We start from the raw sequence: 57,671 nt of genomic DNA, 5'->3' as shown, positions 1-57,671 counted from the left end.
TCCTAGGTTGCCCGTCTCTTCTATAACTGACCGTCGTAAATATGGGGCCAGTACCTGATCATGATGAACAAACTAGACACCAAAAAGATCCTGCAAAAGTACAATGCAGGCGAAAAATTAAGCAGGCAGGAGATACTGTGGCTGGATAGCTTTTATCTACACAAAGCCAAGCAGTCTACGCATCAGCTATCCGATTCTGATCTGGCCAACAATCTCGCACAGGTGGAATCTGTGCTACCAAAAAAAAGTCAGCATACTCGTCTCGTGCGTAATATTGCTGGAATTGCCGCTTTATTCTTATGCACAATAGGCGTCTACTCCTATTTTGTAGACTGGCCGTTTGATGGGGGGAATGAAATTAACTTAGCCGCTGGACAACAACGGCAGCTAACGCTCCCGGATGGCACTAAGGTCACTTTAAATGCGTCAAGCACCCTTACTTATCCCCGCACATTTAAAGACGCAGCGACGCGGGAAGTAACACTGGTAGGAGAAGCTTACTTCGATGTCGCGAAGGATAAAAATAAGCCCTTTCTTGTCCATACAGATCGTATGGATATCCGTGTACATGGTACCGCTTTTAATGTACGCGACTACAAAGAAGACGATGTTGCGGAAACTGCACTGGTGCACGGTAAAATAGAAATATGGAAAACGGGCGATAAGCAAAACACCTATTTTCTAGAACCCCGTGAAAAATTCACACTTACCACGCAGGCAACGGTGTCGACTCCCAAAAAGGCGGTACCCGTCAACACCGCCAAATTAGTAACAAAGCGGCCGGAAATCACCATACAGCCCTTTGAAATTTCCGAAAGCGACGGAAGTGCGTTGGAAACAGAATGGACATTAAACCGGATCACGATTCATGAAGAATCACTGCAGCAGATCGCGTTACGCTTACAGCGGATGTACGGTGTGCATATCAAGATCGCAGATCCCACCATCGGACAGAAATTGTACTCCGCAACGTTCGAAAACGAGACCATCGACAATATACTCAGGGGGCTTAGTGTGGTATCACCTTTCCAGATAAAAAAGGATAGTGCCGGAAACATCGAAATTTTTTAAATACAAACAATATCCATATATAATTAACTCCGTTTATGAATAAATTCTTACCACACATTCGCAAAGAAGCTCGGCTGGCTATTTTTTTAGCATGTTTGAGCACAACCCACATCCACGGGGCTGCCTATTCACAGTCCGAAAAGATCAATGTGTCGATCAAACGTGGTCGACTAGAGGATGTATTCAAATCCATCGATGCAAAGAGTAGTTACAAAATATTTTACAGCAAGGGCATGCTACCCAAGTCTGAGGTTAACCTTCAGGGCACCGATATCAGCGTAAAAGATGTTCTAGATCAGTCGCTGCGCGGTAGCAACCTCACGTGGGAACTATTGGATAACAATATTATTGCGATCAAAGAAAAAACCGCGAAGCAACAAGCGAAACAACAATTGAGGGCCAGTGGTCAAGTGCTCAACGCCAATGGTACACCATTGGCGGGTGTGACCATCCTGATCAAAGATTGGCGAAATCAGGAGTTTCAAAATATACAGACAAATACTGCTTCCGACGAAAATGGTATCTGGAGTCTTAACCTACCCTCCGATAATCTAACACTGGTATTCTCCTTTATAGGCTATCAAACAGTCGAAATGCCGGCAAAGCGTTTTATTGACAATCGCGAACCTCTTCGTTTACAGCCAGAGATCGGAGGGCTCGAAGAAGTTGTGGTCATTGGCTACGGCACCACGACCAAACGGATGAATACGGGATCGGTAGCCTCTATTACGGCGAAGGATATTGAAACACAACCTGTGGGCAATCCGCTAGCCGCGCTATCGGGTAGACTGTCGGGGGTGTTGATTGCACAAAATAATGGTGTACCGGGCAGTGCGGTACAGATTCAGGTCCGCAACCAGGCATCCCTAAGTCCAACCTCGTCTGGCTCTATTCCACTTTACGTAATCGATGGTGTGCCGTTTACCAATTTTAATGGGGGACAGCCCGCTACAGACAACCTTAATTCCTTCGGCATATCGGGTTCCTCGGGCGGGTTAAGTCCGTTTGCGATGATAAATCCTTCCGATATCGAACGTATCGACGTATTAAAAGATGCCGATGCGACCGCTATTTACGGTAGTAGAGGCGCAAATGGTGTGGTATTGATTACGACAAAAAAGGGGCAGTCTGGACGTACGCGCTTCGGCGTAAACCTTAACACGGGTTACACCGAGGTGAATAACTTTATACCCATGCTTGGGCTAGACGATTATTTGACCCTTCGTAAAGAAGCATTCGCAAATGATGGAGCAACACCGACGGTTGCTAACGCACCTGATTTAACGTTATGGGATCAAACACAATCGACCGACTGGCAAAAGTTCTTGATCGGAAACCGGGGACACATCACAGACGTACAGGCCAACATGTCCGGCGGAAATAATAACACCCGTTTTTTCTTCAACTCAGGATATAGACGCGAAAGTACGGTATTTGTGGGCGACAGCCAGAATGCCCGGTTTACCTCGAGGTTAAACTTGGATCACACGACCTCCGACGGCAAATTTAATATAGCCCTCTCAGCAAGTTATGCAAACGACGAATCGGATATGCCGAGCTCCGATATCACCTCGCTATATAACCTCCCGCCGAACTTCCCACTTTATGACGATAACGGCGCGCTATACTGGTTAACGGGATCTTCTTTCAACAACCCCCTGGCCATGATCAAGCGAAAATATATTGGCACCACAAATAACCTAATTTCAGGAGCCAACTTAAGCTACAAGATTTTACCAGGTCTAACAGCGAAGGCCAACTTTGGCTATACTACAACCCAGTTGCACCAAAATAATCAAACACCAGCTTCGAGTTTGAACCCAGCCAACAATCCGCTTAGTTCAGCATCTTTTTCTAATACGAAGTCGCAGAATTGGATCATTGAGCCTACATTAGATTATGTTACAACTTTGGGCGACGGACAATTAACAGCGTTAATCGGAACGAGCTTCCAACAGAATTCGTCGGCTACGCAGACGACAAATGGGTCTAATTTCCCGAACGAAGCTTTACTGGGTTCCCTAAGTGCCGCCGGAAATTACACAGCAAGTAATAACATTGTATACTATAAGTACAATGCGGTGTTCGGAAAATTAAACTACGACTGGAAACAAAAATATCTTTTTAACGGAACATTCCGCCGGGATGGATCGTCCAGATTTGGACCGAACAACCGTTTTGGAAACTTTGGCGCTGTCGGTTTAGGCTGGATCTTTACGAATGAAGACTTTTTCGAAGATCGCAAGAACGTACTCAGTTTCGGTAAAATACGGGGTAGTTTTGGCTCAACTGGTAACGATCAAATTTCAAACTACATCCATCAGTCCCTCCTGAGTTCTACAACAGCATACCTGGGAAATCCGTCTATGAACCTGGTCACCCTTGCCAATCCCAATATCCAATGGGAGACGACGCAAAAACTGGAATTCGCAGTAGATCTGGGCTTTTTACGCGACAGGATCTTGTTTACGGCGAATTATTTCCGTAACCGTTCCGGAAATCAGTTAACAGATGTAACCTTGCCAACGCAGGTCGGATATAATAGTTATAAGGCAAACGTTCCGGCGCTCATTCAAAACACCGGTCTAGAACTGGAGCTCAGCTCAACAAATATTGAGAACGATAATTTCTTTTGGAAAACGTCGACAAACTTCACGTTTTTTCGAAACAAGCTGCTCAAATTCGACGGCATAGAAAATACATTTTATGCAAGTAGCTTTATAATCGGCGAACCCATCAATTTAATTCGCTTATACAACTATTTAGGCGTAGATGAAGCGACGGGACAAGCAACCTATGAAGATCGAGATGGTAACGGTACGATCAATCTCGATGACCGCTACGTCGCCGATTTAGGCACACCTTTTTATGGCGGATTTAATAATACGTTTTCTTACAAAGGGTTCGAATTGGGTGTATTCTTCCAATTCAACCATCGCTTTGGTGTGACCAAGATCCTGAATACACGCCCGGGCGCCTTTGTCAATCAGAACGATTACTGGCTGGGTCGCTGGACAGATGCCAATCCGGGGTCTGAGATTCCCGGCGCGACAACCACAGCCGGAAACCCTCTCTATGCGTCATACAATCAGTTCACGAGTTCTAATGCGGTATACGGAGATGCATCCTATATCAAGCTGCGATCGATCAATCTGACTTATAAGTTGCCGACTGAATGGACATCGCGCGCAAAAATGTCCAACTGCAGTATTTTTGTGCAGGGACAAAACCTATTTACCTGGGCTAAAAATCCTTACGTACTGGATACAGAAACGACTGTCCAAGGCGGTCCCTCAGGACTAGGGACGGGCACAATCGCTCAAGTTCTTCCGCCATTACGTACCATTGTCTTCGGGATTAACTGTCAATTTTAATGAACAACGAAATGAAAAGATTTTTAAATAACATTATACCACTATCTGTCATCATGGGAGGTTCCCTTCTTGCTTCCTGTGCTAAATTTGTAGAACTGGGTGCTCCTCCTACGCAGATCGAATATCAAGATGGCTTTTTAACAGATGCCGGTGCCCAAAGTGTCATATCAGGATTATATGTATCGGCGACTGGAAATGCAACAAATGCAAATCTGTCCAGCATGACGTCGCTCTATAGCGGCTTAGCTGCTGACGACCTTCAATATAATGGTGCTGACGCATTGTTGGTCGAATTCTACACAAATGGTCTGCTAAGTACAAACGGTCTAGTCAATAACATATGGAGTAACTTGTATCAACTGGTAAAGAACACAAACAACGCTGTAACTGCCTTAGAAGCTTCCAATGTACTCTCACCTGCCACCAAAAATCAGTTAATCGGTGAAGCAAAATTTATCCGCGCTTACGCCTATTTGTATCTTGTTAACCTCTACGGCGATGTCCCATTATATACCGTCGACGATAGCGGTGTATTTGAAACAGCTGTGCTTCCGCGAGAATCCGCCGATCGTGTTTATGAACAAATCCTTAACGATCTACAAGATGCGGAAACTAAACTGGACGTTGCCTATAAAGGTACATTCCGGGGTAGAGTAAATAAACATGCCGCCAGCGCACTTTTGGCCCGTGTGTGTTTATACCGCAAAGATTATGTCAATGCGGAGCTATATGCCAGCAAAGTATTGGCAGCTACAGATCTATACAGTATGCCGGCACCATCCGCAAGTTTTACCAACACCAGCGGAGAAATCATTTTTCAACTGGCTAATATCAATGGGGTAACGACGTTTGCAGCAAATTATAATGCTGTGGGAGCGACAACCATTCCGGCGTATACTTTACCCGATAGGCATTACCAGACTTTTGAAACGACGCCCGAAGAAGACCTGCGAAAACTTAATTGGGTAACACCTAAAACTGTTAGTGATAAGGTCTATTACACTATTACCAAATACAAGTCTACTAGCCCGACAATCGGCAATGAGTATCACGTCGTATTGCGTCTTGCCGAGCAGTACCTTATCCGAGCCGAAGCAAGAGCAAACCGGGATAATCTTGAAGGTGCAAAAGCAGATATCGATGCCGTGCGTTCACGCGCCGGAATTGAAGGCGTAAGCAGCGACTTAACGGAGACGCAAATGCTGACCGCCATTGAAACGGAGCGTCTTCACGAGCTTTTCGGTGAGTACGGCCATAGATGGTTTGACTTAAAACGGACGGACCGCGCGACAGCTGTACTAGCGCCGGTAAAGGCAAACTGGCAAGCTACCGATGTGCTATTTCCTATACCGAGTGCACAACGGCTGGCTAATAACCGCCTGACACAGAATTTAGGTTACGAGGATTAAATAATACATAGAAAAAAATTGAAAATATATGAAAAACACACTAATTTTCGCACTTGCGCTATCTGCCACCGTGAGCTACGGTCAGCAAAAGCCAGCCGATCGGTATCAGCAATACCTTCCGATCATCACTGCCGGCTCTGCAGCACAAAAAGATTCCTTAGCTACTGCCCTAGTGGGTGAAGCCAAGAGCTATAAAACGGAGGCCGAATACCGGTCAACGTTAAATATACTCCGCAATTTGGAACAGGATGCAAAAACGCAGGAACTGGAAAAAGTTGCCGTCAAGAAATTTCCAAAAGGCGCCATCACACGCGATGCGTTTATCCAAAACACCTATTACAAAGCCGAAACGACAGCCGAAAAAGAAAAGGCCTATAAGGAACTGCTAAAAAAATGGCCGGTTAAAAACTTTCCCGACGAAGCGCTTACCTACGACTATGCCGTTGCAGCACTGGCGCAAAGTTACGCCAAAGATGGCAATGCAGCGAAGGCAACCCAGTATCTTGAAACCATGCAGGAACGCTTCTGGCGTGGAAATGGGTACCTACCTGTTGGAAAGACGTTATTGGCTCAGGGCGATACCACGAGTGCGACACCACTACTAAAGGTCGCTATGGATGACGCCTATTACTATATAACCTTGCCAGAGGAACAGAAAGACAACAAAGCGAAGTTCGCCGCCATGGGTTATGCCAGTGCCATGTCGGCATACGTGGATATCCTGGTAAACAGAGGGCAATATGCGCAGGCAGTGGAGCAGATCGAAAAGGCACTGGCGGTGGCACCGCAACAAGCGGACGCCCTATCCACGGTGTACTATAAGTCACTAGTCGGACTGGGTCGCAAATTAGAAGCCTACAACATCCTGACGCGCCTCTACGCAAAAGGTCAATTTGGCGTAGAAGACCAGCTGAAGGAACTTTACACCGATCTCAACGGATCGATGACGGGCTACGAGCGGTTCAACGCAAATCTCAAAGAAGAACTGACAAAAACCATCCGCACGCATATTAAAGAAATGGAAACGTTTAAACCTGCCCCAGCCTTCGAGCTATTGAACCTGAAAGGTGAAAAGGTTTCCCTGGCCAGTCTCAAAGGAAAGATCGTGGTATTGGATTTCTGGGCAACCTGGTGCCAGCCTTGTATCCGCTCGTTCCCGGGCATGCAGGCTGCACAAGCATCCTACGCGGCAGATCCGGACGTGCAGTTCCTATTTATCAATACCTGGGAGCGCGACAAAGATTACAAAACGAAAGTTCCTGCCTTTATCGAAAAGAATAATTATCCCTTCGAAGTATTGTATGATGACCAAAAAGACCCGCAATCCGGCCAAAATATGGCGGCGCAGTACGGGGTTAAAGGTATTCCTGCCAAATTTATTATCGATAAGGAAGGGAATATCCGGTATTTTCTAACGGGATCTTCGCCCAATGTAGATTACATCAAAATGGAAATGCATGAACTGATCGAATCGGCAAAAAAACCACATAAAGGTTAATACAGTTCTAAGTTTTTTAATAACACAACAAGGGGGACCGTTCATTTCAGAACGATCCCCCTTGTTGCTTAATGGAATGCAGTATGTTAACGCGCCCGGTAACGGTAACCCAGGTAAGCGATCAGTAGCAATACGGCCAGCATCCATGGCCAATGCGATAGGTTGGAAACCCATTTGCGCCACGACCAGACCGTCGATTGAAGCTGCGTTTCTGTCAGGGCATCCACGACACCGACACGATGGCTGTAAGTACTGCCACGCGATCGTCCGTCCTGATACTGCACCCAGCCGTTGTACGCCGATAGGCCGCTATCGGGATGGAAATAAAAGACGCTGTCGGCATAGAAGGACCACATTCGCCGTGCGCTATCCGTTACCCGTTGCTGTCTGTCTTCGGCAGTCCACCGTGTCGATTCCGAAACCGCGGTGTTGGTCTGCTCCCGCTGTGCAGTTGTTTTTTGCATTCCGCAGCTGGCTACCAGCCACAGAAATACCAGAAGGTAAGTGCACTTCATTTAGTGGAGGTTTTTATTTCCCGTTATCCAATCCGCCAATGCATAGATCGTGGACCGGTGACGCCGCCGGGATTCCACCCGGTTGTTGCTGTTTCCTTCAATGGTAAGGAGGTATTTGCTTTGGGCCTCCTTCACTAGACCGACGTGGTTGATGCGCTTGGCCGCTGCCCCGTAAATCCCGAAAATATCCGAAACAGCAACTTTACGTATTTGCGAATTCGCAAATTTACCCTGCTTCCAATACGTGTTTGCATTTGGGAATAAGGCTGGGCTCCAGGGGTTGCGTGGTTGGAGTAGCCCAGCCTGCCCATAGCACCAGCTTACGAATGCCGCACACCATTGATGGCCCTTGCCAAGGTTTGTATACCGTAGGTATTCTTCGACGCGCTTGCCATCGTTGTTGCCGGTTGCTTCCTTGACTCCGAGTTCTGCTGTAGCGATGGCAGTGATCTGTTGGCGGAGAGATCCCTCTGTTCCGCTCCGCTCCAATCGGGATGACGTGTGGACGTTGAATAGCAGACCCGTCCCAGAAAGCACGTCATGGCGATGAATGCAATGAAGAAGCAATCTTTCTGGCAAAAGCACAGATTGCCGCGTCGCTACGCTCCTCGCAAAGACGTGCTTTTTAGCTATCATATCATCGCAAGAAGATACCATCCCTACGTCATGGCGATGAATGCAATGAAGAAGCAATCTTTCTGGCAAAAGCACAGATTGCCGCGTCGCTATGCTCCTCGCAAAGACGTGCTTTTGCCTTGCGTTCTGCCTGAAACCTTGAAAAAACGGCCTAGGACGATACAGGTTCGAATACGAAAAATCACCACCCTTACACTTTCGAAAATGGTCGCCTAAGGAAATTTTGGCAATTGCAGTGGGACGCACTAACGCCCTGCCAAAATATCCTAGCGACACGGTTTTCCATTCTTTTGACAAGACAAAAGAATGAGCCCCTCGCGGCTTGAGCGAGTAAATTAAAAAACTATAATTAAACTCAGTAACACTGTATAAACAAGCAAAAAGAAAACCGAAAAATAAAGAACACAAAGCTGCCATGACGTCAATTGATTAAAGTGATTACCTAACTGTTTACGAAAAGTCTTGAACGGCTGCCAGAGCAGTTCCTGCAGCCAGACGCTACAGAAGATGGCAAGCAGACCGCTAATCAAGCCCAGTATTAAAACCGATAAAATACCGATATCGAGTATCCCCGCTGCGGGGTCGATAAGTTGGAGGATGGCCCCCGCAAATACAAAAAGTGTGAGCAGCCATAGTAGCACTATACCCAGTTTTTGTTTTATACCGATTTCCCCAAGCATATCCTGGATAAGCCAAGGGGTATTAGTTTGTAATGTTGTCATTTTTGTAGTATTAAGTATTTAGTATTAAGTATTGAGACTTTAGTGGTTGCAAAATTTGAATGGGGAGCAGGTAACTGAAACGTCTTATCGTCTCCTGATTTCCGTTACGTGATTTCGGATCTCAACTATGTTAGTATTAAGTATTTAGTATTGAGGTTATCACCGTTGGCACGTCACTGCGAGAAGGCACGACGAAGCAGTCTTTCGTTAATTACTTTACTAGATTGCCGCGTCGCTACGCTTCTCGCAAAGACGAGCACTGTGATCCTGATTTCTAACTCCTAGTCACTAACAACCAGTCACCAATCACCAGCGATCCGATGTCCGTTACCTGATTCCTGATCTCCAATTCCAGAAACCGGAACCAAGTAGCAGCGATCCAATTTCCGCTACCCGATTCCTGATTTCTAACTCCTAGTCACTAACAACCAGTCACCAATCACCAGCGATCCGATTCCGGCTACCCGATTCCTGATTTCTAACTCCTAGTCACTAACAACCAGTCACCAATCACCAGTAACCAGTCACCAATCACTAGCAACCAATCACCAGTAACCTACCGCACAATCATCGATACCGCTTCGGTCCAGTCACTGCTACCCTTTGCATTTCGGGCACGCACCCTCACGTAGTACCGGGTACCGGGTGTTAACGGCGCAACGATGTTGCCACGGGATGTAGTCGTAAAATAGGACTGTCCCCATATGATATCTGCTGCATCGTTCGGCCATTCACCGATTTGGATCTCATACTCCCAGATACTTTTCTGCGCCGTAAAATCCACCCGCATCTGTCCGCTTAGGCTACCGTCTTTTAAGGTCACCCGTAAAATGGTATAAGGCACTTGCTTTCCAGAAGGCTGCTTAGCCAAAATCATGGCCGAGCTGGTCAGTACAGCTAGGTTTCCGGCCGACACCGTATTTACGTGATGTGCAAGCTGCCCCATTTCATACAGCAACTGTTTTCGACTTTCGTTTTTAAGCCGCTTATCTAGCACGCTGCCACCCCGTATGGCGATTTCATGCTTAGTCCGGTAGTCGTTCACTACCGTCGTTAAATCCACCAATGCGGGAATGGGATCGGGAAAATTTGCATTGTCTGTCAATGCACCTAAAATTTTTCCCGCTAATACCGCCAGCTCATCGTCTGACAGGTCTTTATAATTTGAGATTACTTTTTCTGTTCTCATGATAATTTTATTTTTGATGTTGAACTAAATGGTCACCTGCCTCCATTAGGCAAGTGAGTTGCCATGTGGTGAAGTCTACTTGGACCTTGCATTTATTTGCCCGTTTGCTTCACAGCATATAGCACAAATGGTGGTCCTCTAGGGGGTATGTTTGTCGTTTTCATACCCGAAGATGGGGAGTATAAGAAGGGCGTACGAAAATTTGATCAAGATTGACCAAGATTAGCCCGGAGCTGACCAAGATTGATCAAAATAGGGTATAAATGACTTGTTAGGGAGGTTTCCGGACTAGGTTGAGGCTGCTCCACACTCGGTTGAGCGCTATCCTTACCCGCTTAAATGCCAGCCCAGTTAGGTTTATGGTTAACTGGATCCGGTCGGGGGTTCATCCGGTTGGTCAAGGACTAACTATCGTGGGTTAAGCGCTAACCATACCCGGTTAAATGCTAACCAAGTTAGGTCAAGGGCTATCTGTATTGGGTTGCGTATTAACCATATCCGGTTAGCTGCTAGCCCAGTCCGGTCAAGAGCTAAACATATTGAGTTGCACGTTAACCATATCCGGTTAGCTGCCGGCCCTAACCGATTAGCTGCCCACCCGCTTGGGCCGACGGTTAATTATATTGGGTTGAGCACTAACCCTAACCCGTTAGCTGCCCACCGGCTTGGGTCAAAGGTTAACTATATTGGGTTGAGCACTAATCCTAACCCGTTAGCTGCTAAACCAGTTGGGTCGAAGGCTAACTATATTGGGTTGAATCCTAACCATAACCCGTTAGCTGCCAGCCCAGTTGGGACTAGCCCTAACCCAATCCGGTCGAGGTATCCATTACAGGGTCGAAAAAGCTAAAAGATGCTTCGGCAAGCGTCCGCATAACAGAATAACATATAAATCCTTAATTTAACAACATCAAGCTCGAAAACCCTAAGGCGATACGAGCAGGGCAGACACCGTCTGATTTTTAAACACCGCTTTCAAACCATATTTCTTTCCGGCAGCGACATCGGTATAGGTATGCGCACTCCCGGTTACGGAGTCATACTGCACCAGCCCATTTCCTTCCGCTTTATAGATAATATAGTAATCCACTTCCATATCCGCCGGGGCAGTCCACGATAGCACGGGCTTCTCATTCTCCATTTTTACGGTTAGGGTTCCCGGCGCATTTTGTGCGCTGGCATAGACAAATACCTGCAATGGAAAGCTAATTTCGGATACCTTGTTTTGGTTATCCCGTACCCGCACCGCATACTCATAATTGCGGCTTGCTTCTACGGTACTATCGGTATAGCTTAGCGTTTCCAACGGAAGTGTGGCCAGGGTAGACCACAGGGAATCAAGCGCGACACGGCGGAGTACCTCCACCGCTTTGCTGTCATCTCCGGGTGGCAGCACCCAACGGAAGGATACCGTACCATCGGAGACCTTATAATTTTCAATAACCGGAGCGGGTGTCTGCACCATTTTAGGTCGAGCGACCGTCAGGATATCCGAAAAATCACTGTGGTTGCTGTTGCCATCAATCGCCACCACACGGTAATACACCTCTTTGTTGAGCACACTGCGGTCCAGGGTATCAATGAATACAGAATCCCGTACAAAATCAGCCGTAATAGGCGAATAGGACCCGCTTTTTTGGTTAGCCATAAACACCCTATACCCCTGTATATTATCCAGATAGTCCACATGCCAGCGTACCGTAACCACGCCCGTACTGTCTACAAAGCCCTGTAAACCCGTCGGCGGCAGCGGCGGAATACTGTCGTAGGCAAATACGTACTGTACATTCGTTCCTGCATAATTCCCCGCGGTATCCACCGCCAATACCTGGTAGTATACCCCCTTCACCAGGTCGGTATTCTGGTCGGTGTATTCCCGCTGCGACGCCGGCAAAAGCTCTTCCGTAAGGTAGTCGTCTAATTGATCCATCTGCGCGCCCTTCCTCACGATAAATCCCGCAATCGGGCGATCGGCATCGGTCTCCTGTGTCCAGGATAAATGGGCAAATTTACCCTGTTCTATCCGTGCCATTAAATATCCCCTCGGTGGTGCCGTTTGCTGCTGGGCAAGCGCACTAACGACCGGCGCATAGTAGCTGGTATCCGCAAAGGCATCAATACCGTTTACACGGTAATAATACTTCGTGTAGTTGTCCACGCTATCGATGTAAATAAAGTCTTTTGCATCGACCAGTCGGTTAAATACGATCGGGATTTGATTCAGTCTCGTGAACTGTGCCCCATCTTCCGATCGTTCCACATTATAGGAGGTAAAAGTATTGTGCAGCCCATCATTGGGAATAAGGATATGTACAGCCCTGTCTTTACCCACGGCTTTTACATTTCGTGGCGAAAGGACTTCATCCTTCATGCTTCCGGGCAACAAATAAAAAGCGGTATCAACCTCAAATACCGACGGCAGCGGGCTATCGATATAAACCCGGTACGCATATTTATATGTTCCGTTTACGGCCAGGTGATCCGTGTAGCGCATACCCAATGCGTTGGCACTTACCGTATCCATATCCGCAGCCATCATCGCCAAGGTATATTTATTTTCAAACTCCATGCTGGCATTTTCCATACTTTCCTGGTCTGCAATACTGGGGGCAGCGATACTTGGATTCCCAAACAAGGCTTCTGCGGCGATCAACAGCGCGTTATTGCCCGTATCGGCCAGCACGCGCTGCCTAAAAAGGTCTTCATCCTCGTGCTTTATCGGTCGGGTATTGATCTTCGTCCATTGCTTTTGTAAGGGCTTATTCTGTTCATCCAGTACGATACGATCTATACCGATCCCTACATCATTCGCCACCAGCCATACGGCGGCATTATCGATCCCCCAGCGTAAGACCAGTTTATCGGGGTAGGCTTTTACCTTCAGGAATATACTTCCCGTTATTTTCTCGTCCAGCGTGTCCGTAGCCGGTACAGTTTGCGCCTGAAGATTCCCGAGCGTAAGAAGAGCTAGACCATAGACCAGCGCAACGAAGCAAATACTATATTTCACGATTATTCTGTTCATAACTAACGCATTTTAACATTAACCTTCGGTGCCTGTACCGGCATCTGAATCTGGAGGTTGGCCGGCGATGTCATCGTTTTGACCTGATCCATCAGTATACCTGCCCGGCCGACCAAATCTGCCGGATAGCCTAGATTTTTCTTCTGTTGTACCATATTCTTGAATAGGGTGTTCATACCCGTAGTCACCCCCACGCCACTCTGGTGATGGATGGTCATCTTGACGGTAAACACCTTTTTCGGCTGCCCCATATTGGCCAGTACCACCGAGTTCGCAACAGCCTGTGCCGAAAAGAGTGTCGAATATTTTTTCGTATTCAATAAAATAGACGATACCATACCCGATTCCGTTTTCTGGTCGCTTGCCGGATTCAGATCCGCGGCATGCGACTCCGCTTTCGGCGGTGTCCCGTAGTTGTTCTCACTGTAATTAACACCAAAGAGATCCTGCCCCATGATATCGCTCAAATGCGGAAAGATATTCTCTGTATACGAATCAATACCTCCCGTAATTGGGTTCCAGGGCATAGTCATCATATTGATGTTCAACTCGTAACTGCTTCCGAAGGCCTGCCGTACAAAGTCACGGAAGATCCGATCCAATTCGGTTACATTCTGCGCATGATCGTAGGCCATACCCGGATAATTACGCGACAGTTTTGCGGCCGTATTGGTATTTCCTACGTTTGGAAACACCTGCCCGATGGTCCAGGTATCGTCGTCCAGTTTATTGAAGTACTCGTCTCCCGTAAACTCGTAAGTTACATGCATGGCCGTCACCGAACGAATCGACGAATCGAACCAGTTAAAGTTGGTCAGATTTACCTGTTGATCCTGCTGTAGACTGGCTTCCATACCGTTGACGGTTAACTTATTTATTTTTAACGCATTGTACTTATCCTTAAAAGTCTTGGATTGGCCTGTATTAAAGTACCAGGAGAATACTTCATGCTCCCCCGGCCCCATACGCAGGGCATTTTCCATCAGTTTGCGGCTGTTGATCCTCGCCGTACCACCAGCAACCAAGCCTTCGCCCGCCATGGATAGGCTACTTACCGCCGACAGCATGGTTCCACCCTGTGTGTTGGCAGCAGGCGCCGCAGTAGGCTGCCCTTTCAGATACATACGGATGGCGTAATTGTTATTCTCAGCCAAAGTAGGCATGGCGAAATTCCAATTGGTACGATCGCCTGTATGGAGCGGCACTTCCAATTTAGACACCTCCGTCGCACCCGAAGCCATATTCACGATACGAACCGTTGCCTGTGGCGATGAGATATTTGTATCAAACGTATTGTTATCCGGTGAATATCCCCTCGAAAGCTTTAGGAAAGAAGATACATTCGACATGGTCTGCGCGGGCAACGAGCGGTGCCTGTGTACCGGGAGAATATCGACAAGGTGCTCCAACGAGATTTTCTTCGGCCCGTTGTCTGTCGTGAATGTCGAATCTTTCCTGTCTATATAAATGATTCGCGTACCTGTCACCAAGACGTCTCTAAACGTCTGCTCTGCCAGATTATCTTTCAATGTTTCCATTGTACCACGGCCCTGCTTTAGGTCAGGAAAATACTTCGCTTTCGCCGTTACATCAATTTTGTAATTGGTTTTCCTTTTCAACAGGTCGCCACCAGATTTTAAAGCCAGCTTATAAAGCGGACTTGATCGTCTGTACGGACTATTTTCAGGTAATGCGGTGAGCCCCATGGCCAAGTCAAAATCGGACCGATCGAAAACGGTATTTCCATTTTCCGACACATTTATGGTTACATATTCCGGACGGAAGCGGAATAGATCGTAGGCGACCGATTTGATATTTCCATCCTTATCCGTTGTTGTGATCGGCACAATAAAATCCTTATTCAGCGGAAAGTTGAAGGACACCGCAGCCTGCGCCGCCGTACTCACATTGCCCCCACCCGGATAGATATCTGCTATAAGTTTCAGCTCGCGGTTCGTTGTGGAGTTATCACATACGGTACCCACCGTAAACTTGATATTGAATCGACCCGAAATCAATCCATCCAGCACCGCGAAACGGCCACCGAGGATACCCCGCACGTAGAGCGGTGCAGGCCCACCCAGCTCTGCAGCGGCACCTAGTCCTGCCCGCACGAATTCAATATCCTTTTTGAATCCAAATACGCGGACACGAACCCCACAGGCTGCCTCTGCTCCGATATAAGCCTGCCCCCGGGCGTACCAGGATCCTGCAGGCTGCCCGCATTCGGGCTTATCCCGCTGCAGTATACTCACATCAAACCCAACGCCGGCATACAGGCTTGCGTAGAAAATAAGAAACTTCGGATCCGCCTTTAGCTCCGTGAGCGCACCGAATATCATCCCTTTACCCGAACTCACCAGCTGCTCATTCCGGCTATTTTTGACCGATTCATAACTTCGGTCATTATCAAATCCGTTGGCATTATCCCCATTGCTACTTACGCCCATAATCTCCCTGATACGATCGGGTAGCGGCGGCATCGGATCGATCATATTTCCAACCTGAAAATACGCATCGGATTGAATAAAGTCACTCATAAAAGAGATCCTATTTGGTTGTTGCGGTCTGGGACGTCCCATCCGAAAATACCAGATCGTCCCCTTTTCCGATCCCGGATTCGCCGCAAGCGTATTTTCGATGTAAAATTCCATAGTACCCTGTGCTGATAAGGCAAGTGGGGTTACGCCTCTAATGTATTCCAGACTATAGCCAAAGCCCGCCTCAAACTTATGAAAGAGACCGTTGAGCATATTTATTTTCAGATACATATGTGCTCTGGCCATAGCTTTATCATAGCGTTGCAAAAAGTCGGAATCGGTACCCGTTAGAATAGCTGCCCGGCCGTCCAATCCAAAGTATTCAAAGCCATGGCTGCCATTAAAACGGATATCCATGGCCAGTTGCCCTTCCAAGGTATTGCGACTGGATAACCCGAAGTAGACACCGGCTATCACGCCAAAACGTCCGCCCTGCGATCCATCCGGTGTATATTTGGTTCCTGAGAAGCTGGTCATCTGAATCAAGGTCGGATCCGTCGTTTCTTTATCATCGGTCGCAGGCATCGATGCGCCTACGCTATTCCTTCGGGCAGATGTATCCTGATTCATGTTGTAATATACCCCGCCAGCAAAACCGTACAAAGCCGTACCGGGGAATAACGGGATGCCGGAATTTCCTAAATCCACCAATGCATCGATGTAGAAATATTGGAAATTGCTGGTCCCTACCCGGCTTCCAAAGAGCGCTTGCATACCAATCTTCATTCCTGCACCCGGTAATACCACATTCAGCCGACCGCCTAATCCGTAGTCCCGAAGATTCCCGCCCACATCGATATCATGGTAATATACGGCACCTTCAACATTCATCGGGCCCAGTTTCGCTTTGGCTTCCAATTCCACTTTTTCAATTTTACCGCGCACCGCCTTCCAGAATTTACGGCCGTTCTTTGCCAAGCCATCCAGTTCGCCGTATACTTTAAAATCGATACTGGCTTTGGGTATAAAATTGACGTTGTTTACCAACTGCATGGCTGCACCGAAGCGAAATCCAACCTGGTTACCCTCTAAAAAGGGATGTACCGCTGTTTCCGCCAGCTCAAAGCCCAGCACGCTGCTGCTTCCACCGGCAGCTACTAACACCTCATCCACCGCGCTGTAGTGGTAAGGCCCTTTTCGTTGGCTGCTGGCCAACATATCGCTAAAGTCGGCGTGCTCCCGCATCCAACCCATATCGTCCCCACCCGTGTGGAAATCAATCTGCCCCGGATCAAATAGCGGTGCACGCGAAGAAATTTTCATATTCTGGAACGTCAGTTCGCCCAGGGTCAGCTTCGGCAGTTTCGCGATATCCGTCTGAAACTTCATATCGCCATGCAATGTCGCTGTAGCGATAAAACCCTCACCATCCACCCGCACCAAAATATTGGAAGACGAACTGATATTAACTTTTGTCCACAGGGCCTCAAACGCCAGATCCCTCCTCGCCGTCGCCGTGAACTGGAATGCCATAGACTCTCCAGCAGGCTTGGTCAAGGTGCAGGTATAGTCGATCTGGTTATTTTGATTCGTTGCATTGCTTCCCGACGGCGGCAATACCAGCTTGCCGGCCAGGTAACTCTCTTTGAAACTATTTTTCCAAAAGTTGAGCCCCACCTCATCGATGGACAAGAACCAACCATCCAGACTGCCATTGCCAATGCCTAAGATGTCCTTGGCCACGATCTGCCCACAGATCCCTTCTTGGTAAATGATATTCGTGGCTTCTATCTGTACGCGGTCGCCCGAAAGCTGTTGTATGGCCTGTGGCAGGTATACCGCGATGGCCGGAATAAAAAATCCGGTCCAGTTGTTATCGATCAGGATCGGCGCGTCTTTCGGATCACCGGATTCGATACGATCCGGCATATTTTCCGCGTTGTGCAGATCGGAATGGTCATAGATTATTTTTGTCGTCGTACCCGTTTTTCCAAACTGGATATCGCTGACGGCGCCCACCTTAAAGGCATCGATATCCACCACAGCAACCCAGTCTGCCCAACTGGTTTCGGTCGATGCCGTTAGTTTTACTTTCAGGGGTTCATTGGTTGTAGCATCCAGTAGTGGCGCACCCTGCGGAAACTGGTAGGTTGCCGCAATGTGCAGCACCTTAAAGCCCTTGCTGTCGAACACCAGCTTGGTGCCCTCGTTGCCACCGTTAAGGGTTATGCCCAACGGTCCCAGCGGTGCATCTTCACTTAGCAGCAGCGTGGCTTCGCCACAGAGATCCTGCGGATTGATACAGATGCCACGGCCCGAGAACGCCACTTTCATATTGGCATCGGGCATATTCATCACGGCCACGGCCTCCATCCAAGCCTGTGTCGAATTGAAGAAAATATGGGTTACCCCTACCGTGAAAGCGCCCTTATCTATTCCGAGCGGCAGTTCCATACCGATCGAACTGACCGACTGATTTACACTGGACACCAATTGGTCCCTATTGTTTTTAAAATATTGATCAAGTTGATCGACCTGCCGCGAATCCAGAGGAACCGTATTCAGATCCGGATTATCCATTGTGGGAATAAAACCGAAATCCGAGCGGGTGATCCCTTTCACCATTCCCTCCAGCAGTTGATAGCTGCTGTTAATGGAGACCCCCGAGAATTCTACGCGTAGCTTGATGGCAGCAGAAATCTGTCCGATTACAGGTAGCGCAATTGTTCCCGTACCGCTCAATTTACCACCGGTATTTTGCACGGTCAACACATTCATTTCAAACTGGTTTACCTTGATCTTACGCTCGCCTGCCTGTTGCAGGATCAGGTCGTTTGCCGCATTGCCGGTCGGTTGCGTGATATTACAGCTTGCGCATATGGGGGTGGCTCCCGCCGGAATCTGCGCCATGATGGTCTGCGGCACCACCGGTTGCAACGGAGCCCGTTCCTGATAGGTAAATTCGACGACTTCACTTTGTCCCTGGTTTCGAAAACTTGTTTTGCCCAAAGGATCAACCGCCTGAACCATTAAGGCATATCTTCTTCCGGGAATTAGTTTCGGATCAGCAGGTCCATACAATAGCGTATTGGTTTGCACCACCCGATCAAAAAAAGGCGGACTAAAGGCCGTCCGCATGGCATCATTGGCGTTGATATCCCCGAAGATCTCGACCAGCTTCACCCGATAATTGGGCATCACCGGGCCTCCAGGCGAGGTGCTCCAAGTTATCGGAAACGCCTGTGCCGCATTCTCCGTGATAACCTGCTCGTTGTGTGGCGCGATAACACGGGGCGGTTCGACACTCGATATAATCAATGGCGAGCAGCCGATAGGCTGTGCCGGGCTCAACGGTTGCAAGGTCGTATAATCCAATGCCTGAATACAGATCTGATAGGTACCTTCCTGCAATCCTACCCCTCTGGTGAAGTCTGCCTGGCTGATGCCCGTATATTCGATTTGATTGTGATCAAACAGGGGTACAATGTCATTTCCATTCAAATTCAGGATCTGCCCCGGATTTAAGGTAACCGGTGCCGGACTTCTAAAACCCGGACGGATCCAAACAGCGACCCCGTTATTGCCTGTGATCGTACCTGTGAGCTGAATCTGCTGGACAGCCGTAGACGTATTGCTTACCGTGAGCAACATCAGCTCGGGCCGCGACGCGTAATCGGCGATGCGGCTTTGATAAGGCGGCATTACGCGCAGCTGCACGTTGATCTGCGCAGAGGCCGTACTAAAAAGCACGCATACAAATGCAATGCATATCTTTATTTTTTCCATAATCCAAAATTGATCTGGTAGGCCAGCTCGCCACGCGATTCGGCAAATGCCGGATATCCGCCCACGACAGCTGAGCCAGGGTTATTTTTTGTCCAGTAAAAAGAAGCGCGGAGGGTCTGTATCTTATTCAGGGTGTACGAGAGGTTTCCGGATCCATTGATAATAAGCGAATGGCTTCCCTGATTCTTACCGCGCATGATGTTACAGTTGGCACTGGTCAATAATTTTTTGTCTAAGAACGCATACGAAGCCCCTACCGATCCCCCTGCATAGCTCGTTTTCAGGTCTACGCTTTTTAGATCGCTGTAGTTGAGACTGGCATACATGTTCAACATCTTTTTGGGAAAGCCGATGTTGTAATTCAACAGGTACTGCATCGTCGAGATATCCCTGCTGGGGGCATCGGCACCGTAGTACGAATTGTAATCGTTCATATCCGACCGGGCCACCGTACCCAATATCATGTGGGTCACCTCTTCGCGCAGGATGGTATAGCGCGGCATCAGACTCAGGCTATTCGTAGTCTGCACGATCTTAAGCGAATCCGCGAAGCGCAGGGTATTGGGGCGTTGGTTATTCGAAAAATTGGTAAAATAGGCATCTATACCAAACTGGGTATTGATATCTGCAGATACATTGGCATTACCGATGACCCGCCTGGTGGTCGATGTCTTCTGTAGGTTGACATTATCCTGCTCAATACCCAGGCTTCCGGTACCCCGGATTTTGCCCGCCCATAGCGTGAAGCTGGGACTGATCGTGATGTTTTCGACATCGTTGGTAAAAAAATAAGCACCCATGGATTTAAACTCGGGCTCAATCCGGCGGTAAGCCACCTTCAGGCCGTAATTCTTTGCCATATACCCTACCCCCGCACTAAATGCGAGGAACCACTCGGTGGTACCGTTGATATCGATCAGGCCGCTTAATTTTTGCAACGCCGGATCATCGATCTCCTCAAATTGAATAGGCGAATTCAAATCCCTCGTGTAGAGCGAGATGGCCCCATCGCTTTCAAAATAAAAACGCCGGAACAGCTTTATTTTACCACCATATCCCAGTACCGAATTTGCGGCCGCAAATAGCTTATCGCTATGCGGCATCAGCTGGTCGGCTACTGAATTGGAATCATCCTTCGCATGCAGAAAACTGAGGTCGAAATAATTTTCGTTGGTGCCATAGCCCAGCTTGGCGGCGAAACCTTTCCGATTAAAGGCATAAGGTACCAATGACTGTGAAGTCGTATCGATCACCGTCGCCTTATTGAGGCGCCCATACATAAAGCCGACGCGTAGTTTGCCGGGTTTCAATTCAAAACCACCGCCCAGCATGGTGTGCCCCGCTAAAGTATAGGGCGAAAAATTGACACTGCGGTGTCCGACATGCAGAGTGATCCATTTATAGGTCGGGCTCATGCCATACTGGTTGAAAGGCTGTTGAAAGGACTTGTTCTCCCGGCTGACCGCAAAGCTCATCGGCACAGTCCAGCCATAGAATGTGGCCGTGGGACTACCGCTCAACAGGTACGTAAAGGGCTGCATGCGGTTTTGTATACCAGAGGCATTGTAAAACATACCCCTAAGTTCCAGGCTCCCCTGAAATTGAAAAGGCTTTTGTTCGCGCAGTGTTGTCAAATCCTGTGCAAAACCAGTTTGCACAAGATTGAACAAGAGTATGAACAACAGATAATAAATCGTTTTCATGAATATGAGGTTGGATAGATCCGCTAATCAGGGATATGGAATGCGGCCTTCACCTGGTTAAAATCCCGGAGGTTTATTTTAGCGCTTGCCGCAATACTGCCCGGAATCAAGACATACCGAAAGGCATGGTGGCCGTCAATAACCAGTGTACCGCTTGAATAGATAAAAATATTTCCGGTCTGGGCCATAAAATAGATATAGGCATTGCTTGACTCCCCACTAATCTGTTCGACAAATTCAGTAGTCTTACTTAAAAATCTTCTGTACACCAAAATCTGTCCGCGATTTATAATATCTTCCGTAAGCCGTGGGGCAGAAATTCCATATCCGGCCTGTATATATTCATCCGCCAGGTACCAATCACTATAAATCACATTTGCTGTCCCCGGCTCACCGTCTTTACCCGGAGGGCCTTGTGGACCGGCAGGGCCCCGCAGATTGAGCGGTGTGCCCCAGCTCGTGGCGGTCTTCGGGCCGTAAAAATTTGCGTTGCTGGTATTCACGTAAAAATCCCCCGTACGTCCCAGGGCAAGTGCGGGCGCCGCCGTACCGCTTAGTACGGTTGCCCCCGCTGCACCTGTAGCACCCGTTGCGCCTTTCAAGCTAGTCGGGTTACCCCATCCCGCATTTGTTTTAGGCCCGTAGAAATCGCCTGTCAACGCGCGGAAGTAATAATCGCCTAGCGCGCCTAGACCCGCAGCCGGTACCGCTGCACCGCTGATGATGGTCGAACCATTCTCGCCTTTGGGGCCTACAGCACCTTTTAAATTAACCGGTGTACCCCAGCCGGTACCGGTCTTCGGGCCGTAAAAATTTGCCGTACCCGTCTGGAAATAGAAATCTCCAAGGGCGCCAGCCGAAGCAGCGGGCACTGCCGTTCCGCTCCATATCTTCGTACCATCGGCACCACTGGGCCCCGTTGGCCCCGGATTTCCCGGTTGGCCATCTGCACCGACGGCACCCCGTAAGTTGGTGGGGTTCCCCCATCCTTCCGTTAGTTTTGGCCCATAAAAATCACTTGTGGTCACGCGGTAATAATAATCACCCGGTGTACCCAGATCCGAAGCCGGAGCCGTGGTTCCGCTATAAATGGTTGAACCATCCAATCCTTCGATCCCTTGCGGGCCCACAACACCTTCCTTAGTACAGTTGGTAATCCCCACAAAAACGAAGAGAAGCACGAGAATCCCCGAAAAACGTAATAATATTTTCATAGTCGATATATATTTGTTCAGATTAGTAATCAAAAAGTTAAACCCTAATTATGATTTAAATATATACCGTAAAAAAAAGGTGTTTTTCGAAAATGAGTAAACAGGGTGTTTCAATGATTGAATACCTACTTTCAAAAAGAGAAGGCTTTTACATCATATACGGGAAAGGCCTTCTTGCCCTACACCTTTCCTTTCGGAATACTATACCATTTACGTAGTTTTTCGACATCTGCTTCGCGGAAGCGAACCCCTTTTTCACCCTTTTTTACTTCGGGCAACAGTTCCTGTTGGCGTAGTGCCCGAAGTGTGCCTCGCGTAATGCCTAATCTAGCACAGGCATCATCTATGGTTAAAAGCGGTTCTCCATCGTCTACGTCCAATACCGAAATCTCTTCGGCAAGTGGTACATCTTCGGAACTGACAGGCTGGAAATCGGGATCATATTTGGTATAGTGGGCTATGAGGTTATACATTTTGGTCAAAACAGTAAGGCACTGCTCGACCCGCTCAATTAAAATTAAGAGAGATTTAATCATGGTCTTTGCTTTAGGACCATCCAAGTACAAGCACAGAAGCTCCCTAATATTGGTTAGCGCAATCCAAAAACGACCAAGTTAATTACACTACATTACGGAAATCCTCCATAGATAGTTGGGTTTATAAAACCCTAATTTACTAAAATTTAGCTACGTGTCTTGTCCGTGCAAGAATAATTCTACGGTAAAGGTGCTATCCTCTTTATATACCATCGTACATCTGTTTTGAAATTTTCAAGATCTAGTATCGGGTATCCCACTAGTTGACCTTCTCCATGAAATGTTATCGCTCCTCCGCGTCTTATATCTAAATGATCTAAACCAACATCAGAAAGTTTACTTCTTGGAATAAATAGCTCACTTTCTTTCGCTGAACTGCCAAACGTTAAAATAGGCTGATGTTCACAGAGAATCAGCAAATTATTTGCAGAGGTATCTATTTTAAGTTGTTTAAGTTCAATAATAATTTTTCGAACCTCTTGTTGAAATGCTAAGGCATCCTCATAAGATATGTTTCCTTTATTGAGATAAGTTAATTTAACTTGCTTCATAAGTGCATTATTTAAATACTATCGTATCAGAAGATATGTTCCCTTGTTCTGTTTGCAGTACCCTTATCGTTCGTTCTGATAAGGGCACTGCTGATAATAGATTACAGAAGTAAGTTATTCAGTTTCCTCCATTTCAATTTGAGGAGGCATTAATTTATACATAACCGGTGTGACGATCCTTGACAGGATAGTTGAGCTTATAAGGCCCCCGATAAGTACAATTGCCAATGGTGCTATTTGCGGATTCGGATTCAAGGCAATCGGGATCAGCCCACATATAGCGGTTATCGATGTAAGCACAACAGGCAAAAATCGTGTTTCGCCCGCGGTATGAATAGCTTCATCTATACTGTGTCCTTTTGCTCTTAGTTGATTGGTAAAATCAACGAGCAGTAACGAATTCTTAACCTGAATCCCAGATAAACCTATGAAACCAATAATCGAGACTAAGGACATCGGATTTCCGGTTAGGAGCAAAAATATTACACCTCCCAGCACACCCAATGGTATGATGGATAAAACAATAATTATCCCTTTAAAAGTTTTGAATTGTAACAGTAAAACGGCTACAAAAAGGAATGCACTTAAAATAATGACGGAAAGGAAATTGCCGCCAAGCGCGTCTCCTTCCGATTCCGCTTCCCCAGATAATTTATAATAATACCCTTTCGGAAATTCCATTTTGTCGAGTTCCGGAACAATATCTTTCAATATATCATTGGCATAGAAATTATCCTTTGACAATGATGTTACTTTTGCAAAGCGTGACTTATTGAAATGGTTGATCGCTGTGGGAGACGTCTCAAATCCGATACTGGCGACCTGATCAACCTGTATCGGCGCGCCATGCATGTTATTCACATATAGATTCTTTAAAGCATCGAGATTGGAGAATTTTTCTCTCGGCACTGTTATCACGACGTTTCTGGCATCTCCACGATCATCAATATAATCGCCAACGTTTAACCCGGCAACAGCCAACCTGATCACCTTATCTATATCGCTGGTCAATACACCCAAAGTGCGGGCTTTTTCCTTATTAATTGTAATTTTTATATCTGATTTATAGGTATTAAGTTCATTGTTTGTAAAAAATGTACCCGGATGCTTTCGCAGTAGCTCTTCTACTTTAAACGAAAGCGACCGCAAGGTATCTTGGTTATCGCCAAATACCCTTACCACAATATTAGCTTCAATTGGTGTCCCCTGCTCAAAGTCCTTCACCTCAATTCGGGCATAGGGAAAATCCTGAAACTTGGTCCGAAGTTTTTTGATCAGTTCGGTTTTTGCAATCGGACTCGCGTCGTCATCCATCTGTACAAAAACCTGGGCAAAATCGGGTTTGATATCCTGCTGATGAACGTTGTAATAAATCTGGGGATTGCCTTTTCCTACATTTGATGTATAATAAACAATCTCTTCGTGTTTTTTCAATTCATTCTCCACCAATTTGGTCACCCGGTCACTTTCTGGAATATCAGCCTGCAAGGGCATCTTTATATTCACTAAAAACATCGGTTTCTCGGAGGTTGGAAAGAGTTTGAAACCCGCAAGAGGGAATAATAAAAATGCCAGGACGCTTAATGCGATTGATATGCCGATCGTTACCTTTGGCCACTTTAGGGCAAGCGGCATTATTCTACGATAGGAAAAGGTCAGGAATTTTTGTAAATTCTTCAAAAAGAAATTGCCCTCTCCGTGGGTATGCGTTTTCAAGATCTTGCTTCCCACAAATGGCACCAAGGTTAGGGCAACGATCATCGATGCCAAGACGCTGGTGATTATCGCGACCGGCAGACTGCGAATAAATTCTCCGGCCATATCAGGCAGAAAGGCGAGCGGCAAAAATGCTATGATCAACGTGGCGGTACAACCTACCACGGCCATACCAATCTGTTTGGTACCTTTTAGAACAGCATCCTTGATGGAATGTCCTTCCCTAAGCCAACGTTCTATATTTTCGACCACCACAATACTGTCGTCAACCAACAAGCCCAAGGCCACGACCAAGCCTACGATGCTCAATTGATTAAGCGAAAAGCCCATCATGTTCATCGCGATAAGACCTAGCGCAAGCGAAAGCGGGATAGAGATCATTACAATCACGGACGCTCTAAAGCCCAATGGAAGTAGGGTGATGACAACTAAAAGGATGGCCAGACCAAAATCAAAACCCAGGTGTCCCAATCTTTTCGCAACCATATCTGCCTGATCAAAGTTCTTGACCATTTTTATGTTCTCAGGCAAACTGTTGCTAAATTCCTCCAGCACAGGGGTGTATTCTTTTTTTACTTTACTGATGTCCACATCATCTTTCATGGCAGCGTTTACGAGTATACAACGATGTCCGTTGATACGCGTGATATGGCTAACGACACCATCCTTATAACTAACGTGGGCAACATCTTTCAGGTAGACTATTTTTCCATTAGCATTATAAATAACCGTATTGGCTACATCGTCCACATTTTTGAATTTACCACTGGTTTTTACATTGAAAACTTTATCGTCCAGGTTGATGCTCCCGCCCGGAATATCTGCCGCTTCGCTTTGTAAGCTGCCAATAACCAGATTTAAGGGTATTTTCAATTGGGCCAATTTATCCAATTGCATGTCGATCCGAATTTCCTGCTCCGGCATACCCGAATAGTTAACTTCCCGAAGATTGGTTATCTTTTCCAGTTTCGTTTTAAGGATATCTGCCTGATCTCTCAGTACCTTGGACGAAGCGGTGTTGGATATCAATGCCGTTTGAATGATTTTCACATCAGCAGAAGAAATTTTTTCCGTTTTAATCAAATAGATATCCTTCGGGAGCGCGCCGTTTTTAAGTGCATTTATTTCGGTCGATATCTCCTGGTATTTATTGTCCACATCTACGCCATACTTAAATTTAATCTGGATCGCAGCTACCCCATCCTCGATTGTGGTGAGAATTTTATCGATATTTTCGAGTCCGTATATTTTGTTTTCGATAGGTTTTACGACCTGTTCTTCCATATCCTTTGGACTCGTGCCCGGGTAAATAACTGTTACCAGGTATTGTGGCGGATTAGTGGTGGGATCTTCCGACCGTGGCATGTTGAATAGCGTAAGCAACCCCACGACCGATATCAAAACGAATATGATAAGGGTAAACTGGTAATTTTTTACAGCAAAATTTGTAATTTTCATTTTTGTACAGTTTACTTGATTATTTTAATAGTGGACTGCTCGTTCAGGTAAGCACTGTTGGAAATAACAATCTGATTTATTCCCTCAAGGTTGCCACGCAGGTATACCCCGTCATTTTCAAACTTCATAATGTTTACGGGAATTTTCTTTACGCGGTTTGCACCGACTGCCGTAAACACGAAGCCCTTGTTGCCATCTGCCTCCACTAATGAACTGAACGGAATGACAACGGCATTTTCCTCCTCACTGATGGCTATTTCTGCTCGCCCGAACATGCCCACAGGAGGAACAACTTTTTGAAGCTGTAGCTTCACCTCTACCTGGAAAGAACCGATCTCGCTATCTGCCGACTGCAGCTTTCGGAATACCGCTGCTTCAAAAAGCTGATCTGGATAACCATCCAATCTAACCTGTGCAGGTTGACCGACCTTAATTGCGGCCCATTCCACGTCCGTTACACCGACTTTAAGAAGATAGCTGGCATTATGCTGCACGGAGTTGGTTAGCAGTACCGGCATCCCCCCTCCCACTACTTCTCCTTCGCTGGCAATTTTCTTGGTTACAAAACCGTCAGATGCGGCATATATTTTTGCGTGGCGCTCATCAAATGCAACAGCCTCTTTGGCCTGCTTGGCAACTTCAAGGGCGGTCCTTGTGTTTTGCAGCTGCTCCAAGGTAAAGACACTGTCCCTATAAAGATTGATCGCCCGATCATAGTCGCGTTGGGCTTTTTCGACCCCTAGACCGGATTGTGCCAGGCCAGCTGCTATCTCGGTGGCATTAAGTGTAGCCAGCAATTGGCCTTTGCGGAAAAATTCTCCTTCATGTATCAGTATACGGCTGATGATGCCACCAATCTTAAAGGAATAGTTTGCCTGGTCTTCAGTACTGACCAGCCCCGTAGCTTGTATCGTGCTCGGCACGTTTAATGAGGAGACAGGGGCAACCTTTACGGCTATAACATCGGGCTCACCAAGTGGATTTATATTTTTAGGGTGCTCATTGCACGAGAACAGAAATAATGCAGAAGCAACGATCGCAAATTGATTTTTTTTCATGTGTTTATTATTGTATGTTAAAACTAGCGTTTGCGCGTTCGATGGCAGAAAATGATATCCAGGTATCGAAAAGCGCAATGTTTGCCTGGAGCTGCGAATCGATCCATTGGTTTTGGGCATCCAGCAGCTCGATATAGATAGCCATCCCTTCCTTATACAGTTTGGACATATCGTGGTAATAAATCTGGCTGGTATTTAACTGGCTCTGGGCAGCATGGTACTGGGCAATTGCCCGTTGCATATTGGCCTGCCGGACTTTGAGCTCTGTAAAGAGCTGTTGCTCCACATAATCGGTCTGAGATGCAATAGCATGCTGCTCGGCAATAGTCTGTTTGATTCGATAGTTGTTCTTTCCCGAGGCAAACAGGTTCCATTCTAACGAAATGCCAAACAAGTAATACCGGGAATCCCTATTGAATTTCAAGTCAAAAGCCTGCGACCCCAAGTCTAGATTGGCCCCGATCTTCGGAATGAGGTATGACCTTGCCAGCCCCGTTAGATCTTCATTGATATTCTTTGCTATCATTAGTTTTGAGAGTTCTTCACGGTTACTGATATTATCAGCCCGTAATAAATCGTCTGCGGGGAGATCCGAAATTTCATCAACGGAAATATCATCTGATAAAGGGCGGTTCAGCAGAAAATTAAAGTAGTATTGTGCAGATTCCTGCGTTTTTATTGCCTCGACGATAGCAGCCTCTATTTTTGAAACTTCATTTTGGCTTCTGACCACAGCGGTTCGGTTTATCTTTCCATTATCGAAAAGACTTCTGTTAACCCGCTCTCCCTCGGTTACCAGTTTTAAGTAAGACTGATATATTTGCACGGCATTTGTTGCCTTCAGATAATTATAGTAGGCTGTTTTGATTTCCTTCACCAGTTCCCGCTTGTAGAGAAGTACCTCTGTTTTCTGAAGATCGATCTGTTTCGACTTGATCTTTTTATTATAGCGAAGTTCCGCATTCAGAATGGGCTGGGTTATGCGAAATTTTGCATCGTAGAAATTGTCTGGATTCAATAATTCCCGCTGGTTCTGTAGCTGTGGAAAGGAGTTGCTTCCCGTAAGTTGATTAAGCGTGGCGTACACGTTATTCATCAGATCACCCACCGGAATGTCTATTGTACGGCCACCATCCGCTTTCGTGTATGTCGTAGAAAAAGCGACATTGGGCAAAAACATACTTTTTGCTTCTCCCAGTGCGTATACATTCTTTTCCAGAATAAAATTCTGTTGATTTATACTTTGGTTTGACGCAATCCCCTGCCTGATATAGCTGTCCAATTTGGTTTGCGCGGTGGCTACAATTGGGGTGAAAATAGTGTAGACTATGCAACACCAAAATAGATTTTTTTGAAAAATATTAATCATTGTAATAATTTTAAACAGTGTTCAATTTTTGAGCAAAAAAAAGGATTATCCTTTTTCCAGTAAAGAAACAAAACACTCATATCCATATTTCATTAGGTCTTCATTTGACTTATTTTGAAAACTTGCCGTACGGTCTTTACAGAACAATGCACATATTCCGTGAAGCGACGAAAGGAGCATAAAGGAAAAATATTCCTGATCCATTCCGACAAATCTACCTTCTGCCTGACATTCTTTGACCAGCTCCAAGAGATGATTGATCGCTTCCTGCGCAATTTTGAAGCCTCCTTCCGTAGATTCCTTTGCAGGTTCTTCTACCATAAACATAAGATTATAATAATCTTTATTATCCTGTGCAAACTGAATGAACACCCTTCCAACTGCCTTCAGTCGCTCGAAGGGGTCAGCTACTTTATCCAATATCTTCAACTGGGCAAGTAATAACCTAAATCCCTCCTTATGAAGCTCGTGAAATATTTCGCTCTTGTCCTTGAAATGAAAATAGATCATTCCAGGGCTATAATTGATTTCGCTTGCAATATTTCGCATACTGGTCTTTTCATACCCCTTATCTAGAAATATCTTACGTGCCGCATCCAGAATGCGCTTCTGCATGTCTTGTTTTTCTTCTTGTTTTCTCTCCGCTATACCCATACCGTACTAAAATAAATTCGTCTTTAAAATTTGTTCTCCGGAATGCACCATTTAATGTGGCAATCCCGGGCTTAGTTGGCCCATAATGTTTACTGCCGCTTTTCTGCTCAAAAATCTGAAGCCAAAAAGCATCATTCTGTTTTTAAACCCTTGAACAATTCTTGGCTTGTTTCTGTTATTCAGCGCATTGATTAGTTCATCAGCTACTTCTGCGACAGAAGAGACAACAAATTTAGGAAACACGCTGGTTTCCCGTCCAGCATTGGAATGAAAATCCGAATCGGCAGCGCCTGGATTAAAGCCTGTCACAAATATACCCTTATTTTTAAATTCGTACCAAAGGGATTCTGAAAAGTTGGCTACAAAACCTTTTGTCGCTGCATACACCGCACCACCTGGCAGCGATGAGTGCGCAAGCAATGACCCAACATTTACCAAAGCATTACCGGGCTTCGCATGGTTTAAAAAAGCATACGATAAGCTTACCACTGCGTCCATATTTAGCACCATGGAGTCTAACTGCTCTTCAAGCGATATTTCAACGAATTTGCCATATGCACCGGCACCGGCATTATTGATGAGTAAGTCATAGCCGTGCGTGCTGACTTGATTGCTGACTTTTTGGATATCTTCCTTTTTTGTCAGATCTGCTACCAGAATAGTATGGGTATCTGTTCCCAATAGCTCTTGAAGCGATTTGAGTTTTTGTTCATTCCGTGCTACCAAAGTGAGCCGATAATCCTGGGCTGCAAGACGTTTTGCAACCTCAAAGCCTATGCCTCCACTTGCGCCTGTTATTAATGCTGTTTTCATTTCATGAAAAATTAAAAATATTTACGCCACAAATGTATTGAACACTGTTCAATAAAACAAAACCATTTTACAAAAATGATTTTATTATTACATCTCGAACATTTTTTTTCTACTTATTTTTTTTGGCCGTCGGCGTGCAGGTACGCCTTCGTTTCATATAATTCGATAACTTTTCGCTGCGCTTCCGCCAGAATTTTTAATCGGGCTATTTCCTCGCTTTTTGTTTCTAGGCTGAGAATTAGATTTTTTATCTGGGGGTCAAGTACGTTCATTTGATTTTCAAACAAATCTCCGATGATATTATTGTCGAGATAGTATACGAACAAATTATAATTGAGTAGTTCTGAAATTTTAATCAGCTTTTTAATATCGATGGAATGGTTTTGATAAATTTCTTCCAACTCCTTATCACTTATTTCAAGATAAGCAACTAGGACATCTGTCTTAATTTCTTTTTCTTTGACAAGGCCCCGAATTACTTCTCCAATATGCCATGCGTTAGCATTTTGTCTGTTTTCTGATTTGTCCATTTCCAAATATGTAATAGTATTGGTTACTAAATGTATCAAACCCAAGGAGCTTGAAGTGAGCGTAAAAATTATTTATACCGATTAATCAATTATTGATAATGCTATTCTTAATTGATTCAACTATTTGCTCAAAAGATTGATCTGTTCCAATTCTTGAAAGAATGGGTATCATCGCCACTGCGCTCATTATTTCCGTCGCTTTTATAAGAGGTGTTGTGGCAAAAACCATTTGTTCTCTTTTCAAGCCGTCTTCAAGAATAGATTGCAACCAATTGATCAATAATTCGTAGAAGGATTTTAGTTCATCTTTTACCCGGCTATCCATGCTATTGATATCCGATAAAAGAGCTACGACCAAACATATTTTTCCTTGTCGCGCCAAAGACAAATAGAAATCCATAAACACGTCTAGTTTTTTTAAAGGTGTGCTGGCCTCCACCGCGGATATTATTTCATTTTGCTTTACACAAGCATCTTGTAGAAGCGATAGGATAAGATCAGATTTGGTTGGGAAATGGTAATGTATTGACGAAGTCTTAATGCCAATCTTTTTGGAAATATCTTTATAGCTAAAAGCATTGTACCCATCACGCATGACCAGTTCGGCTGTAACTTCTAATATTTTGTCTCTCGTATCCATTGTCTACCTATCTATAGATAGACAAACTTAGATAAATTTGACTTTATATGCAATTATAATCGTGTTACATATAAAGTCAAATTTTCGATCTCTCCTCTGCCTTTGAAATTCTATTTATAGAGGAAATATATTAATTTAATTAACATCTCTTCATCCATCAATAGGAAAAAAGAGTTTTTTAAAATACCTCAACCGTTAACGGTATTTTTCCTGTTGGCCTCGGATCTTTAGCTACGTGTCTTCTCCATGCAAGAATAATTCTACGGTAAAGGTGCTTTCATCTCTACGGATATGGATCTGATTTTCGGGATGAAGTAGCTTCAGCGTCTCTTCCATATGCTCCAGCTGACCGAGCCCCTGCTTCACCTCCGGCAATGGCCGCTTGGCCACATGGTTAAAAACAACAATATGTACCCCACTATCGTTCCATGGATTTATGGTCAAGCTTGCAGGCGTTGCCTGCTGTGTAATGATGCCGTACTGGCAGGTATTTTCCAATAGATTAAAGATGAGCAGCGCCGGGATCCTGCGGGCTAGCGTAGACCGATCGATGTGTTGCTCGATATAAATCGCTTTACTTTTGCGGATAATATAGATCAACAGTAGGCGATCAACCTGTTCGAGTTCATCCACCAAAGAGACGAACAGCTGATTTTCAAGCGCCATATAAAAACGGGATATGGTACCTAATATTTCGATCGCCTTGCTCGCTTCGGGGTGCTGTATACGATTTAGTTCCTCAATAGTCGTCAACGTATTAAATACAAGATGTGGCGTTAAGCGCTGCTGATTCCATTTAAAAAGTGCGTCGCGTAGCTGCTTCTCCAGTTCCATTGAGGCTTCATGCTCTCTCGCGCGTTCCGCCAATAATTGCGCCTCTTGCTCCTGGAAGGCTTCACGCTCTCTTGCACGTTCCACTTCCAGTTGTTCCTCTCGCTTCTTAGAAGCTGCACGTTGTTTCCGGCCGTTAAAAGCGCTGCGTAGAAAAAAGTGGAAAAGCCCCAATCCACTCGGAATCAAAAATGTAAACGTTATATGGTAAAAGTTGCTGATATAGAAACTTTTTAGGCCGGTAAACTCTAGCGCCCCCTGCCAAAAGCTGAAGGCGATGATGGCGATCGTAAACACCATCAATTGTAGTGCATAGACGATAAACCACCACCGGATGCGAGACTTACGTAGCCGGGGAGCCATAAGCCAACGCGAACTCACAAAGATCCCGACGTGAAAGGCAAGAAGTGTAAAAAACTCCTTCGACCCCTGAATAGCATGTGGTGCAATTTGATAAAGATATAGCCAAAGCAACAGCAAGCCACCAACTGCGAGCGCTACCTTTAACTTCTTTAAGCTAGCTAGATTTTTTATGGGTACGCTATCCATCCAGCCCTTTCCGTTTTAAATAACGCCGATAATATGGCTTGCCTTTGGACGAGATGCCAAACGCCCATCCGGGGACGGTGACACCATCTTTTAAGTGATCGATGATAAACTTGACATGGACAAGCTGACTGGCATTGACGTACAAAAACAGGTTCGTGGATTCATATTCGCGATACAGGGCCATAATGCTCGTTTTCAGTCGGCCGGTCAAGACGATCTGTCCCTGTTGATTTAACGTATAGAAATGCACATAGTTGCCCGAACGCTCGACATAGAGCAGATCGGCGATGGCGATGCGAATGTCCCTATCGGTATGGTCTATATCTTCTTTTGTAACGGGCATAGCTTTTATATTTATATAAGTAGGAATCCGCACCGGGGCTTTGGGATTTCGTGGATTGATCAAATTTTCAATCGTCTCATTCAGTTCAGCCTGTGTGACAGATTTAGGCAATTTTGCATCCGCCAAGTGACTTTCTCCATCCAACGAATATTCGGGTTTGCCCGTATAAAGTATGACGCAGTCTGCACGTTCACGGAATAATCTGACGGCGTCCGTACCCCGCATACCCTCCATTACAATGTCGCAGAACACAAAATGAATCCGCTGTTCAGTGGCATCCAGGTAGTCAATGGCGTCCAAGGCAGCATCGAACTTCCCCACCACCTGTACTTTACCCGTAAGCTCGAGCTTATGGGCAAGATTACTGGCCGCATGAGGTTCATCATCCACAACAATAGCTAAGTAACATATCATTAATACTCCTTATTGGTTAATAAACTTTCAAGTTATAAAAAAAAATACCAAATCCGCATGTTTTCCGTCACTTTCTTCAAAATAAATTAAAAAAACAAAGAATTTAAGCGAATAAATACAAAAAATGTTATGAAGACAACTCAAATTACTATTGCAGGAATTGCACTGCTTACCCTTGCAATCCTCAGCGCGCTAAACGAAACGGCACAGACCACTTCTTTGTTGGAGAACGCAGAGATCATCTACCTGGCGGATGCAGATCCCGATGCGCTCAAAGGCGTATCCACGCGCCTTTTGTACCCCCAAGAACCAGACGACCGATGGCACGATGCGCCACTAATTGAGTATCTTGCCCGCAACGCGCAATAAGGTATGCGCTGGCCTTACACCATAGGCACCCTTTATTTTATCTGGCATCTTAGCACCAGTATCCTGCACAACATCCTACTGCTCGGTACCGGTGCCAAGCCGGATGAATCCCCTATGCTATACCATGACGTACTGATGCAGTATCGAAATCTACCGCCTGTACGTTACTTCGCCCAACTGGCCGGTCTCCATGGAAGCTATTGCTTTTACGGACCCGAAGTGGGTAGTAGCTACCACAGCTTATTTGTACTGGAAGACTCCGCTAGCGATCAGAAGACCCTACTCTCCGACCCTGGCTTGCGCAGCCATGCCAGTCGAATCCGATACCGCAGCCTACTGGAAGTAGCCGGCGGGTGGCTGTTAAAAGTCGCTCCTCATGAAGATAGCCAGGTACGGCCCCTCGCCAAGGCATTAGGCGTATCCATCTGCCAGCACATGGCCGCACGCCATCCTGGCCTTCACATTACCTGCAGCTACCTGGCCATGGGCATACCACCTGTGGGATCGGGCGATGCTAACGTAAAACCTACACATGTATTACTTTTTAAGACAAAAACCATTTATTATGAAGCACACGAAGAATCACACGACGATGCTTCTTCGCGGCCTACAATACCTACCCATTGGCATCGGCCTGTTACTCGCCGTGGAAATGACGCGGATATGGCCTGACCTGCCCTATTATTATGGCGCAGATGCTGTCATCGATGCAGCGATAGCTGCACATTGGCGTACCGGCGTAGGCTGGAGCCTTTCCGAGGTTCTGTTTCATTTTCCCCAACTCAGCGTACAACTTATTGCGTTGCTATACATTACACTTTGTTTACTGCTCTGTTGGCCGCCGACGGTACGCGCGAGCGCCTTCGTACTGCTGTTTATCCATCAGGCTTTTTTTCTCAGTGAGACCAGCTGGTCTTATGGTGTCGATTACCTGGCACAGACCGGCCTGTTTATCAGCGTCTTGTTTTACCCCGGTAGCGATAAAACCGCAGCGCACCATCGCTGGTCGCTTATGGGTATCCGGCTGTTGCAGTGCCAGTTGGTCGTCGTCTATTTTTTCGGAGGCTTGGGCAAATTATTTGGCGAGAGCTGGTGGAACGGCAGCGGTATCTGGAAAGCCATCCATCAGCCCTTTAGCGGCGAACTGCTTTCGGCACCGATCTTTACGGGATCATGGCCCTACCTGTGGATGGTTGCTGGCTTACTTACGATACTAATCGAACTGATGCATCCCATCGCCTGGCTAGGGAAACGCTACCGACAGGTTATTTTGTATACCACTATTGCCTTGCACCTGGGCATCGGATTATTTATCGGCCTTTATCATTTCGCGGCGCTGATGATCTGGTACAACCTGTGCGCCTGGTACTATCCTTATAAACACACAACGACCACATATAAACGAACCCCGCTTGAGGACAATCCGGACAGTGTTACAAGCACCACCTGATTGATTGTACTCAATACAAGGAAAGGAGGACTAACCCCATTAAAACCAATGATTATGCGAAAAAGCGCTTTATTTAAAACAGAATCGATCTTCGGCCCGGCGTTGCGACAGTCCGAGATCGGAAAACTAGCTCCATCCCTGAAGATCCAGGATGGCGAGATTATTTACCGAAGAACGGGATCATGCAGCAGTATTGAACAGGATTTCAAAGGGTATCTGGGCTACCTGCAACATTTCGACTGGGTGATCGACAGAGATATTATCATCCCGGTACAGGTAAAACAGCGGGATGTCTATGCCATCTACGCGATGCGTGCAAAAGGCCACCTTAACCTTACCGATAACGAAGGCAAGCACATTATGGCGCTCGGTGAACGCCGGGCACGGTATGTGTACCTACCACCGGGCGATTATTTGTTGCATCTATCGGCGGGCCGGTATCAATTGTTCGATTTCTATTTCAGCATCGGCATATTCGATGATGGCGCCGACGAAACCTTTGATTTTCTGAAGCCGCTATTGGATGCCCATCGTAGCGCGGCAGCTGAACCAATCGTGAGCGTGGATTTTCTCGTAGGTGCACAAACAGAAACCTATATAGAGGCGCTGTGCAGCAGACTGATAAAGGGTGATCTAGATAGCCAGATTTTCATTATCGTTACCATGAAAGAGTTGGTTAAGCTCTCGCGGAAAAAGATTAAACAGGAATATGAACCCGATGATTACAAAAAAAGTGTTGCAGATGCGGCGAAGATTATCCTCGATATTAATACCGAAACGTACGGCATCAAGTGCAAGTTTGATACTATAGCCGAAAAGCTAAATATTACCCTCAATTACCTACAGATTATTTTCAAGGATGAAACAGGGCTGTCCCTTCAACAGTACGTAAACGAACTTGTTACCGAAAGAGCCAAGAAACATTTGCGCGACGGACTTAGTATACGTATAACAACTGAAAAATGTGGATTCGCAGACATATCCGGTTTCTGCAAATTTTTTAAACGGGAAGTTGGATTAACACCCAGACAGTTTCTAAAAAGGTAATTTTTCAAGGATGAGACAATAACCTTTCAAGGATGGGATAATAATTACGTTGTAGATGCACCCTACATTTGTTTAACAAAAGTTATCAAAATGAAACTATTTGATTTAGGAACAGGCTTTATAGCCGCCGTCTTGGTTTTACTGGGTACTACCCAAGGCGTGAACACACCACAGGTTGAGGAAGAATCTGAGGGTGAAGTAAAGGTCCAACAAATGGGCACATTCGTTTTCCAAGGTGGATCCGATTGGACGGATCCGGAGGCATATCGATATTCTCCATCAGGTACGGAGTGTGAAGAAGGAACCGAGCTTTGTGCTGTAAATGCACCGATCGCCAATCCGTCTGCACCCGACAACGATAAACGACCACAGATCAGTGGGAGTTTAGAAAGTGATCTTGAAGATCTACAAGATACTGACCCTGCAGAAAGGAATCCGACTACACATGTATTTTTGAAGGATTAATTACTCCAAAACACTGTCGAACGAATTCTTTCTTTCGACAGTGTTTGCTACTTCTATTGATCATACCCGCCTAGCTGCCGTACTTCATCAGGAATATTTAACGTATTAAGCGAATTATCAGAAGAGCTTATCTCGTATGTTTCATCTCCAATCTTTCGGCTCAACTTGATCGACTTGTCAGAAGCTCCATGCAGTCTTCGGATATCATACCACCGTCTCCCCTTAAAAACAAGCTCCCTTCTTCGCTCTTCCAGTATCAAATTTAATATCCCAGCATCATTAAGGTTACCGGGAATAACATAATGATTTGCTGTCCATCGCGAATCCATTAATTTTTTAAGATCTTGTGCTGCGCCATTGCTATCCCCTCTTCGAGCTTTGCATTCTGCGCGGACGAGCAACATTTCTGCAATAGTTAGCCCATTAAAAAAGCTTTGATTCTGTATGAGATAGTCTCCTTTGTACTGCACCGTACCGTTAGTCCTTAGCTTAAAATAAACGGATTTTCTCAGATCAGCATCAGCGTAACTTCGGTACAATAGCGTATCAACATTCAGCAAACGATTAGATAAGGGGCCAACCTGTCCAAAATTTGAAAAATAGAGTACCTCAGCATTATACGGTAAAAATGGAACCTCCGCTTGTTGATCTAGCATACTGAAATCCATTAATTGGTTGGTAATTTGCAGTACGGAGTCCGCATAGGTCTCGGCCAGTGCGTAATTTTCCATGGTGAGATAAACATTTGCTAAACCGGCATATGCTGCTGCTTTCCAGGGTCTGGTTGGATAAGTGGGTTTGGTAACGGGTAATAATCTAATGGAATTTCTGAAGTCTGCGATTATCTGTTGATAGGTCCCTAACTGGCTACTCCTTTTAACAACCTGATTAAAATCGGGGCTTAACCGTAAAGGTAGACCTTTTTCATTTACAACCGTAGCGTCATCGTAGGGAACTGTAAAAAGCTGAGCGAGGTGATAATAAGACAATGCGCGCACAAAAAGTGCACTACCCTCTAAGTGTCTTGCTTTTGGTAATTCAATAGCGGAATAACCGATCTTTTGCAGTCCTGCAAGTATCTCATTAACGTAGAATATTGTACGATAATAACTCGTCCAACCCTGAGAATAATCAATTAGTGGCGTTTCACGTACATAATATTGACGCGTCACAACAGACTGAGCCATATAATCAGCATCAGATAAATAATAACTATCCGCAATAACCTCCACTAAATTAGCTTGCGGCTTTATCACTCCGGTATTATCAAATATAGCTTGCAGGTCATCCAATTTTGTCGCAATAACCATCTTTTTATCCGGCCTGATCTCTAGAAAATTTTCGCAGCCTTGTAGGGTAAATAGTAGCAGACAAATCACTGTCCGAAGTAAAGCTGTCATCAGTATATTATTTTTTTTCATGATCTATTTTATTAGAATTTAAAAGATAAACCTGCTGCATAATTTCGGGGCTGCGGGATATTGTTGGCAAAGTCCGGATCAATTCCCCATTTGTTTGCTCGCCATATAATCCCCACATTCCCCATAGTTGCAAAAAACTGGAGCTTACTGCTCATGGCATAATCCACCCGAATATCTAATATTCGTATGTGATCACCTTTGGCCACATTGATCTCACTATTCTGGTAGAAATTATCGCGTTCACTATTCGCCGGATACACCATAGACGGGACATTGGTATGCAGTTCGTCACCTTGCTGCTGCCAACGCTCGCTATATTCGCGGTGTGAGCTGTTTCCGGAAAACAGGTCTTGATAATGCAAAGCGTTTCTTCTGATATAGTACCCTGCCCTATATCCGATATTTGCGGATACAGCCAGCTGCCGCCACTTAAACGTATTAAGCAAGGAGCCATGATAAAGCGGTATGGCCGAACCATGATACACTAATTCTTCAAATTCGCTTTCCCGCCGAATCGCTCTATAGTCTTCGCTAGTCTCTCCTTTTAATCGACCGATCGGGTTACCATTATCAGGATTAAGCCCTTCCCATTTAAAACTATAGAGCGAATACAGTAGATTACCTTCATAGGGACTAAGGGACCTGCCATTACCCACGTATGCCCCGGCAGTTGATAGTGGATTAAGCCATTTGACAACTTTGGTTTCATTGTACGCGAACAATAGCGACGATGACCATTCGAATGGCCCAGAAGTGATATTGCGGGAAGAGATATTTAATTCGGCACCTTTACCGGCAGTCGCCGCATTATTCAATACGACATTTGAAAATCCTGTGGTGGGATCAATAGGCGCCATTCCTAATAGATTCGTCGTGTTCTTTTTGTAAAGATCAATGGTCATTCGCACACGGTCGTTGAGCAGCCCCATATCCAGTCCAATATTTGTGGTCGCAACAGTCTCCCATTGTAGGGCGGGATTAGGCGGGTTTTCGATAAATGCATAAGGATATTGCGTGAGATGGTATCTTCCGGCAAAACGCAGGATGGTATGTGCCGACCTTGATTTGTCGATGTTACCACTGTATCCATGGGAAAGACGCAGTTTTAACCTATCAATAGCTCCCACGTCAAACCAGATTTCCTCGTTAACGTTCCATGCTCCGCTGATTGACCATAAGGGCTTCCAGCGTTCGTTAGTCTCCATACCTAACAGGTTCGACGCATCTCTCCGGGCATTCAGAGACAGGATATACCTGTTATCGTAGCTGTAAATTCCATTTGCAAAAAAGGAGACATCGCGGAATACAGTCTCACCAAATGATGTGGGGTTAAATGCGAGCAACGATTGCCCTCCGATATTATCAAACGTTGGGTAAAAATTAATCAAGTCTATCGGACTCGAGGTCAGTCTGTCTTTATCATATCCGTAAGTAGTATGCTGGCTTAGGCGTACATTCGATTGCCTAACTTCCGCACCAGCCAGCGTAGTGATGGTGTGTTTTCCAAATGTCGGGTTCCAATTTAGCTGTAGTCGTCCGTTCTGGTTCGCCTGATTTGTATTTGTTTCCCGCAGTACACCTCCCAATGGGAAATTATGTACAACCTGTTCGCCGTTAATGACCGTAAAGCGATTGATAAGGTTGCGGGTTTCATAATGGTCTATACCCTCGAGATAACTTACAGCTAAACCACTGTGCTGGTAATTGTATTTAATTTCTGCTGACAAGTTTTTTGCCACTTTATAGCGAAGTCCAAGATTTAATAGGATATCATTATTTTTTTGATTGCCGTCCATTAATTCCTGCAGCGGCACATATCTCCAATCCAGTAAGTTTCCCTCGCCCGCTGTAGCAATATAGGATTCGCGATAGTCTCTCGCAATAGGCAGTGGATTACCTTCATAATCGGCCAGTCGGGCGTATGGGTAAAGGTCACGTCCTCCGGCGCGCAGGTTACCGTATTGAACCAGACCTCCCGTCCGCACTTGGGTCTGTGCATAATTCAGTCCTATCTGCACCGATACTTTTTTGGAAATATTCGCTTCATTTTCCGACCGTATGGTAAACTTATCGTTGCTATCGCCCCTCGTATTGCCCATATTTCTTTCATACCCTCCGGAAATACGGAAGCGAAACGTTTCATTTCCTCCGCTACCGCTTAAAGTATGCCTTTGGTACATTTCCTTTCGGTATACATAGTCGCGAAAATCATTTCTCACGTCATGTTGTGCAAGCATTTCCAATTCGCTGTTCAACGTTTCATCGTCTATGAGCTTGTCGCGGTGTTTTATCAATAGTTCTACTGCGGGCGACAACGCGGTACGCGTAAAGCTCTGTTCATCATTATTGTAAAATTTGTTTTGAAACAGCATCTTTTCTATTTCGATATAATCAGCACTTGAAGCCACGGGTAGGTAAAAGAGGTTTGGCTTTTCGACCAGACGAAGTGTACTATTAAATTCGATCTGTGTAGGCATATTAAATTTGCCTTTTTTCGTCGTAATCACGATTACGCCATTACCGGCCCTTGCTCCCCATATTGCAGACGCAGCAGCGTCCTTCAAAACCGTCACGTTTTCTACCTCGTCCAAGTTGATACTGCTGAGTGCACCTTCGTACGGAAAATTATCTACGATAATGAGTGGTGAAGCATCGCCAAGTAACGAGGTTTCGCCCCTGATGTTGATCTTTGGCTCTGCACCGCTCCTGTTCACGCTGGTATTCCAATCGTTAAATAAAATAGTAGAAACGCCGGCAAGTCTCTTTATTAAATCTGGGCTGCTTGATCGGTTAAAAGAAGTGTTACTGATCTGCTCTACTGATCCCGTATTTCTCTTAGCCGAAATTGCTTCGTAGCCTGTCTGCACAACCACGTCGTCCAGTACATTCCACTCGCGTGCGAGCCGCACGGTAACTTCTAGGCCTATATCACTCAATGGTAAGACAGCGGCACGGTATCCGATGTGCTTCACTTCGATTGCTTTCGAATCTGGATTTGGGTTTACGGTGAACTTGCCGCTAGCTTCCCCCTTCACATACACATTCTGGGGCAGCAACCTTAGTGACGCATTACCGATAGGTTCGTTGGTTGTGCTGTCTACAACCGAAACGATAATCTGTCCCGTTCTACTTTGCGCACTTAATTTCAGGCTTAGCAGAACGAGAAATGCAAGTGCAATATAATTTACTTTTGTTTTCATAAAGGTTTATTTAATTGATGTACTGCCCGCCGAAACGGACAACATGGTGAAATCACTGGTATCCCTACGTAAATCAAAGCCGTGTTTATTTAGGAAAACGCGGAATGTTTCAAAGTCCAGCGGTACATCCAAAGCATCCCGGCTGATCCGTAACTGCCTGATATCCCCCTCCGCCATTACCGGTGTCGCTCCGGACATATTATTGATCGGCCGGATGAGCTCCCGAATCGTGATACCTTGATCGTTATCGATGGCGGGACTTTCTGATTTATCATCCGATCTGTATATCACCCAACAGGGTAGATTCTTCTGTTGCAGACTTCCTGTATAACCTGTATAGCGCATGAGATCATGTAATATGTATTTTTCCATTTCTATCTTATCAGAGGAGCTCGGAAAGGTTGCCTCATAGGTAATCGGACTGTTGAAAAAGAAGCTACTGTCTACGCCGTCTTGCAGTTCAATCAGTGACTTTGGAATCGCTACGCGGCCAAGTGCAAGTGTGAGAAATTGGTATACCGGTAAGTTCCATGCATAAAAACGCTTTGTTGATGCCAACGAATCAATAAACATTCCACTCCTACTTTCCAGACCTTCAGCATATCCCGAAAACACGGTATAAAAATGGTCTGACGAAACATAAGACGATTTAACCGGAAAAACTTGATGTCGGTAGTTGAATTTTTCAGACCAGCTTTTGCTCCCATCGTTGATCGCCAAAAGCAGATTTTCCCGGTTCAGTCTATCAGGCGACGTAAAACTTTTTACAACACCATTATCTACGACAACTATATGTGGGACGCTGCTGTGGGGAAAATAATTTGACAGCACATTTCCACTTGTTATGGATAGCGGTGCCAGCTTCTTAAGCACCGCATTCGTACGCATAAATTTTGCTACCCGTGAAAAATCTTCTGTAGTAACCGCCAGTAATACAAGATTATCGCTAAGTTCATGTGCGATACTGTCGAGTCTCGGCATGGAGGAGATACAGCTGCCACACCAGGTTGCCCAGAAATCGAGGATAATCAGTTTCTTGTTCCGATAATCACTAAGTCTAATAAAATCCTTACCGTCGGGATGCTTTACCACCCGCAACGGCAAATTCCATAAGGCCTCGGATAAAGTATCCCCGATCTGAAGCGGTTTGATGTCTTCTGCCCCGATCACAGCCCGCTCTCCAGCGGACTGCGCCTGGGCATCACTAAACAACACACATATAAAAGAAATTATTAAAGTAACCAGCTTTGTGTGGTATACTATCGGCTGTATGCACCGCTTTGGTTCCACTACTCCTCTTTTATCTCCGTCATCGCGATGAGCGCAGCGAAGTGGCGATCTTATTGTTGTATTTAGGGCATCTCCTATCGCTCGCAATAGCGCATAGCTTTCCCCTTTGCGTAATTTTCGCATTCTTTTGGTGTGTTGAGCAAAGGTGGTAAGACGTAAAACTTAAGTCCTCTCCCACACACATCTCACCTTCACGGACGTTACAGCTTTACAAACCGGCCTCTGCCAGTTAAAAAATTAATTACTAAAATCGAAATGCGCCATTACGGCTTATCAGGTTAACTTGTCGGTTATCGTTCACGCATTCATCGATTAAAAATGTCCGCAAATGGGGACAAGCCCTGCCGAGATTACTCGGGGGCCGAAATAATATTTTTTTGAAATTGCTTTTTATGGCTCATACTCGTTATAGTTAACGAGTCTTGTTGGTTGGCTGCCCTTTGATACATGTGGGCCTGCAAACCGTGGCTACTTTTCAGTTCTCACGCCTTACGTAACACGGGATTACAGCAGACCCACATCTATCTGATATGCAAATATAGCATAAAAGTATAGACATGGGTGTTTATTCTGCTGCCCTGCGTTACGGCGTGAGAATGTAGCCGCAAGACTCTATAGTTTAAACACCTATAATCAAACATCTATTTGATTATCAACATTCAAATGTACATAATTTAATTAATTAAAAGAAATTATTTGCGGATTAATAATTGATTTTAAATATTCTTTTGTAGTTATGAAAGCTTACAATGCTAGAGTAACGACGGAAAACATTAAGAATCACTTTAAAAACAGTGGGTTAACAATCGAAGTATTCGCTAATATATTAGAAGTTTCGAAAAGATGGCTTGAGTATATTTTCTCTGGCGAGAAAAACTATGCATTCACTCCTCATACGGTTCAGAAAGCTTGCGAATTTTTTGTTGCAGACTTCAGAAAATTCACCACCGAATTACAAGCTGCTCCAGAAGATTTACGTGAAATGCTAAAAAAGAAACATAAGAGAAATGTTGAATACACTAAGATATTGTCTGATGCGCCTTCTGTTCCTTTTATAATTGACAACATCTTGATAAAAGATGATGAATTTATTACCAGCAACGGATTAGAGTTGAAATTTATTAAAAAGATTATCTGGAGATATTATCCAGGATTGAAACTTACTAATCTGTCAAGTGATCTACAAAAATCTGATTTCATTGAATACTATCTACTTCCAACTAAGAAAAAGAAAACGAATTTATATAAGAGGAAGTTATGAAAAATTGGGATAATACAGTAATCGTAATTGCAGCAGTAATTATCGGTTTTTTTGGAGGTATAGCTTTTGTAAATAATTGGCTGGTAATGAATAAGTACTATCCGGAGATTGGAATGTTTCAGATTCCGTTTAAAGCTCATGTGTGGGGTACTGTCAGTGATTGGGTTATAGTGATCGCAACCGTCGCTACCGCGATAGCTGCATTTATTGCTCTAACAAAATGGAGAAATGAGAAACAGTTCGAGATTGAAATTAATGCAAAAGCCAACTTGACCAACTGTATTTACGTAATCAAAAAAATCTGCTTTGCACAAGATGAAAGATCACCATTCCTTTTAGAAAACGAATATATTAAGCATGAAAAACACTTTGAACAAGTTAAGCACTCAAAAGAATTGAAGTTCCATGCTGAAGTTTACGACTATAGTAGAAGTAAATATTACGAAGAATTAAAAGATATTCTTCCCATCATGCGGGTCTCAGCAATCGGTTTAGCAAATAACGAGCTTAGAAGTATATTTAAAGAATTAATTGACATTTATGAAAGTACGAGCGCAGCGATCACTGATATCAAAACCACGCTGCACTTTATCAGAGATGCGCATAATAGTCCAGACTTCCATAAATGGATCGGAAATATTGAAATAGGACTGGAGAATCATTATCAAAAATTGAATGACAAAGCGTTGGAATCTGTCTTCAAGTCATTGGAGAGAAGGGCAAAAATAGCGCTGAGTGAAGAAATGACATAGTAGTTTAACAAATTTCACCAATGAAAGTAAATTTCGACATAACATACAACCATGCTTTGACTACCGCAAGGCGGCATATCGACCTACATAACTATCTTGACTTTATTGATTTTTTACTATGACATACTAGATAAGAGATGAATCTGCGCTGGAAAAAGGGAGATTAGCAGGTTTCAATTTATTAACCTTGGCTCCATTAAAATCATGTTGAGGAATGTTTTTCAGTTGGTTCAATCGCCGCAAATCCTCCAATAAATGGTTCGAATTCTGTACCAGTGGGTTCACAAATAAAGCCATGTGCAGCCAAACACTGCCACATGGCTTTTTAGGTTAATTCTTGAATTCTACGTCGATAAGATATTTAAATTAACAGTCGTTAGAAAGGTAAGAATCTTTAGATTTGCGTTATCGAAACTTACAAAACCCTAATAGATAATGAATTAAGTTCGTATCCGATTAAACATCAATCCTCTTTCAAATTATTAGGTTTAGTAATGTGCCTCAAACTGTTTCCACCTCGTACCTTCAAACCCTGCATGACCATTCTCAATTTAATGACATCTGTAATGCCTCGGTCTATAATATATCCATCATAGCCCACTGATTTTAATAACAGCATCGCACTGAGCATGACAAGCCGGTTTGCCATAACACTGAGTAACTCCTGGTTTGTTAAATCAGAGTTTTTTTTCTTTGGAAGGTTGCCATGCAGAAAGAAATTACGGCTTTTGATGCATTCTAGCTCCTCTGCAGAAAGCAAAATTCCTAGCTGATCAAATGGGGCTGTAAGTTTGTTACTATTGGGCTTACTGTTCATCAGATCAATTTTGGTCGTCAATAATTGAAATTGTTCCTTGGTCAGGATTTCGTTGTATTCCTTCAAAACCTTTTTGAGTTTGTGCTTTATACCTGATATAAGGGAAGAATCAGCTATAATTTTAGCGTCAGACTCCTTTTCACATATTTTTCTAGTAATTGTTTCCAATGCTACTGCACCGATCGAGGCTTTAGCTGTATCGTTTAGGGATCCTGCTTCAATAAGCAGATAGGCTGTACGTTGGCAGTCCTCATCTTTTAAAAAAAGGTTAACCAGCTTGTTAAATTGCGTTGAAGTTAATTTTCTCTCCGTTTCTGGTATATCAGCGTAACTTCCAGAGTCTAAAATGGGATTTCCTGATTGAATACCAGCCTTAGAATTTTCGTAATAAAAAGAGGTTATACTTTTATTTGGCAGATCTTTTACCGTAATGTAATAAATCGAGTCTAGCATATAGAAACCATTAAGTAAGCCATATGCAGTTATAGTTGCACTTACCATAGGTTGAAAGACATCAAAATCAATTTTGTTTTTCGGCCAGATGACAAAAAGACCTGTGCCATTCTCAAGCTGTTCATGGTAAAAGAGCAGTTCTGTTTCATCGATTTTTAGAGTTACTGCATTATAAAACCCCCTATCCTCAGATCCTGTAGTATGATCAAATATAAGTCCCGAAGTGTAAGCATTAAATGTCTTAGAATCATACTTAATGTATGCTCTTTGTCGAGAATTATTCCATAGAGAATCGTCTGCGTCTCCTTTGAAGGAGCTTATTTCGACGTTGCATTTACAGGGAATACTAGTATCCAGCCCAATGGATCCTCTTACAACATTATGATTGTAGACAAATATATGCATTCCGTCCTGAGTGACTAAACAGAAAGGCTTGCAAAAAAAATAATCTAAGTTAATTCCTTTTTTATGCTCTTCGGGCTGAGTAATCATAGCCAAATCATAATTTCCATTCTCAAGAATTCGAAAAGAAGATTCAATAGCAATCCCAGGTATTGTTGTCGCCATTTTATAAATAGGCTTTCCGTTTTCGATGATATCAATTATGTTCATTACGACCTTATCCGGTTCTAACATATATTATTTTTTTAACCTCTCTAAGTTAAGTGAATTTTGTCTAAACCTTTAGGTAAAGATAAGAGCTCTCTTATAAGAGCTTACAAATATTACCATTGAGATAATATGCGAATTAGATACAGAATAAAATAGTGATCGGCTTTTTCGAATATAGATATAATAAAAATAATGATTTTACTTATCTTCTCAATCTCTAATGTTAAACCATTACCTGAACGAATTATTTAGCAATTGGTAAACTTAGAGGTTTTGTTGGCCATGGCCTTTGCAGTAAGGATTCCATTTACCTTGAAGCCTCCATTCATGAGTACTGGGGATTTATTGGCGAACATAACTTCAAATATCAGAGAAATGTTCAAAAAGATGATTTTTTAAAAGCGCATTTAAGCTTTGACCAGCTTTACAATACAAAAACGATTAAAAAGCTTGACGATCTAAATTCAACAAAGCCGTACTTAGTAAAGCTATTGGAGATTGCCGGGGAATATCTTTACATGAGTTTAAAGAATCAGGTTTAGCATATTAAAAAGCAACCAATCTTAAATATTACAACGGATGCACTTATTGATATCTTAATCAACATCTCAAAAAAGACTGAAAATGGATATTTATTAACGATAGAGATTTTACAAAAAGGTCTCAACAGTTGCTAGACATCCTATAGATACTCAAAATGAACCCTCTCGTAATCAATTTATCATAAGTATTTGTATTTTTGAAGTCCCACTGGATACTAAAAGTGATCGCAAAATGATACTAATGAATGAAGAAGAAATTAGAGGAAAACTAATTTTACCTTTCTTAAATGACCTTGGCTTTGATCTTTCTGAAATTTCATTAGAAAAATCGTTTTCAATCAGACTTGGAAAGACTCAACACATAATCAATGGCAGATCAGATGTGCTGTGTAAAAGAAATGGTAAAAACCTTTTTATTATCGAACTGAAAAAAGATTCTGTGGATATCTTACAAAAAGACATAGATCAGGGAATTTCTTACGCAAGAGCTCTTATTGACGATATTGCACCTTTTACGATAATTACCAATGGAAAAACAACAAAAATATTTGATTCGATTTCAAGACTGGAGCTTACCGGTAAAAAGATTTCTGAGCATTCAGATTTTTGGAAAAACGGCTATAAACTATCAACGGACGAAGAGTTACGGATAAGATACGAGGCATTAAAAAACTTTATCTCTTTTTCAGACAAAAATTTGAAGATATTCTGTAAGAACCAAGTTCAAGATAGAATGGGGCCAACTATTGGGAATATAGATGAACCAACCTCTAAGTTTGTAAAAGATCTTTATGTTCAAAGAAGGAACTTGCAATCCTCCTTCCACAACTTTGTCAATTGTAAGGCATCTTTTTTTGCTATAGTCGGAACAGCTGGAGTTGGCAAGACAAATACAATGTGTTCCTTAGCACTTCAAAGCTTGGAAAACAACTTTGTATTCTTCTACAATGCAGCAATTATCCATAAATCACCATTGGAGCACATCGCACAGGACTTAAATGGTGTTTTTTCCAGTAAAAATGAAAGCAACGGTGTTCTGAAGAAACTCGACGAATTAGGAAGACTTGTAGATAAAAATGTGTTTCTGTTCATTGACGCAATAGATGAAAGTGTTAATACGAATATTTCACTTGAATTGAGTGAAATTGCTATGACGACAAGAAACTTAGAAAAGGTGAAAATTTGCATTAGCTGCAAATCCAATATCTGGAAAAATATTCTTCAAATAAATGGTACACATACTCATTTATTTGAAGAATTGAAGAAATTTCATCAGCCAATTGCAAGTCTAGCCAATAATCCAGGATTTTTACTGGAGGATTTCAGTGAAGAAGAATTAAAAAGCATAGTTCCTTTGTACCAAAAGACGTTTGGTTTTAAGGGCGAAATTTCCTTGAAAATTTTGAAAGATTTAAGAAATGGTTTCTTTTTGAGGATATTTAGTGAAGTCTACAGTCAAAAACAAATACCAGAAAAAATCGATGATAAGAACTTAATAAAATCTTATTTAAAAAAATCCTTTGAAAAAACCACCATTGACTTTCAAACCGGCATGAGAGTCCTTTCAAAAATAGGCACAGTATTAATAAATCACAAATACGATGAACTGGATGCATATTATCAAGATGGTTTAGAGATTATAACTTTGCTAGAAAACCTAAATTTTTCTTTAAATGAAACGTTGCCCGAGGATTTATTTGCTAGAAATATACTTACAAAATCGAACAAAGAGGATTCCTATAATATCTCTTTCTATTATTCTAAAATTAGGGATTACGTTATATGTTTTCACTCTTACAAATTAGACCAACTTAGCGATAATGAATTTTATAAGATACTTGACGATTTCTACAGGAATTATATTGGCCAAAGTGCGATTGAGTTTTACTTGGAAAATGCAAGTAAAAGTCATAAGTATGTGTTGGTAAAATATAAAAAAGACAAGGCTCTTGCGTATGTAGACAGTTACAATTCCTATTTGGAAGAAAACTTTAAAAATTCAAAGAAGCTGTTTCTTCCGAAAACAGATGGTGAAATTGGCATTGTGTTACCAACTGATCTAATAAAAAGAGATGGCTATGCACTATTCCCCATAAAATCTGGAGCATCTGAAAAACTATTGTTCGAAAACCTTCAAGATGCCTTTTCACGTGACTATTGGAATAGTAGATTGTTTGAAATTGGAGTAGAAACCGTTCATGGAAGTAATTACTCACTATTAGTAGCTGATCAAAGTAAAGTTGTTAAAAAGGAGATTTTTAAACAATTAAAAGATATCATTCAAAAAGGCAGGCTTAGCTCATACAATTCTGATATAATGATAATGGAGCAAATGTCTTTAGTAATCTATTACTATTATCGGCAATTAGGCTATAATGATAAATTAGATGATTTTTACCTACCTAGATTAGAGTTAACCTATCCGATTGATTTACAAGACTTACAAAATAGAATTTTTAGGTTTAGAGCTTATGAGCACTACCGTCGAATAGACTATAGCGTCCAATCAAGTGCTATTCATCAAATGGTAGAAGAAGCAGTTAGCAACAACATTGATATACCTAAACTAAATATTACTGGCGACTTTCCGCCTTTTGAAGAGCTGTCTAAAATCGTTAACATTTTACAAAAGAAGGGATACAACAAAATAGAGAAGCATTATTTACCGTATCCCGACAAATCTGTAATTGAGGTAAGGAAATTCAACCACGAAAATCACATTCGAGATATTCGGAAAAGCAGATGTTTGCAATACAGTGCAGACCAAGCAAAATTATATATCGAAAGTTTCTTCAGGTATTTAGAGAATTGTTACAAAGATTTTGTGGAATATTTATTTCCAACATTTAAAGATCAATTGTCGTTTTACAACACCATGCCCCACGAGTACTTTTTTTATCTACAAGACGCAGATGTTTTAAAATCGGGCTATTTTGGTTACCGTTCATCAAACGATGGTCTGCCAAAATTTATTTTCAAGGAATATGTTCCTATGGACGAGGCATTCAAGATAGACAAAGTATCAATACTAAGGGGGTTTTCTTTTGATAATTTGCTTCACAGTGACTACCATAATCCGATTAAAACAATTGATAAGTTTAACACTTCAAAAGTTGATGACTTTTGCGTTATTAGGAACTGGGTTTACAAGTTACTTAAAGATGATATGAGGGATATTTTTAAAGAACACAAAGAATATATTTAAAAAGCTAACATCGAGTCTTGCTAATTAAAACTTCTGGTTCCTTTAAGTTTTGGAGCAGAACGGAAAGTTGCATTTAAACACAAACAAACCAAATTAAAAGTAGAGTTACTTTTGAAACAAGGTAGTTTATTTAGTAACTAAAGGCTCCACATAAAACGTAAAAAAATAGACCTCCGCTGTCGCCGGTATATGCAAATCGCTGGCGCGTGGACTTTGTCCCGTGCTCTTTATTGATAAAACGTATCCTAGGGTGAATCCAGTTGAAAATACTGCCTCCATATGTGTTTTTGCAAAGTTGGTAATGCAATATTTGAATGAATTCAAGGAAGATGGTGAGAGTTAGGTGCTGTATGAGGTTACGGTCAACGCACCGAAAGAACCGATTGCTCTGTAAAGAGGATGTGTAAAAACGTTATATGCTATTTTTGGACGACATGACGATGAAAGTAAATTTTGAGATAAAAGACAATCACGCATTAAGTACGGCAGGACGATTCATCGACCTGCATAACGATTTTGATTTTGTAAATTTTGACTACAACGTAGCGGAAAGAGAAATTAAACTACATTGGAAAAAATCAAATGGTGACTGGGTTGACAAAAACGAATTTTCAAGTTTAGTTTTGACACATAGGGGCGTGACTTTTTTGAGAGTTATTGAACAAAAGGAAAAAAGCATTTATGAAGATGATTGTTGTTTAGGAGAATTTACATTTTTTCCATCAGCAGCAAGAGAATTCAATGACAGCATTGTTTCTCAACCAAAACCAAATGATGGAGACGATATTCTTTACTTTTTTGAAAACGGACTAGTAATACGGATCCACTGTGAGGAAATTGAATTAGCTGCTAGCTCTGATTAATGTGATGCGAATGTCCTCCGAGGCTGGACAAAAAAAGAATCAATGCGCGGTTTGATTATGGTATGGAGTAAAAAAATAACAGATGAATATAAAGAGAATCATACTTACAACCTTATGTTGCACCTTATCTGGGCTTTTATTCATATACTTCATCAAATGGGATTGGTCATTTTTCATCCCCCCGGTATTGATGGCATTGAGTATATCCCTCACAAACTATGACCTTGTATCTATACGCAAGAAATGGCCAGGATTGCTTCTGCATTTATCGCTATCTATCATGTTATTCTTCATCTCAATCTGTGTGACTTTTGGGATATCCACAACGATCGACAATTACTTTGCCGTTTTTTGTTTAGGTTGTGTCTTTAGCCCGACCCACTTGATGATTGGTTTTTATAAAAATCAAATACGCTTCAATGTCTTGCTGACGCAGATCCTCGACCAATAAATGGTTGTAATGCTTAAACAGCAAAGTGAGTTCTTGCAGAGAATTACGCACCGTTCCTTTGCCATAATCTTGCAACACCAATTGCTGCAGCGTTTTATCCAACCAAAATTTTGCGCTTTCATTAAGCGACTTTAAAGAAATTTCATTACCTTTCATTATAATTATTTTTAATAAAAAGTAAAGGTGGGATTAAAGAAAATTAAAATATGAAAATCAAATAGGCATCTCACCGAAGGTGTCGCTTGAACAGCGGTTTTGCGTCAGGCAGGCTGAAGTACAATATTCAACGGTAGTTTTTCAATTGAACTTTAGTAATAAAACAAGCTTTTGTGCTTCGATTTCCCGCACGAACGCAAAGCCCCGAAACGTTATAGCCAATGTTAAAAGACAGACATACCAAAAATAAAACAACAGACGAAATGCCAACCGCAGATTCAAGCACATTTGGTTGCCCCAACGCACAGGCGACCGCTTCACAACAAAAAGAGCTTGAATTTTGCCTCCGCACGACAAAGATAATATTGACAAAATGATTTTAAACATTACGACCACTCATAAACCAGCGACCGACTTAGGTTATTTGCTACATAAGCATCCCGACAAATTTCAAACTTTGGAATTATCAGTTGGTAAAGCTCATGTGTTCTATCCTGAAAAAAGTGAAGAGAAAACAACTATAAGCATTTTACTTGACATCGACCCTATTGACATGGTTCGTGGAGCAAGAAATTTAGGTGGTGACGGCTTTGCTCTCGGACACTATGTAAACGACCGACCATATGTTGCTTCCTCATTTATGAGTGTGGCTTTATCAAAAGCATTTTCGTCCGCAATGAATGGGAAATGTAAGGACAAACCCGAATTAGTTGATGTAAAGCTTCCCTTTGAAGTTACCATTGCTGTTATTCCTGCACCAAAAGGTGGCGAAATTTTAATTAGAAAATTCTTTGAGCCGCTTGGCTACAAAGTTGAATTGATAAGACATCAATTAGATTCTAAATTTCCTGAATGGGGCGATAGTAAATATTTCACTTTGAAGTTAAACCATACAATTACCACAAAGGAATTGTTATCTCATCTTTATGTTCTAATTCCAACTTTGGACAATGACAAACATTATTTTGTTAGTGAAAATGAAATTGAAAAACTTTTGCAAAAAGGTGAAGGCTGGCTAAAAGAGCATCCTGAAAAAGAACAAATCATTAGGCGTTACTTAATCAATTTGAATTCCTTATCGAGACAAGCACTTGAAAGATTAAGTGAAGGCGAAGAAATTGGAGACTTAAGCGATGAGTTAATTGAAAAAACAGAAAAGCAAAAGCGAAAAGAAACATTACACGACAAACGAATAAAACTTGTAGCAGAGAAAATAACCGAATCAGGAGCAGAACGTGTTTTGGATTTAGGTTGTGGAGAAGGAAAATTGATTAGACAATTGATAAAACAAAAACAATTTTCTGAAATCGTTGGAATGGATATTTCTTACAATGAATTAATTAAAGCCAAGGAAAGACTACATTTTGATGAAATGTCTCCGAAACAAAAAGAAAGAATTAATTTGTTTCAAGGCTCCTTAACATACAAAGACCAACGATTAGAAGGATTTGATGCAGCAGCGGTAGTTGAAGTAATTGAACATTTAGACTTGAATCGTCTTAAAGCATTTGAACGAGTGTTATTTGAGTTCGCAAAACCTAAAACTGTTGTTCTAACTACACCAAACCAAGAGTTCAATGTAATGTGGGATAAATTAGATGCAGAAGAAATGCGACACGATGACCACCGTTTTGAATGGACAAGAAAAGAGTTTTTGGAATGGTCAAATAAAATTGGAAAAACATATAATTACAAAGTGGAGCTTTTCACTATTGGAGACGAAGTTGAAAATATAGGAGCTCCTTCACAAATGGCAATATTTACTTATGGAAATTAAAGTACCCGAATTATCGCTTGTAGTTTTAATTGGTGTTTCGGGTTCAGGAAAGAGCAGTTTCGCCAAAAAACATTTTAAACGAACAGAAATTTTATCTTCTGACGAATGCCGGGCATTGGTTTCAGACGATGAAAACAGTCAGTCAGCAACAAATGATGCTTTTGATGTTTTGTATTACATCGCAGGCAAACGATTGAAAAGTGGCTTGCTAACAGTTATTGATGCCACAAATGTCCAAAAGGAATCTCGCAAAGGACTAATTGAATTGGGAAGAACATATAATTGTTTGCCTGTTGCTATTGTTCTTGATTTACCTGAAAAAGTTTGTGAAGAAAGAAATCAAAGCAGACCAGACAGAAATTTCGGTGGACATGTAATTCGTCAGCAAAATCAGCAATTAAAAAAATCTATCAGGGGATTAAAGGACGAAGGTTTCAGACAAATATATATTCTAAAATCACTTGAAGAAGTTGATGCTGTTCTCGAAATCAAAAGAGAGAAATTATACAACGATAAAAAAGATGAAACTGGTCCATTCGACATCATTGGCGATGTTCACGGATGTTTTGACGAATTGCAAGAACTTCTTTTAAAATTGGGTTATTCTGTAAATCGGACTGATGAAACTGAAAAGAATTTTGGCTTTAGCGTTATTGCTCCTGAAAACAGAAAAGTAATATTCGTTGGCGATTTGGTTGACCGTGGCCCCGATTCACCAAGTGTTCTACGTTTGGTTATGAGCATGGTAAATTCAGGGGTTGCATATTGTGTTCCTGGTAATCATGACTTGAAATTGCAGAAATACTTAAATGGAAAGCAAGTTCAATTAAAGCATGGATTAGAAGTAACAGTTAAACAACTAGAAACAGAAACTGCACAATTCAAATCAACTGTTGAGAAATTTCTTTATGGATTAATCAGTCATTACGTATTTGACAATGGTAAATTGGTTGTGGCTCATGCTGGTCTTAAAGAAGAAATGCAAGGTCGTGGTTCAGGTGCAGTTCGTTCATTTTGCATGTACGGTGAAACAACAGGAGAAATTGATGAATTTGGTTTGCCTGTAAGACATAATTGGGCAAAGGAATATCGTGGAAAAGCAAAAGTTGTTTATGGACATACTCCAGTTCCTGAAGCGGAATGGTTAAATAAAACTATCGACATTGATACAGGCTGTGTGTTTGGCGGTAAGTTGACAGCTTTACGGTATCCAGAAGAAGAATTAGTTTCTGTAAAAGCCAAAATGGTTTATTGCGAACCGATAAGACCAATCAACTTTAATGAAAATCAAAACATACTTAGTTCGCAACAAGAGTATGACGATTTATTAAATATTGAAGATGTTACAGGCAAACGCATTGTACAAACAAGATTAAGAAATAACATAACCATTCGGGAAGAAAATTCCATCGCTGCACTGGAAATAATGAGCCGATTTGCAATTAACCCGAAATGGTTGATTTATCTTCCTCCGACCATGTCGCCTTGTGCGACCAGCGATATTCCTGAGTATTTAGAACATCCAGCTCAAGCCTTGAATTACTACAAAAAAAGAGGCGTTGAAAAAGTGGTTTGCGAAGAAAAACATATGGGTTCAAGGGCTGTATTGGTAATTTGTAAAGATGAAGAAACTGCGACAAAACGTTTTGGCGTTCAAAATGAAGGTATCGGAATTTGCTATACACGAACAGGAAGAAATTTTTTCAACGATGCTGAAATAGAAAAGGAATTTATCGGTCGTGTAAATCAATGTTTGACCAAAACAGTTTTTTGGGAGAAATTCAATACTGATTGGGTTTGCTTAGATGCTGAATTAATGCCTTGGTCTGCAAAAGCACAAGCATTACTTAAAGACCAGTACGCAGCAGTCGGTGCAGCCGCTGGTGGTGCTTTACCTGAAGTCGAACAGGCTTTACAATTAGCTTTTGACAGAGGAATTAAAGATGCTTTACCCTCATTGGAAAAATTTGCAGTAAAGAATAATGCAATTTCAAAATATATAAAAGCATATCAAAATTATTGCTGGACAGTTGACACTATTGACGATTACAAGCTAGCTCCATTTCACATTTTGGCAACCGAAGGACAAGTTCACGTTGACAAAACAAATGAATGGCACATGGAAAACATTGCCGAAATCTGTGCGGGTGACACCAAACTATTTACGGCGACTCCTTACAAAATTGTGAATCTTAACGACCAGACAAGTTATAACGAAGCTGTAAACTGGTGGATGGAATTAACTAAAAAAGGTGGAGAAGGAATGGTAGTAAAACCTTACGACTTTATATCAATAGGGACAGAAGGTCTTTTACAACCTGCTGTGAAATGCCGAGGAAGTGAATATTTAAGAATTATTTACGGCCCTGAATATGATCTGCCTGAGAATATTGAAAGACTAAAAAACCGTGGACTTTCGAGAAAACAATCTTTAGCAATCAGAGAATTTGCGTTAGGTGTTGAAGGACTGGAACGGTTTGTAAAAAAAGAACCATTAAGACGAATACATGAAAGTGTTTTTGGAGTATTAGCATTAGAAAGCGAAGATGTTGACCCACGACTATAAGCCGACCCTTCGCAGTCATACACATTGGCAAGCCGCACAATGTACCCCCCTATCTGGCGCGAGCATTAGAGTAACGGTGCTCGTTCCTATAAAGATAATTACCAGATACTAACTAAAGATATTTTTCGTTATCAAATTCGTTCAAAAAAGGAAGCCTTGGCAATATAATAAAGCCAAGGCCTTTTTATGCTTCGGCTTCGAGGTCTTGGCTTCGCTTTTATCAATTTACTTCGTAGGAACATGCTACTATCGGTCTAGCTCCGCGTCTGTTTAGTCTACTAGCTAAACTATTTTATAATTGGTCTGGATTTCTTATCTTGCAGACTATCGTATGTTTATGCCGATAGTATTATTGAAAGCGAGAAGCGAAATATCGATATGGTGAAGGTAAAATAAATTAATATGAACAGTAACAAAAACAATAGAGAAAGAGAAGACGGTATTTTGGATATTGCCTTTCTTACAGCGCCACTGGTTGGCATTTTTGCTATTTTATTATCAAAGGATCGATCACAGGCTATGAAGATCACCGCTTTATTAGCTACTGTTGTTGGATTAATTGCAGCAGTGATAAATCACAATGTTTATTAAGATTTTAAGGTGAAATCCACTAGCTAAAAAATAGATAACCAAGGGTGTGAGTTACACGCTCGTCGTAGATTCAAGCTACGATAAGTAGTTTTCTAAAAGTTAGTGTTGGGCATAAAAAAAGCGTCCTGATTCAGAACGCTTATGATCTTAACCAATCCAAATTATCCATAATTTCTTCCAGATGATGACTACGCAATATTAGAGACTGCACGTTTTAATTATATATTAGTTTTTCTCGGAAATTTGCAATCACATAATATGTCTATATTTCTACGACGATATCTTCATTAAACATATTA

The 57,671-nt window shown here is 43.1% G+C and carries 41 protein-coding genes (1 of these 41 cut by a window edge); 16 read left to right on the top strand and 25 right to left on the bottom strand.

All coding sequences use genetic code 11. The features are described from left to right. Positions 1 to 60: 60 nt before the first annotated feature. Genes C4F40_RS17450 through C4F40_RS17435 form a run of 4 tightly spaced genes read left to right on the top strand, consistent with a single transcriptional unit; the run spans position 61 to position 7,352 of the window. Positions 61 to 1,071: a FecR family protein gene (locus C4F40_RS17450; RefSeq protein WP_196940702.1), complete on the top strand. Its 1,011-nt coding sequence runs from the start codon at positions 61 to 63 to the stop codon at positions 1,069 to 1,071. A gap of 35 nt (positions 1,072 to 1,106) precedes the next feature. Next, entirely contained in the window at positions 1,107 to 4,445 is a 3,339-nt protein-coding gene (locus tag C4F40_RS17445) for a SusC/RagA family TonB-linked outer membrane protein (RefSeq protein WP_196940701.1), read from the top strand. A gap of 11 nt (positions 4,446 to 4,456) precedes the next feature. Continuing rightward, the gene (locus tag C4F40_RS17440; RefSeq protein WP_196940700.1) at positions 4,457 to 5,854 is read left to right on the top strand and encodes a RagB/SusD family nutrient uptake outer membrane protein; all 1,398 of its coding nucleotides are present in this window, start codon (positions 4,457 to 4,459) and stop codon (positions 5,852 to 5,854) included. 28 nt (positions 5,855 to 5,882) lie between these two features. Next, a complete protein-coding gene (locus C4F40_RS17435; protein WP_196940699.1) occupies positions 5,883 to 7,352 on the top strand; it encodes a redoxin domain-containing protein in 1,470 nt (489 codons plus the stop codon). Between the two features lie 86 nt (positions 7,353 to 7,438). Here C4F40_RS17435 and C4F40_RS17430 read toward each other — a convergent pair whose 3' ends face one another. The 19 genes from C4F40_RS17430 to C4F40_RS17340 all read right to left on the bottom strand — a co-directional run bounded on the left by C4F40_RS17430 (position 7,439) and on the right by C4F40_RS17340 (position 34,084). Further along, positions 7,439 to 7,867: a hypothetical protein gene (locus C4F40_RS17430; RefSeq protein WP_196940698.1), complete on the bottom strand. Its 429-nt coding sequence runs from the start codon at positions 7,865 to 7,867 to the stop codon at positions 7,439 to 7,441. Continuing rightward, a complete protein-coding gene (locus C4F40_RS17425) occupies positions 7,868 to 8,503 on the bottom strand; it encodes a CHAP domain-containing protein (RefSeq protein ID WP_196940697.1) in 636 nt (211 codons plus the stop codon). It lies immediately after the preceding gene. 335 nt (positions 8,504 to 8,838) lie between these two features. Then, a complete protein-coding gene (locus C4F40_RS17420) occupies positions 8,839 to 9,225 on the bottom strand; it encodes a hypothetical protein (RefSeq protein ID WP_196940696.1) in 387 nt (128 codons plus the stop codon). Between the two features lie 556 nt (positions 9,226 to 9,781). Further along, entirely contained in the window at positions 9,782 to 10,414 is a 633-nt protein-coding gene (locus C4F40_RS17415) for a fibronectin type III domain-containing protein (RefSeq protein WP_196940695.1), read from the bottom strand. 925 nt (positions 10,415 to 11,339) lie between these two features. Beyond that, complete coding sequence (locus tag C4F40_RS17410) at positions 11,340 to 13,439, bottom strand: fibronectin type III domain-containing protein (RefSeq protein ID WP_196940694.1); 2,100 nt, start codon at positions 13,437 to 13,439, stop codon at positions 11,340 to 11,342. A gap of 2 nt (positions 13,440 to 13,441) precedes the next feature. Further along, positions 13,442 to 19,705 (bottom strand): hypothetical protein, encoded by a 6,264-nt coding sequence (locus C4F40_RS17405; RefSeq protein ID WP_196940693.1) that lies wholly within the window; start codon positions 19,703 to 19,705, stop codon positions 13,442 to 13,444. After that, entirely contained in the window at positions 19,693 to 21,408 is a 1,716-nt protein-coding gene (locus C4F40_RS17400) for a hypothetical protein (RefSeq protein ID WP_196940692.1), read from the bottom strand. Before C4F40_RS17400 ends, C4F40_RS17405 begins: the two co-directional genes overlap by 13 nt. Positions 21,409 to 21,431: 23 nt before the next feature. Further along, positions 21,432 to 22,622 (bottom strand): collagen-like domain-containing protein, encoded by a 1,191-nt coding sequence (locus tag C4F40_RS17395; protein ID WP_196940691.1) that lies wholly within the window; start codon positions 22,620 to 22,622, stop codon positions 21,432 to 21,434. 179 nt (positions 22,623 to 22,801) lie between these two features. Continuing rightward, on the bottom strand, positions 22,802 to 23,158 hold the full coding sequence (locus C4F40_RS17390; protein ID WP_196940690.1) for a helix-turn-helix transcriptional regulator: 357 nt from the start codon (positions 23,156 to 23,158) through the stop codon (positions 22,802 to 22,804). A 179-nt stretch (positions 23,159 to 23,337) separates the two neighbouring features. Beyond that, positions 23,338 to 23,709, bottom strand: coding sequence for a lipoyl protein ligase domain-containing protein (locus C4F40_RS17385; RefSeq protein ID WP_196940689.1), 372 nt, complete (start codon positions 23,707 to 23,709; stop codon positions 23,338 to 23,340). A gap of 114 nt (positions 23,710 to 23,823) precedes the next feature. Further along, positions 23,824 to 26,883 (bottom strand): efflux RND transporter permease subunit, encoded by a 3,060-nt coding sequence (locus tag C4F40_RS17380; protein WP_196940688.1) that lies wholly within the window; start codon positions 26,881 to 26,883, stop codon positions 23,824 to 23,826. Between the two features lie 11 nt (positions 26,884 to 26,894). Then, complete coding sequence (locus tag C4F40_RS17375; RefSeq protein WP_196940687.1) at positions 26,895 to 27,941, bottom strand: efflux RND transporter periplasmic adaptor subunit; 1,047 nt, start codon at positions 27,939 to 27,941, stop codon at positions 26,895 to 26,897. Between the two features lie 7 nt (positions 27,942 to 27,948). Next, a complete protein-coding gene (locus tag C4F40_RS17370; RefSeq protein ID WP_196940686.1) occupies positions 27,949 to 29,310 on the bottom strand; it encodes a TolC family protein in 1,362 nt (453 codons plus the stop codon). 45 nt (positions 29,311 to 29,355) lie between these two features. Next, complete coding sequence (locus C4F40_RS17365) at positions 29,356 to 29,925, bottom strand: TetR/AcrR family transcriptional regulator (protein WP_196940685.1); 570 nt, start codon at positions 29,923 to 29,925, stop codon at positions 29,356 to 29,358. A 90-nt stretch (positions 29,926 to 30,015) separates the two neighbouring features. Continuing rightward, the gene (locus tag C4F40_RS17360) at positions 30,016 to 30,777 is read right to left on the bottom strand and encodes an SDR family NAD(P)-dependent oxidoreductase (protein ID WP_196940684.1); all 762 of its coding nucleotides are present in this window, start codon (positions 30,775 to 30,777) and stop codon (positions 30,016 to 30,018) included. A gap of 113 nt (positions 30,778 to 30,890) precedes the next feature. Next, on the bottom strand, positions 30,891 to 31,307 hold the full coding sequence (locus tag C4F40_RS17355) for a hypothetical protein (RefSeq protein ID WP_196940683.1): 417 nt from the start codon (positions 31,305 to 31,307) through the stop codon (positions 30,891 to 30,893). Between the two features lie 85 nt (positions 31,308 to 31,392). After that, the gene (locus C4F40_RS17350) at positions 31,393 to 31,947 is read right to left on the bottom strand and encodes a TetR/AcrR family transcriptional regulator (protein WP_196940682.1); all 555 of its coding nucleotides are present in this window, start codon (positions 31,945 to 31,947) and stop codon (positions 31,393 to 31,395) included. A 231-nt stretch (positions 31,948 to 32,178) separates the two neighbouring features. After that, positions 32,179 to 33,327, bottom strand: a complete 1,149-nt coding sequence (locus tag C4F40_RS17345; protein WP_196940681.1) for a histidine kinase — start codon at positions 33,325 to 33,327, stop codon at positions 32,179 to 32,181. Then, positions 33,320 to 34,084 carry a LytR/AlgR family response regulator transcription factor gene (locus C4F40_RS17340; protein ID WP_196940680.1) on the bottom strand — a complete coding sequence of 255 codons (765 nt, stop codon included), beginning with the start codon at positions 34,082 to 34,084 and terminating at the stop codon, positions 33,320 to 33,322. Before C4F40_RS17340 ends, C4F40_RS17345 begins: the two co-directional genes overlap by 8 nt. A 129-nt stretch (positions 34,085 to 34,213) precedes the next feature. On the opposite strand from C4F40_RS17340, the gene C4F40_RS17335 reads away from it, so the two are divergent. The 5 genes from C4F40_RS17335 (at position 34,214) to C4F40_RS17315 (ending at position 37,415) form a co-directional block, all read left to right on the top strand. Next, positions 34,214 to 34,453, top strand: coding sequence for a hypothetical protein (locus C4F40_RS17335; protein ID WP_196940679.1), 240 nt, complete (start codon positions 34,214 to 34,216; stop codon positions 34,451 to 34,453). A 3-nt stretch (positions 34,454 to 34,456) separates the two neighbouring features. Then, positions 34,457 to 35,125, top strand: a complete 669-nt coding sequence (locus tag C4F40_RS17330) for a hypothetical protein (protein ID WP_196940678.1) — start codon at positions 34,457 to 34,459, stop codon at positions 35,123 to 35,125. Further along, positions 35,019 to 35,903, top strand: a complete 885-nt coding sequence (locus C4F40_RS17325) for a hypothetical protein (RefSeq protein ID WP_196940677.1) — start codon at positions 35,019 to 35,021, stop codon at positions 35,901 to 35,903. Before C4F40_RS17330 ends, C4F40_RS17325 begins: the two co-directional genes overlap by 107 nt. A gap of 54 nt (positions 35,904 to 35,957) precedes the next feature. Then, positions 35,958 to 36,950 (top strand): helix-turn-helix domain-containing protein, encoded by a 993-nt coding sequence (locus tag C4F40_RS17320; RefSeq protein WP_196940676.1) that lies wholly within the window; start codon positions 35,958 to 35,960, stop codon positions 36,948 to 36,950. 90 nt (positions 36,951 to 37,040) lie between these two features. Beyond that, complete coding sequence (locus tag C4F40_RS17315; RefSeq protein ID WP_196940675.1) at positions 37,041 to 37,415, top strand: hypothetical protein; 375 nt, start codon at positions 37,041 to 37,043, stop codon at positions 37,413 to 37,415. A 53-nt stretch (positions 37,416 to 37,468) separates the two neighbouring features. Here the strand turns inward: C4F40_RS17315 and C4F40_RS17310 are convergent, their stop codons facing one another. Genes C4F40_RS17310 through C4F40_RS17300 form a run of 3 tightly spaced genes read right to left on the bottom strand, consistent with a single transcriptional unit; the run spans position 37,469 to position 43,449 of the window. Continuing rightward, a complete protein-coding gene (locus C4F40_RS17310; RefSeq protein WP_196940674.1) occupies positions 37,469 to 38,836 on the bottom strand; it encodes a RagB/SusD family nutrient uptake outer membrane protein in 1,368 nt (455 codons plus the stop codon). A gap of 11 nt (positions 38,837 to 38,847) precedes the next feature. Continuing rightward, on the bottom strand, positions 38,848 to 42,036 hold the full coding sequence (locus C4F40_RS17305) for a SusC/RagA family TonB-linked outer membrane protein (protein WP_196940673.1): 3,189 nt from the start codon (positions 42,034 to 42,036) through the stop codon (positions 38,848 to 38,850). A gap of 6 nt (positions 42,037 to 42,042) precedes the next feature. Continuing rightward, complete coding sequence (locus C4F40_RS17300; protein ID WP_196940672.1) at positions 42,043 to 43,449, bottom strand: TlpA disulfide reductase family protein; 1,407 nt, start codon at positions 43,447 to 43,449, stop codon at positions 42,043 to 42,045. 613 nt (positions 43,450 to 44,062) lie between these two features. Here C4F40_RS17300 and C4F40_RS17295 point away from each other — a divergent pair. Together C4F40_RS17295 and C4F40_RS17290 are read left to right on the top strand one after the other, a co-directional pair. After that, positions 44,063 to 44,587: a hypothetical protein gene (locus C4F40_RS17295; protein WP_196940671.1), complete on the top strand. Its 525-nt coding sequence runs from the start codon at positions 44,063 to 44,065 to the stop codon at positions 44,585 to 44,587. Further along, positions 44,584 to 45,339 carry a hypothetical protein gene (locus C4F40_RS17290; protein ID WP_196940670.1) on the top strand — a complete coding sequence of 252 codons (756 nt, stop codon included), beginning with the start codon at positions 44,584 to 44,586 and terminating at the stop codon, positions 45,337 to 45,339. The genes C4F40_RS17295 and C4F40_RS17290 overlap by 4 nt, the downstream gene beginning before the upstream one ends. A 463-nt stretch (positions 45,340 to 45,802) precedes the next feature. On the opposite strand, the gene C4F40_RS17285 is transcribed toward C4F40_RS17290, so the two are convergent. Next, a complete protein-coding gene (locus C4F40_RS17285; protein ID WP_196940669.1) occupies positions 45,803 to 47,245 on the bottom strand; it encodes a hypothetical protein in 1,443 nt (480 codons plus the stop codon). Positions 47,246 to 48,004: 759 nt separating this feature from the next. Between C4F40_RS17285 and C4F40_RS17280 the strand changes: the two genes are divergently transcribed. Both C4F40_RS17280 and C4F40_RS17275 read left to right on the top strand, forming a co-directional pair. Beyond that, positions 48,005 to 50,968 carry a type I restriction enzyme HsdR N-terminal domain-containing protein gene (locus C4F40_RS17280; protein WP_196940668.1) on the top strand — a complete coding sequence of 988 codons (2,964 nt, stop codon included), beginning with the start codon at positions 48,005 to 48,007 and terminating at the stop codon, positions 50,966 to 50,968. Between the two features lie 440 nt (positions 50,969 to 51,408). Continuing rightward, positions 51,409 to 51,831, top strand: a complete 423-nt coding sequence (locus C4F40_RS17275) for a hypothetical protein (RefSeq protein ID WP_231390110.1) — start codon at positions 51,409 to 51,411, stop codon at positions 51,829 to 51,831. A gap of 355 nt (positions 51,832 to 52,186) precedes the next feature. Here the strand turns inward: C4F40_RS17275 and C4F40_RS17270 are convergent, their stop codons facing one another. After that, entirely contained in the window at positions 52,187 to 52,438 is a 252-nt protein-coding gene (locus C4F40_RS17270) for a hypothetical protein (RefSeq protein ID WP_196940666.1), read from the bottom strand. Positions 52,439 to 52,811: 373 nt separating this feature from the next. Between C4F40_RS17270 and C4F40_RS17265 the strand changes: the two genes are divergently transcribed. From C4F40_RS17265 to C4F40_RS17255, 3 genes are all read left to right on the top strand, one after another. Next, positions 52,812 to 54,215, top strand: a complete 1,404-nt coding sequence (locus C4F40_RS17265; protein WP_196940665.1) for a 3' terminal RNA ribose 2'-O-methyltransferase Hen1 — start codon at positions 52,812 to 52,814, stop codon at positions 54,213 to 54,215. Next, entirely contained in the window at positions 54,205 to 56,781 is a 2,577-nt protein-coding gene (locus tag C4F40_RS17260; RefSeq protein ID WP_196940664.1) for a polynucleotide kinase-phosphatase, read from the top strand. Before C4F40_RS17265 ends, C4F40_RS17260 begins: the two co-directional genes overlap by 11 nt. 402 nt (positions 56,782 to 57,183) lie before the next feature. Continuing rightward, positions 57,184 to 57,372: a hypothetical protein gene (locus C4F40_RS17255; RefSeq protein ID WP_196940663.1), complete on the top strand. Its 189-nt coding sequence runs from the start codon at positions 57,184 to 57,186 to the stop codon at positions 57,370 to 57,372. 262 nt (positions 57,373 to 57,634) lie between these two features. On the opposite strand, the gene C4F40_RS17250 is transcribed toward C4F40_RS17255, so the two are convergent. Further along, on the bottom strand, positions 57,635 to 57,671 hold the 3' end of the coding sequence (locus C4F40_RS17250; RefSeq protein WP_196940662.1) for a hypothetical protein. 395 nt of this gene lie beyond the right edge of the window; the window shows 37 of its 432 coding nt (coding positions 396-432); the start codon falls outside the window, past its right edge; the stop codon is at positions 57,635 to 57,637.

This window comes from Sphingobacterium pedocola (assembly GCF_015209965.1).
Lineage (GTDB): Bacteria > Bacteroidota > Bacteroidia > Sphingobacteriales > Sphingobacteriaceae > Sphingobacterium > Sphingobacterium pedocola.
Note: the sequence above shows the minus strand (reverse complement) of the source record. Positions and strands in the feature narration are given on the sequence as shown.

What these genes read in the sequence shown, in the direction of transcription:
- C4F40_RS17405 (WP_196940693.1), bottom strand. Translation starts at nt 19,705, where the DNA reads ATGGAAAAAATAAAGATATGCATTGCATTTGTATGCGTGCTTTTTAGT.
- C4F40_RS17325 (WP_196940677.1), top strand. Translation starts at nt 35,019, where the DNA reads ATGAAGCACACGAAGAATCACACGACGATGCTTCTTCGCGGCCTACAA.
- C4F40_RS17330 (WP_196940678.1), top strand. Translation starts at nt 34,457, where the DNA reads ATGCGCTGGCCTTACACCATAGGCACCCTTTATTTTATCTGGCATCTT.
- C4F40_RS17350 (WP_196940682.1), bottom strand. Translation starts at nt 31,947, where the DNA reads ATGGATACGAGAGACAAAATATTAGAAGTTACAGCCGAACTGGTCATG.
- C4F40_RS17425 (WP_196940697.1), bottom strand. Translation starts at nt 8,503, where the DNA reads ATGATAGCTAAAAAGCACGTCTTTGCGAGGAGCGTAGCGACGCGGCAA.
- C4F40_RS17365 (WP_196940685.1), bottom strand. Translation starts at nt 29,925, where the DNA reads ATGCAGAAGCGCATTCTGGATGCGGCACGTAAGATATTTCTAGATAAG.
- C4F40_RS17310 (WP_196940674.1), bottom strand. Translation starts at nt 38,836, where the DNA reads ATGAAAAAAAATAATATACTGATGACAGCTTTACTTCGGACAGTGATT.
- C4F40_RS17285 (WP_196940669.1), bottom strand. Translation starts at nt 47,245, where the DNA reads ATGTTAGAACCGGATAAGGTCGTAATGAACATAATTGATATCATCGAA.
- C4F40_RS17375 (WP_196940687.1), bottom strand. Translation starts at nt 27,941, where the DNA reads ATGAAAAAAAATCAATTTGCGATCGTTGCTTCTGCATTATTTCTGTTC.
- C4F40_RS17340 (WP_196940680.1), bottom strand. Translation starts at nt 34,084, where the DNA reads ATGATATGTTACTTAGCTATTGTTGTGGATGATGAACCTCATGCGGCC.
- C4F40_RS17410 (WP_196940694.1), bottom strand. Translation starts at nt 13,439, where the DNA reads ATGAACAGAATAATCGTGAAATATAGTATTTGCTTCGTTGCGCTGGTC.
- C4F40_RS17290 (WP_196940670.1), top strand. Translation starts at nt 44,584, where the DNA reads ATGAAAAATTGGGATAATACAGTAATCGTAATTGCAGCAGTAATTATC.
- C4F40_RS17370 (WP_196940686.1), bottom strand. Translation starts at nt 29,310, where the DNA reads ATGATTAATATTTTTCAAAAAAATCTATTTTGGTGTTGCATAGTCTAC.
- C4F40_RS17390 (WP_196940690.1), bottom strand. Translation starts at nt 23,158, where the DNA reads ATGATTAAATCTCTCTTAATTTTAATTGAGCGGGTCGAGCAGTGCCTT.
- C4F40_RS17305 (WP_196940673.1), bottom strand. Translation starts at nt 42,036, where the DNA reads ATGAAAACAAAAGTAAATTATATTGCACTTGCATTTCTCGTTCTGCTA.
- C4F40_RS17415 (WP_196940695.1), bottom strand. Translation starts at nt 10,414, where the DNA reads ATGAGAACAGAAAAAGTAATCTCAAATTATAAAGACCTGTCAGACGAT.
- C4F40_RS17270 (WP_196940666.1), bottom strand. Translation starts at nt 52,438, where the DNA reads ATGAAAGGTAATGAAATTTCTTTAAAGTCGCTTAATGAAAGCGCAAAA.
- C4F40_RS17255 (WP_196940663.1), top strand. Translation starts at nt 57,184, where the DNA reads ATGAACAGTAACAAAAACAATAGAGAAAGAGAAGACGGTATTTTGGAT.
- C4F40_RS17355 (WP_196940683.1), bottom strand. Translation starts at nt 31,307, where the DNA reads ATGGACAAATCAGAAAACAGACAAAATGCTAACGCATGGCATATTGGA.
- C4F40_RS17335 (WP_196940679.1), top strand. Translation starts at nt 34,214, where the DNA reads ATGAAGACAACTCAAATTACTATTGCAGGAATTGCACTGCTTACCCTT.
- C4F40_RS17295 (WP_196940671.1), top strand. Translation starts at nt 44,063, where the DNA reads ATGAAAGCTTACAATGCTAGAGTAACGACGGAAAACATTAAGAATCAC.
- C4F40_RS17280 (WP_196940668.1), top strand. Translation starts at nt 48,005, where the DNA reads ATGAATGAAGAAGAAATTAGAGGAAAACTAATTTTACCTTTCTTAAAT.
- C4F40_RS17300 (WP_196940672.1), bottom strand. Translation starts at nt 43,449, where the DNA reads ATGCGAAAATTACGCAAAGGGGAAAGCTATGCGCTATTGCGAGCGATA.
- C4F40_RS17445 (WP_196940701.1), top strand. Translation starts at nt 1,107, where the DNA reads ATGAATAAATTCTTACCACACATTCGCAAAGAAGCTCGGCTGGCTATT.
- C4F40_RS17360 (WP_196940684.1), bottom strand. Translation starts at nt 30,777, where the DNA reads ATGAAAACAGCATTAATAACAGGCGCAAGTGGAGGCATAGGCTTTGAG.
- C4F40_RS17320 (WP_196940676.1), top strand. Translation starts at nt 35,958, where the DNA reads ATGCGAAAAAGCGCTTTATTTAAAACAGAATCGATCTTCGGCCCGGCG.
- C4F40_RS17260 (WP_196940664.1), top strand. Translation starts at nt 54,205, where the DNA reads ATGGAAATTAAAGTACCCGAATTATCGCTTGTAGTTTTAATTGGTGTT.
- C4F40_RS17400 (WP_196940692.1), bottom strand. Translation starts at nt 21,408, where the DNA reads ATGAAAACGATTTATTATCTGTTGTTCATACTCTTGTTCAATCTTGTG.
- C4F40_RS17265 (WP_196940665.1), top strand. Translation starts at nt 52,812, where the DNA reads ATGATTTTAAACATTACGACCACTCATAAACCAGCGACCGACTTAGGT.
- C4F40_RS17345 (WP_196940681.1), bottom strand. Translation starts at nt 33,327, where the DNA reads ATGGATAGCGTACCCATAAAAAATCTAGCTAGCTTAAAGAAGTTAAAG.
- C4F40_RS17440 (WP_196940700.1), top strand. Translation starts at nt 4,457, where the DNA reads ATGAAAAGATTTTTAAATAACATTATACCACTATCTGTCATCATGGGA.
- C4F40_RS17275 (WP_231390110.1), top strand. Translation starts at nt 51,409, where the DNA reads ATGAAAGTAAATTTTGAGATAAAAGACAATCACGCATTAAGTACGGCA.
- C4F40_RS17430 (WP_196940698.1), bottom strand. Translation starts at nt 7,867, where the DNA reads ATGAAGTGCACTTACCTTCTGGTATTTCTGTGGCTGGTAGCCAGCTGC.
- C4F40_RS17435 (WP_196940699.1), top strand. Translation starts at nt 5,883, where the DNA reads ATGAAAAACACACTAATTTTCGCACTTGCGCTATCTGCCACCGTGAGC.
- C4F40_RS17315 (WP_196940675.1), top strand. Translation starts at nt 37,041, where the DNA reads ATGAAACTATTTGATTTAGGAACAGGCTTTATAGCCGCCGTCTTGGTT.
- C4F40_RS17385 (WP_196940689.1), bottom strand. Translation starts at nt 23,709, where the DNA reads ATGAAGCAAGTTAAATTAACTTATCTCAATAAAGGAAACATATCTTAT.
- C4F40_RS17380 (WP_196940688.1), bottom strand. Translation starts at nt 26,883, where the DNA reads ATGAAAATTACAAATTTTGCTGTAAAAAATTACCAGTTTACCCTTATC.
- C4F40_RS17450 (WP_196940702.1), top strand. Translation starts at nt 61, where the DNA reads ATGATGAACAAACTAGACACCAAAAAGATCCTGCAAAAGTACAATGCA.
- C4F40_RS17395 (WP_196940691.1), bottom strand. Translation starts at nt 22,622, where the DNA reads ATGAAAATATTATTACGTTTTTCGGGGATTCTCGTGCTTCTCTTCGTT.
- C4F40_RS17420 (WP_196940696.1), bottom strand. Translation starts at nt 9,225, where the DNA reads ATGACAACATTACAAACTAATACCCCTTGGCTTATCCAGGATATGCTT.